The organism is Kitasatospora sp. NPDC001225 (assembly GCF_053597855.1).
On sequence record NZ_JBSFJC010000059.1, the window covers coordinates 1 to 55,822 of the forward strand.

Here is a 55,822-nt window from a genome sequence, read left to right on the forward strand (position 1 = left end):
TACATCTCCTCGAACTCACCCGTGGTGAAGTCCACGTCGCTGAACAACGGACCCAGCGCGTCCCGAACCCGCATCTCGTCCGTCCCCCGCGGATGAACCCGGCGAGCCAGCGCCACCGTCTCCGCCGGAATCCCCGACACACCACCAGGACGCAACACGACCCACCCCCACAGACAGCCAACCCGCCCCGACCGGCACACACTTACCGTCCCACGCCCAACCCAACCGACTTCGCCAGCAGAGTCGCCATGTCGACTTCTCGCGCGGGCTACCCCCGGTTCCCGTGTGGCAAATATGGCGACCGGTCTACAGATTTCTCCGCAGAAGGGGTGTCGTGTGCAACTGCGCAGGAAGTCGGGCGGGCCGACTTCCTACGCGCGGTACGGGGTCCGGGTCAGTGACGCAGGTCAGGCGGCAAGGGGGCAAGGGGGGTGCGGGGCAGGCCGTGCGGGGGTGCGGCTCAGGAGGCGAGGTGGCAGGGGGCACTGCGTCCGGCTGCGCAGGAAGTCGGGCGGGCCGACTTCCTGCGCGGGGTGTGGGGTGCGGGTCAGGGAACGAGGTGGCAGGGGGCGGGTCAGGCGGCGGGGGTGAGGGGGAGGGGGCGGCCTTCGGGGGTGAGGGCGATGGCCCAGAGGCCGTGGGTGGCGGGGTGGAGGGGGGTGGGGGCCTGGCGGGCGAGCTGGTGGTCGAGGTAGGTGACGGCGTCCTGGTGGTTGACGGCGTTCCAAGCGTGCGGGCGGCCGTAGGCGTCGAGGGTGAGGAGCACCGCCTGCGAGCCGTGGCCGGCGCGGCGGAGGTCGTCAGCGAGGCGGTCGAAGGCCGGGGCGCCGTCGCCCAGGTCCCGGAAGGGGGCGCCGAGTTCGCGTTCGGCGCGGTCGCGGCCCCCCCGTTCGCCGGCGTCGCCCTCGGTGGGGATGCGCGGGGCCGCGCAGGTGGGGCGGCCGGTGTAGCACTCGACCGCCGAGAGGGCGATCTCCAGGCTGTTGTTGGCCCGGCCCGGTTCGCGGTGGCCGCCGTCGTTGACGGCCTCCGCCCAGCCGCCGGCGGCCGGGTCGGGGTGGCGGACGGGCAGGCCGTCCGCGTCCCGGGGGGCGCGGCGTTCGAGTTCGGCCTGGTGCTCCGGGTCGACCGGTGCGAGCCCGCCCGGCAGACCGTACGGACGGCTGTCGGCGATGCTGCGCGGCCGGAACGCCGGATCCTCCGGCTGGGCTCCGCGCCGGGCGCGCAGCGCGAGTTGGAGGGCCATCGCGTGGGCGGTCGCGACCGGGACCGCGCCCCAGGCGAGGGTCGGGTCGGCGGGGACCGCCGCGTTCTCCCGCCGTCGGGCCTCCACCGGGTGCGCCTCGGGGCGGCCGATCACCGGGGTGGTCCCGACGACCGGGGGCACGGCCGGGGAAGGCGGCGCGGTGTGGACCGGCGGCGGTCCGACGACCGGGTGCGGCGCCGCGCCGACCGGGGTCCGGGCCACCGGCGCGCCGGTCGGCGGCCCTCCAGCGGCCGGACCGCCGACCACGCCGCCTGGACTGCCGGCCGCCCCCGCCCCGACGCCGCTGCCGAACGGGGCCGCCACGTTCGCGGGTCCGCCGCCGGTGCCCGCCAACGGCCCCGGCCCGACGGTGGCGACCGGACCGGCCGCCTGGTACGCGCCGTACCCGCCGCCATACGCCGGGGTCCCGAACTGCCCGGGCACCCCGACCGGCCGGACCGCCGAGGGGGTCTCCGGCGCCGGGCCGTACGCGGGTCCTCCGGCGGACGGTGCGGTGACGGGCGCGGTGGCGGGCGCGGCCGGAGCGCTCACCGAGTCCGTCCGTACGGCCACCGGCCCGCCCGTACTCCCGCCGCTGTGCGAGGCGGCCGCGGGCGCCTGGAGCGGGTAGTCCCCGTCCGACCAGCCCGCCGACCCGCCGCCCTGCCGGGCCGGCGCGGCAATGGCCGGTGCCAGCGGTGCCCAGTCACCGCCGCCCCCACCGCCCGTCGCCCGGTGCTGCCCCGGCGAGCCCCCGGCCGCCACGGCACCGCCCGCCGACGCACCCACGGGAGCACTCGCCGCGCTCGCCACGTCCGGCCTGCCGACGACCGCCCCCGGGTCCGCCACCGCGACCGAGGCCACCGTCACCGCGCCCGGCACCGTCGGCCCGTCGGGCGCCGCACCCGCGAGCGGCTTGTCGCCACCCGGCCCGACCGCCGACGGCCCGTCCGCCCCCGGTCCGTCCGCCCCCGGTGTCAGCCCGGCGAGCGGCACCCCGCGGAGCGCCTTGCCGTCCTCGTCGGTGAGCACGGGCTGCCCGTGTTCGTCCAGCCGGACCGCCAGGTCCGCCACCCCGACCACCGGCGTGCCGTCCGGCCCCGGGACGACCAGCAACCCGGTGGCGTCGGCCACCGGCGTGCCGTCGGCGCGGAGGATGACCGGCTGCCCGTCCGGGCCGAGGACGGGCTGGCCCTGCTCGTCCACCTTGACCGTCAGCCCGGGCACGCCGACCAGCGGCTTGCCGTCCTTCCCGGCGAGCAGCACCAGCCCGGAGCCGTCGGCGCCGAGCACGCCCGGTTCGCCGAGGGCGGCGGGCAACCCGGCGGCGAGCGGGTCGAACGCGCCGTTGCGGTACGAGGCGGCGGTGACCTCCGTCCCCGGCGTGCTGCCGAGCTTCAGCAGGGCGACCGCGGCCGGCTCCACGAGCACGCCGGACAGGGCGTCCTTCATGGCGCGGCCGAGTTCGGCGAGCAGTCCGCCGATCTTCAGCGCGGCGGTCTCGACGGCGACGGCCGCCACCCCCGCCGCGACCTGCTCGGTGGCGGCGTTCTCCACCGTGGCCGCGAGGCCGCCGACGGCCTTCCGCAGTCCGCCGGCCACCCCGTTCCCGACCACCTCGCTCCCGGCCACCCCGTTCCCGGCCGGGTCGCCGCCGGTCGCCGCCGCGGCGATCTTGCCGGCCGCCTCCTTGGCCTTGGCCGCCTGCTCCTCCGCCTGCCGGAGTTCGGCGGCGAGCTGCCGCAGGGTCGCGATGATCTCGGCCTTGCAGGTGTCCACGGCCCGCGCGGACGTGTCGAAGGCCCCGGCGACCAGCCCGACCGCGCTGTGCGCGTCGTCCAGGTGGCCCTTGCCGCCGCCGCTGAAGGCCTGCCAGTACGCGCCGAAGGCCTCGACCGCGTGGCCGGAGTTGTCGGCGGTGACCCGCCGGACGGACTCGCCGCAGCGGCGGGTGAGCCGGTCGGCCTCCTTGCCGAACTCGCGCCAGACTCCGGCGGCCTTGCGCAGGCCCTCCTCGTCGGCCTGCGGCCACAGTCGGCCGGTCCGGGCCAGCACCGGGACCAGTTCCTCGGGCAGTTTCCGGGACACGCGCTTCCCCCTTCGAGCCGGGCTTCGGGCCGGGTCCGTCAGACCGACATGTCCTTGGGGACGGCGGGCACCACCCCGGGGGTTGCCCCCGGCACCCCGGGAACTCCCGCGACCCCCGGCACCGCCGTCGCCCCGAACCCACCCGCCGCCGCGCTGTCCGCGTCCGCCGTCCGCGCGGCCATCGTGTGCAGCCCGGCCCCGACCCCGGCCACCCGCCCGGCCAACCCCCGCAGCCCGCCGACGAGTTCACCGCGCGCCTGCCCGTACACGGTGGCGAACCCGCTGCCCGGCTGGTCCGCGCCCCAGGGGGCGCCGAGCGCGGCGAGGCCCTGCTCCAGGGCGGCGACGGCCTTCGTCAGTTCGCCGCCGAGCTTCTCGAACTCCCGGCCCTCGCCGTGCAGTTCCCACGGCTTGAGGACGAACTCCCCGCCCGCGCCGCCGGACGCCCCGGTGCTGCCGCCTGCCATCCCCGTACCTCCCCGTAGCGGTCCCGTCGCGGACCCCGCCGCGGACCGGCCGCCATCCTAGGCGCGCCCCCGGGCCCGCCCGCAGCGCCCGACGGACCTCTTCACCCCGCCTTCACCCCGGCCGACCCCGCCACCACCGACCCCGCCCCGTGCTCCGCCGGGCCCCGCCGCAAAACCCGCCCCGACCCCGCCACCGACCCCGCCACCGGTCCCGCCACCGCGCTCCCGCCCCCGAAAGCTCTACCCTTGCCGGGTGGCACCAGCAGAAACGTCCAAGAAGAAGTCCAAGGCGAAGCCCAAGGCTTCCCCCGCCCCCGTCGACCTCGCGATGCCGAGCCTGCGCCGCGAGATCCCGCGCGACGAGGTCCCGCTGGACTTCGCCCGCGCCTGGGTCGAGTTCGCCGACCCCGCCGACGAGGAGCAGGTCTTCCGCTGCGACCTCACCTGGCTGACCTCCCGCTGGTCCTGCGTCTTCGGCCAGGGCTGCCACGGCATCCGCGAGGGCCGCGGCGAGTCGGACGGCTGCTGCACGCTGGGCGCGCACTACTCGGACGAGGACGACGAGAAGCGCGTCCTGGGGCACGCGACCCGGCTGACCCCCGAGCTGTGGGAGAACTTCGCCGAGGGCACCGACGCCAAGGGCCGGATCGTCTCCGACGGCGGCATCACCATGCTGGACGAGGACGGCGACCGCCAGACCCGCCGGGTCGGCGGCGCGTGCATCTTCGTGAACAGCCCGGACTTCGCGGGCGGCGCCGGCTGCGCCCTGCACGCGCTCGCCCTCAAGGAGGGCCGCGAGCCGCTGGAGACCAAGCCGGACGTCTGCTGGCAGCTGCCGATCCGCCGCACCTACGACTGGATCGACCGCCCCGACGACACCCGCTACCTCCAGGTCACGATCGGCGAGTACGACCGCCGCGGCTGGGGCCCGGGCGGCCACGACCTGCACTGGTGGTGCACCGGCGCCCCGGCGGCCCACCAGGGCGCGGACGCGGTGTACGTCAGCTACCGCCCCGAGCTCACCGAGCTGATGGGCCGGAAGGGGTACGAGGTGCTGGCCCGGCTGTGCGAGGAGCGGATCGCCACCAAGGGCGACCGCAAGGTGGCCCCGCACCCGGCGGACCCGGTCAGGAAGGCCAAGAAGGACTGACCCCCGCCCCCGGTGCCCGCCCTACGCGGCGGCACCGGCCCACCGCCGGAACCGGCCTACTTGTCGATGTCCCCGACCACGAAGAACATCGACCCCAGGATCGCCACCATGTCCGCGACCAGCGTCCCCGGCAGCAGCTCGGTGAGCGCCTGGATGTTGTTGAAGGACGCCGAGCGCAGCTTGAGCCGCCACGGCGTCTTGTCGCCGCGCGAGACCAGGTAGTAGCCGTTGATCCCGAGCGGGTTCTCGGTCCACGCGTAGGTGCTGCCCTCGGGCGCCTTGAGCACCTTGGGCAGCCGCTGGTTGACCGGGCCGGGCGGCAGCGTGGCGAGCTTGTCGAGGCAGGCGTCGGCGAGGTCGAGCGCGTTGAGGGTCTGTTCCAGCAGGCACTCGAAGCGGGCCAGGCAGTCGCCCTCCTCGCGGGTGACCACGGTGAGCACCTGCCGCAGTTCCTCGGAGCCGTACGCCAGGTACGGCTCGTCGCGGCGCAGGTCGAGGTCGAGGCCGCTGGCCCGGGCGATGGGGCCGCTGACGCCGTACGCCTCGGCCTGCGCCCGGGTGAGGACGCCGACCCCGGCGGTGCGGGCGCGGAAGATCTCGTTGCCGAGGACGAGGTCCTCGAAGACGGGCAGCTGCGAGCGCACGGTGGCGACGGCGGTGCGGACCCGGCCGAGCCAGCCGGCCGGCAGGTCCTCCTTGAGGCCGCCGACCCGGTTGAACATGTAGTGCATCCGGCCGCCGGAGGCCTCCTCCAGCACGTGCTGGAGGTCCTCGCGGCCGTTGAAGGCGTGGAAGACCGGGGTGATCCCGCCGAGCTCCAGGGGGTACGAGCCGAGGAACATCAGGTGGTTGAGCACCCGGTTGAGTTCGGCGAGCAGGGTGCGGATCCAGACCGCCCGCTCCGGGACCTCCATGCCGAGCATCCGCTCGACGGCCATGACGACGCCGAGTTCGTTGGAGAAGGCGGAGAGCCAGTCGTGCCGGTTGGCCAGCATGATGATCTGCCGGTAGTCACGGGCCTCGAACAGCTTCTCCGCGCCCCGGTGCATGTAGCCGATCACCGGCTCGGCGCTGACGATGCGCTCGCCGTCCAGCACCAGCTTCAGGCGCAGCACGCCGTGGGTGGCCGGGTGCTGCGGGCCGATGTTGAGCACCATGTCGGTGGTGCCCGCCGCGCCGGTGAAGTTCTCGGCTCCCGCCCCGATGCCGACCGTGGTCTCCCTCATGCCCCCAGAGTCTGCCATCCCGGCAGGCCCGCCAAGCTCACCGGTTCCGTCATGCGGACAGCCTGCACCAGCCACCCGAAGGCGCCCAGCCCGCCCGGGTCGGTCAGCTCGGCCCCCTCCCCCGCCCCGCTGAGCGCCCGCAGGTAGCCGACGGGGTCGCTGGTGGCCAGCGCGAGCGCCGGGCGCCCGCCGCTCACGCCGAGCGCCCGCAGCGCCTCCCGCTGCGTTGTCCACAGGCTGTGGAGACCGGGCACGGCGACGGAGTCCAGCGCGACGTGCGCGGTGACGTCGCAGGAGCCGTCCGGCACCGGGGCCACCTCCCGGCCGTCCCGGAAACCGGCGTACGTGCCGAACGGCGGCCGCCGCCCGGCGGTGTGCCCGTAGTCGACGGCGACGGCCAGGCCGCGCTCCAGCCCGGCCACCGCCCGCGCCCAGGCGGCGTCCCGGGGGCCGCCGAACTCCACCGCGTCGCCGGGCTCCGCGACCGGCCACCAGCGGCCGGCCCAGGCCGCGTCGGCCGCCGAGACCGGCTCGCCGAGGCGGGTCCCGCCGGTCGCGGTGTCCACCTCGACGTAGCGCAGCACCCCGTCCTCGTCGACCTCCCCGGCGTCCAGCGGGACGTTGTCCAGCCACTCGTTGGCGAACAGCAGCCCGGTCACCCCGCGCGGCGGCCGGTCCGTCCACAGGGCTGTGGACGGCAGGCCGGCCGGGCGGTCGGCGACCTCCACGCCGTACGGGCGCAGCCGCGCCAGCACCTCCGCGGGCAGTTCGGCCAGGACGCCGGTGAGCAGTTCGCCCCGCCCGGCCCCCATGTCGACCAGGGCCAGCTCCTCCGGACGACCGAGGGCCTCGTCAACCTCCAGCAGCAGCCGGGCCACCGCACGGGCGAACCTCGGCGAGGCGTGCACGGAGGTGCGGAAGTGGCCGGCGGGGCCCTCCGGCCTGCGGTAGAAGCCCTGCCCGGGGTCGTACAGGGCCCGTTCCATGGCGGGCGCCCACCGCATCCAAGTCATGGGGCTGGACGCTACCCGGCGCCCGGTCGACCCTCCCCATCGGATCGGGTGCTTCTCCGACCTACGGAGTAGGGCGGATCGCCCTACCGGCGGACCTGGGCACACGGAGCGACTGCCTACGCTGGACACGTGCATCGACTCAACGCCTGGCTCCGCCGTCACCCCATGGTGGTCGACGCCGCCTGGGCGGCGATGGTGCTCTTCGCCGGCCTGGTGCCGAACGACGGCCCGATCGACGACGGCTGGCGCTTCGACGTCTCGCTCGCGATCGCGGTGGTGCTGCCGCTGCTGATGGTCGTCCGGCGGCGCTTCCCCGACCTCACGGTGTCCGCCGCCGCCGCCATCGGCGTCGGCCAGGTACTCGTGGACATCTCGCCGGCCGGCTCCTCGATCGCCTACCTGGTCTTCGCCTACACCGGTGCCGCCTTCGGCCAGAAGTGGATCTCCCGGCTGGCCCTGACGGCCGGCCTGGCCTCCGGGCCGCTGGTGTTCTGGCAGATGATGCCGGTGAAGACGGTCTTCGACCGGGCCGGCGACGCCCACACCCGCCCGTACACCTTCGGCGAGGCGGCGCTGATCACGCTGCTGATGAGCACGCCGTTCATCCTCTGCTGGGCCTGGGGCCGGCTGACCAGGGTGCGCCGCGCCTACCTGACCGAGCTGGAGGACCGCGCCGCCCGGCTGGAGCGCGAGCGGGACGCCCAGTCCAAGGTGGCGGTCGCCGCCGAGCGCGCCCGGATCGCCCGCGAGCTGCACGACGTGGTCGCGCACAACGTCTCGGTGATGATCGTCCAGGCCGACGGCGCCGCGTACGTGCTGGACAACTCCCCGCAGCAGGCCAAGGAGGCGCTCGGCACGATCGCCTCCACCGGCCGCCAGGCACTGGTCGAGATGCGCCGCCTGCTGGGCGTGCTGCGCACCGCCGACACCAAGGCCGAGGAGTACGTGCCGCAGCCGGGCGTCGAGGAGCTGCCGGAGCTGCTGGAGCAGGTCCGCACCGCCGGGCTCGACGTGGACTACGCCACCTCCGGGCACCCGCGCGAGCTGCCGCGCGGCGTCGAGCTGACCGTCTACCGGATCGTCCAGGAGGCGCTCACCAACGTCCGCAAGCACGGCGGCCCCGACGCGCACGCCCGGGTCGCGGTCGACTTCGGTGAGCGCGAGCTGGCCGTCCTGGTGGAGGACGACGGGCGCGGCAGCACCGACGAGCACCTGGCCGCCGGCGGCGCGGACGGCCTCGGCCACGGCCTGATCGGCATGCGCGAGCGGGTCGGCATGGTCAGCGGCAGCCTCGACGTGGGCCCCCGCCCCGGCGGCGGCTTCCGGATCCGCGCCGTCCTGCCGCTCAAGGCGGCCCACTAGCCCCGTCCGCCGTCCACCCCCCTCCAAGGAGTCCCACCTTGACCATCCGCGTGATGCTCGTCGACGACCAGGAACTGCTGCGCACCGGGTTCCGGATGATCCTCCAGTCGCAGGGCGACATCGAGATCACCGCCGAGGCGGGCGACGGCGCGCAGGCCCTGGAGCAGCTGCGGCGCACCGAGGTGGACGTGATCCTGATGGACGTCCGGATGCCGCGGCTGGACGGCGTGCAGGCGACCCGCCGGATCTGCCTCGCCGAGGACGGCAGCCCGCTGCCGAACGCCCCCCACGTGCTCATCCTCACCACCTTCGACCTGGACGAGTACGCCTTCGCCGCGCTCAAGGCCGGCGCCAGCGGCTTCCTGCTCAAGGACGTCCCGCCGACCGAGCTGGTGGCCGCGATCCGCGCGGTGCACGGCGGGGACGCGGTGGTCGCCCCGACCACCACCCGACGGATGATCGACCGCTTCGCCGAGGTGCTGCCCACCCCGCAGAGCGCGCCCGGCTCGGACGTCCTCGGCCCGTTGACCGAGCGCGAGCGGGAGGTGTTCCTGCTGGTCGCCCAGGGCCTGTCGAACGGCGAGATCGCGGCCCGGCTGGTGCTCTCCGAGGCCACCGTGAAGACCCACGTCGGCCGGATCCTGGCCAAGCTGGGGCTGCGCGACCGGGTCCAGGCCGTGGTGCTGGCGTACGAGGCCGGGCTGATCCGGGCCGGGGCCGGCGACTGAGCCGCTTCGGCGTCCGGGCGCCCCCGTAGACTGGGGCGGTACGTCCGGTACCCGTGGAGCGGACTGGAACGGTCATTCAGGACAAGGCAGGACAAGGGTGGACGTGAATCCGTCCGACTTCGCCGACCAGGCTTTCGGCGACCCAGGCGACCCCGGCAACCGCCCCGCCCGGCTGGCCGTCGGCGTGGTCGGCACCGGCCGGGTCGGCCCCGCGCTGGGCGCGGCGCTCCAGCTCGCCGGGCACACCGTGGTCGCCGCCTCCGGGGTCTCCGCCGTCTCCCGCCGCCGCGCCGAGGCGCTGCTGCCGGGCGTGCGGATCGTCACCCCGCCGCAGGTCCTGGCCGCCGCCGACCTGGTGCTGCTGACCGTCCCGGACGACGCGCTGGCCGACCTGGTGGCCGGGCTGGCCGCCACCGGCGCGGTCCGCCCCGGCCAGCTGGTCGTGCACACCTCCGGCGCCCACGGCGTCGCCGTCCTGGAGCCCGCCACCCGGGCCGGGGCGCTGCCGCTGGCCCTGCACCCGGCGATGACCTTCACCGGCACCTCGGTGGACCTGGCCCGGCTGGCCGGCTGCCCGTTCGGCGTGACCGCCCCCGAGGAGCTGCGGCCGGTCGCCGAGGCGCTGGTGGTGGAGATGGGCGGCGAGCCGGAGTGGGTGCCCGAGGAGGTCCGCCCGCTCTACCACACCGCCCTCGCGCACGGCTCGAACCACCTGGTCACCCTGGTCGCGCAGGCGATGGAGCTGCTGCGCTCGGCCGGCGTCGCCGAGCCCGGCCGGCTGCTCGGCCCGCTGCTGGGCGCCGCCCTGGACAACAGCCTGCGCTCCGGTGACGCGGCCCTCACCGGCCCGGTCGCCCGGGGCGACGCGGGCACCGTGCGGCGCCACCTGGCGCAGCTCAGTACGGTGTCCCCGGACATCCCGGCGGCCTACCGGGCGATGGCCCGCGCCACCGCGCAGCGGGCGCTCGCCAACGGAACCATCGACGAAACGTCGGCGGCGGCACTGCTGGACGTACTGAACGAGGAGAGCACTGATGGCACGCGGTAAGCAGCCGAACAAGCCCCAGCGGACGCCGAAGGTCCACCGGGCCGTCGTCACCCGCACCGTGGACGACTTCGAGGCCGCGTTCTGGCCGGACGAGCAGCCGGTCGACAACGCCGTCGTGATGACCATGGGCGCGCTGCACGAGGGCCACGCCGCGCTGATCCGGGCCGCCCGCAAGCAGGTCGGCCGCGAGGGCCGGGTCGCGGTGACGGTCTTCGTCAACCCGCTCCAGTTCGGCCCGGGCGAGGACCTGGAGCGCTACCCGCGCACCCTCGACGACGACGTGCGGCTGGCCGAGGAGCACGGCGCCGACGTGGTCTTCGCGCCGTCCGCCGAGGAGGTCTACCCGAACGGCGAGCCGCAGGTGCGGATGGCGGCCGGCCCGATGGGCGAGCGCTTCGAGGGCGCGACCCGGCCCGGCCACTTCGACGGCGTGCTGACCGTGGTCGCCAAGCTGCTGCACATCACCGACCCGGACTTCGCCTTCTTCGGCGAGAAGGACGCCCAGCAGCTGGCGATCATCCAGCGGATGGTCGCCGACCTGGACTTCGACGTCGAGATCGTCGGCGTGCCGACCGTCCGCGAGGAGGACGGCCTGGCGCTGTCCTCGCGCAACCGCTACCTCTCGGCGGAGGACCGCGAGCACGCGCTCGCCCTGTCCAAGGCCCTGTTCGCCGGCCGGGACGCCGCCGCGCAGGGCCCGAAGGCCGTCCGCGAGGCCGCCTCGGCCGCCCTGGACGGCGCCGAGGGCGTCACCCTGGACTACCTCGCCCTGATCGACCCGCACGACTTCTCCGAGGCGGCGGACGACTTCCAGGGCGAGGCGGTGCTGGCCGTCGCCGCGAAGGTGGGCCCGACCCGCCTGATCGACAACGTCCGCATCATCGTTCGGTAGTACCGCAGTAAGAACCCCCTTCAGGCATGCACTCACAGGAGGCGTGACCCGCAATGCTCCGCACCATGCTCAAGTCCAAGATCCACCGGGCCACCGTGACCCAGGCCGACCTGCACTACGTGGGATCCGTCACGGTGGACGAGGACCTGCTCGACGCCGCCGACCTGCTCCCTGGCGAGCTGGTCCACATCGTCGACATCGACAACGGCGCCCGGCTGGAGACGTACACCATCGCCGGCCCGCGCGGCTCCGGCGTGATCGGCATCAACGGCGCCGCCGCCCGCCTCGTCCACCCGGGCGACCTCGTCATACTCATCGCCTACGGGCAGATGGACACGGCCGAGGCCAGGGGCTACGAGCCGAAGATCGTCTTCGTGGACGGGCAGAACCGGATCACCGGCCTGGGCGGGGACCCGGCGGAGGCCCCGGAGGGCAGCGGACTGCTCCGGGGTGACAGGGCGTACGGTGACGGCAACGGCGCGGCCGACGCCGTCTCGCGCTGAAGGAGCCAGCCACCCATGTCCACGCACCGCCTCACCGCACCGGCTCCCGGCTGGACCGCCGCCACCGACGTGGTCGTGGTCGGCTCCGGGGTCGCCGGCCTCACCGTCGCGCTCAACGTCCGCAAGGCCGGCCTGCGGGCCATGGTGGTCACCAAGGCCGTGCTGGACGAAGGCTCCACCCGCTGGGCCCAGGGCGGCGTCGCCGCCGCCCTGGGCGAGGGGGACACCCCCGAACAGCACCTGGACGACACCCTGGTGGCCGGCGCCGGCGTCTGTGACGAGGAGGCCGTCCGCACCCTGGTCACCGAGGGCCCGGACGCCGTCCGCCGGCTGATCGCCACCGGCGCCCTGTTCGACCGGGGCGAGGACGGCGAGGTCCTGCTGACCCGCGAGGGCGGCCACCACCGCCGCCGGATCGTCCACGCGGGCGGGGACGCGACCGGCGCCGAGATATCGCGCGCCCTGGTCGCCGCCGTCCGCACCGACCCGGGCATCGAGCTGATCGAGCACGCGCTCGTGCTCGACCTGCTGACCGACGCGGCGGGCCACGCCGCCGGGCTCACCCTGCACGTGATGGGCGAGGGCCAGCGCGACGGCGTCGGCGCCGTCCGGGCCCGCGCGGTGGTGCTCGCCACCGGCGGCATGGGCCAGGTCTTCTCCGCCACCACCAACCCGGCGGTCTCCACCGGCGACGGCGTGGCCCTGGCCCTGCGGGCCGGCGCCGCCGTCACCGACCTGGAGTTCGTCCAGTTCCACCCCACCGTGCTCTGGCTCGGTCCGGAGGCCGAGGGCCAGCAGCCGCTGGTCTCCGAGGCGGTCCGCGGCGAGGGCGCCCACCTGGTGGACGCGGACGGCGTCCGCTTCATGGTCGGCCAGCACGAGCTGGCCGAACTCGCCCCGCGCGACATCGTCGCCAAGGCGATCACCCGGCGCATGCAGGAGCAGGGCGCAGAGCACATGTTCCTGGACGGGCGGCACTTCGGCGCCGAGATGTGGGAGCACCGCTTCCCGACCATCCTCGCCTTCTGCCGCGCCAACGGCATCGACCCGGTCACCGAGCCGATCCCGATCGCCCCGGCCGCGCACTTCGCCTCCGGCGGCGTCCGCACCGACCGGCACGGCCGCACCAGCGTCCCCGGCCTGTACGCCTGCGGCGAGGTCGCCTGCACCGGGGTGCACGGCGCCAACCGGCTGGCGTCCAACTCGCTGCTGGAGGGCCTGGTCTTCGCCGAGCGGATCGCCGCCGACCTGGCGGGGCTGGACGCGGCCGGCGACCTGCCCGAGCGCGCGGTGGACGTCGCCGCCGCCCGCGCCGCGCAGCCCGTCCCGCTGCCCCCGTCGGAGGCGCGCGCCGAGATCCAGCGGCTGATGTCGCGCGGCGCGGGCATCCTGCGCTCCGCCGCGTCGATGGCCGACACCGCGGCCGGACTGGCCCTGCTCGCCGAGCAGGCCCGCTCCCACGTGGCCGAGGAGAAGCCGGCCGACCCCCGGGTGGAGACCTGGGAGGCCGCCAACCTGCTGCTGGTCGCGACCGCCCTGGTCACGGCCGCCGCGCAGCGCGAGGAGACCCGCGGCTGCCACTGGCGCGAGGACTTCCCCGAGCGCGACGACGCCCACTGGCGGCGCCACCTGATCACCACCCTCGCCGCCACCGGCGGTCCCGTCAGCACCCCTGAGGAGCAGTAGAACCATGACCCACTCCCACGAGGAACTCCCCCTGGCCGACCAGGGCGGCTGCGGCGACGGCTGCGCCTGCGGGGACGGCGAGGGCTACGAGACCGGTCTGGACCCGCAGCTGGCCGAGCTGCTGGAGCAGGCCGGGCTGGACCCGGTCGAGGTCGAGGACATCGCCACCCTGGCGCTCGCCGAGGACCTGGCCGGCGGCGAGGACGTCACCTCGGTGGCGACCGTGCCCGCCGAGGCCGTCGCCACCGCCGACTTCACCGCCCGCCAGGCCGGCGTGGTGGCCGGCCTGCGGGTCGCCGAGGCCGTCGTCTCGCTGGTCTGCGAGGAGGAGTTCGAGGTCGAGCGGCACGTCGAGGACGGCGACCGGGTCGAGGCCGGCCAGGTGCTGCTCTCGGTCCGCTCCCGCACCCGCGACCTGCTGACCGCCGAGCGCAGCGCGCTCAACCTGCTCTGCCACCTGTCCGGCATCGCCACCGCCACCCGCGCCTGGGCGGACGCCCTGGAGGGCACCGGCGCCGTCGTCCGGGACACCCGCAAGACCACCCCGGGCCTGCGCGCGCTGGAGAAGTTCGCGGTGCGCTGCGGCGGCGGCGCCAACCACCGGATGGCGCTCTCGGACGCCGCGCTGGTGAAGGACAACCACGTGGTCGCGGCCGGCGGCGTGGCCGAGGCCTTCCGGGCCGTCCGGGCCGCGTACCCGGAGCTGCCGGTCGAGGTCGAGGTGGACACCCTGGAGCAGATCACGCCGGTGCTGGAGGCCGGGGCGGACCTGATCCTGCTGGACAACTTCACCGTCGGCCAGCTGAAGGAGGCCGTCGCGCTGGTGGCCGGCCGGGCGAAGCTGGAGGCCTCCGGCGGTCTGACCCTGGCCAGCGCGCGCGAGGTCGCCCAGACTGGTGTCGACTACCTGGCCGTGGGCGCGCTCACCCACTCCTCGCCGATCCTGGACATCGGCCTGGACCTGCGCGCCTGACCGTCAGGTCGGCCGCAGTCCCGTCCCGACTCGCAGAAAGCGTCCCCGTGCTCCTCACCATCGACGTCGGCAACACCCAGACCACGCTCGGCCTGTTCGACGGCGAGGACGTGGTGGAACACTGGCGGATCTCCACCGATCCGCGCCGCACGGCCGATGAACTGGCGGTGCTGCTGCAAGGGCTGATGGGCAGCCACACCGCGGTGAAGGAGGCCGCGGTGGAGGGCCTGGCGATCTGCTCGTCCGTCCCCGCCGTGCTCCACGAGCTCCGCGAGGTGACCCGCCGCTACTACGGCGACGTCCCCGCGGTGATCGTGGAGCCCGGCGTGAAGACCGGGGTGCACGTCCTGATGGACAACCCCAAGGAGGTCGGCGCCGACCGGATCGTCAACGCGCTGGCCGCCAACCACCTGTACGGCGGCCCGTGCATCGTGGTCGACTTCGGCACCGCGACCACCTTCGACGCCGTCAACGCGCGCGGCGACTACGTCGGCGGCGCGATCGCCCCCGGCATCGAGATCTCGGTCGAGGCGCTCGGCGTCCGCGGCGCCCAGCTGCGCAAGATCGAGCTGGCCCGCCCGCGCAACGTGATCGGCAAGAACACCGTCGAGGGCATGCAGTCCGGCATCCTCTACGGCTTCGCCGGCCAGGTCGACGGCCTGGTCGAGCGGATGGCCCGGGAGCTCGCCAAGGACCCGGACGACGTCCAGGTGATCGCCACCGGCGGCCTGGCCCCGCTCGTCCTCGGCGAGGCCGGCACCATCGACGTGCACGAGCCCTGGCTGACCCTGATCGGCCTGCGCCTGGTGTACGAGCGCAACCGCCCCGCGAGCTGAGCGGCGCTCAGCTGCCGGGCTTCGGGAAGGCCGGCAGGGTGACCGGACCGGTGACCACCGAGTCCGGCACGTAGGTCGAGGCGGCGCCGGGGGCGGGGGTGACGACCACCCCCATCACCGGGCCCTTCGGCAACGCCGCCACGACCTTCTTCCAGCGCGGGTCCTTCACCACCGCGGTGAGCTGGTCCGGCGTCAGCGGCGGGTCGGTCCGGGTGATCGGCGTGCCCTGCTCCAGCGGCTTGCGGTTCCACTCCTGGAGCAGGATCTCGTAGCCGGTCCCGGTCAACGTGGCGGACCAGGTCTTGGAGCCGGCCGGCTCGCCGGGACGCGTCCCGGCCTGATAGAGGGTCAGGTGCTCGCCGCCCGGGAGGTCGGTCTCGCTGCAGGCGTCGCCCGGAAGCGGGCCCAGGCAGCCGGGCTCGACGCCGTTGCGCATGATCCAGAACAGGTACTGGACCGGGCCGTTCCCGTCGTCCAGCACCAGCCGCAGCTGCGGGATGTCGCTCTCGGTCCCCCGGGCCTCGCCGACCTGCACCGTCCCCGGGGGCAGGAGCTCGGTGAGCATCCGCTGGAACTCGGCGCCGGAGACCGGCCGGCCCACGGCCGCACCGGAGGAGACCGAGCTGGCGGACGTCGGGCCGAGCCCGGGCAGCAAGCCGCCGATCCCGGCCGCGCCCACCCCGACCAAGGCCAGCGCGGCGGCGCCCGCCACGGTGCCGATCCGCCGCCTGCGGCGCAGCCGACGGCCGTGCGACCAGCCGGTGTCGACCAGCGGGCCGGGTTCGGTGTCGTAGGCCTCGCCGGCCCTGCCGAGGGCCTCGGTGAAGGCCCGCTCGAACCGCTCCTCGGGCCCGTCGTGCTCTGCGGACATGCTGAACCAACCTCTCTACCAAGTGGGTTGACGTGACGTGACGCGCCGGCTCAGCGCTCGGCGAGGTCGTCGAGGCTGCTGCCGAGCACCGTGCGGATCCGGCCGAGCGCGCGGAAGGCCTGGGTCCGGACGGCGCCCGGGGTGCTGTGCAGGACCGCGGCGGTCTCCTCGACGCTGCGGTCCTCCCAGTAGCGGAGCACCAGCACCGCCCGGTCGCGCGGGGCGAGCCGGCCGAGCGCGTCCACCAGGGCGAGCCGCAGTTCCGGGTCGCCCTGCGGGGCCGCGCCGTCCGGCACCGCTTCGACCGGCCGCTCGCCGCTGGAGCGGCGGACGCGGTGCGAGAGGAAGGCCCGCACCAGCACGGTGTGCGCGTACCCGGCCGGGTTGTCGATCCGGCGCTTGGCCCCGAACCAGGAGGTGCGGTGCCACTGGGCGTAGATCCGCCCGAGGGCCTCCTGCACCAGGTCCTCGGCGAGGTGGGTGTCCCCGCCGGTGAGCAGGCAGGCCGACCGGTAGAGCGGTCTGGCGCGGGCGGCCGCGAAGGCCTGGAAGTCCTCGTCCCGCCGCCCGCCCCGGGCCGCCTTCCCCTGACCGTCCGGTCGCATCCTGCCCGGCCCCCTCGCTCGTTCTCCCCTGACACCTGGATGACCAGGTGCGCCCCGGGTGGCGTTACAGGTGGCGGCGAAAGGCTTCTTCGCCGGGCCGACCGTGGGTGGTTCGGCGCGACGTTACCGACAAATCGGATATTCGTCACGTAGTGTCAGCCCATGCCTACGCCACACGGATCGCGCGGCGGCATGGCCTTCAGCGCCGACGAAGTCCGCGTGCTGCGCCGCGCCCTCGCCCAAGCCCTCCACCCCGCCGTGCCCGTCCACCTCCAGGGGCCCGTCCGGCCCGCCCTCGCCGGGCCGGGCGCCGAACTCTGGGCGGAGGACGTCCAGGACGCCCTGCGCCTCACCGAGGCGATCGACGAGGCCGTCCAGGAGGGCGGCCGGCTGCGCGCCTTCCTGCTCGCCGACCTCGGACGCTACCGCTCCGCCCTGCCCGGCAGCGCCCCCGGCTACCTGGAACGGCTGGAGGAGGCGGTGTCCGACGGGTACCTGCCCGGGCCGGAGGACCTCACCGCACTGCGCGGACTGAGCCGCCAGCCCTGCGGCCAGGGCGAGCGGGCCCGCCGCTCCCGGCTGGCCGGGCGCTGCCACGCGCTGGCCGAGGCCGCCGTCCGCGAGCGGCTCGCCCTCCACAGCGGACCGCCCCGCCACCTGGTGGCCGTACCGAGTCCCGCCGCACCGCCGCACAGTCACCCCACCCCTGTAGGAGGACGGACCCCCATGAGCAGCACCGACTCCCGCCCGGAGCAGCCCGCCGCCGCGAAGACCCCGCCCCGTCCGCACCGGATGCCCACCCCCGCCGAGCTGTTCGGCCGCCGCCCCAAGCCCCCCGCCCACCCCGCCCCGCCCGCCGACGACGCCCCCGAGGACGTCGAACTCGCCACCGGCACCGGCTGAGCCGTCCGCGTCCGATCCGGGGGAGGCCGCCGTCGCGGCCTCCCCCGCGGCAATCCCGGCGCGGAGCACCGTGTGTGGCTGGCTACCCTTGTGGGGTGAGCGATCAGAGCCTTGTTCCCGCGACCGACGACCTTCCCGAGCAGATGCGCGTCCGGCGCGAGAAGCTCGACCGGCTCCGGGCGGCCGGTGTCGACCCGTACCCGGTCGGTTTCCCCCGCACCACCACCATCGCGGACCTGCGTGCCAAGCACCCCGACCTGGAGCCGGACACCGCGACCGGCGAGCGGGCCGGCGTCACCGGCCGCGTGATCCTCTCCCGCACCGGCGGCAAGCTCTGCTTCGCCACCCTGCGCGACGGCACCGGCGACCTCCAGGTGATGTTCTCCCTCGACAAGCTGGGCCCGGAGCGGCTGGCGGCCTGGAAGGCCGACATCGACCTCGGCGACCAGGTCGGCGTCGAGGGCGAGGTGATCACCTCCAAGCGCGGCGAGCTGTCCGTGATGGTGGACCGCTGGGAGCTCACCGCCAAGTGCCTGCGTCCGCTGCCGGACAAGCACAAGGGCCTGACCGACCCGGAGGCCCGGGTCCGCCAGCGCTACGTGGACCTGATCGTCAACCCCGAGGCCCGCGAGATCCTGCACCTGCGCAGCAAGGTCGTCCGCTCGATCCGCCGCACCTACGAGGACCGCGGCTACATCGAGGTCGAGACCCCGATGCTCCAGCCGGTGCACGGCGGCGCCAACGCGCGTCCGTTCAAGACCCACATCAACGCGTACGACATCGACCTCTACATGCGCATCGCCCCCGAGCTGTACCTCAAGCGGCTGGTGGTCGGCGGCGCCGAGAAGGTCTTCGAGATCAACCGCAACTTCCGCAACGAGGGCGCGGACTCCACCCACAACCCGGAGTTCACCTCGCTGGAGTCGTACGAGGCGTACGGCGACTACGACACCCAGGCCGAGCTGATCCGCGAGACGATCGTCAACGCGGCCCGGGACGCGCTGGGCACCACGGTGATCAGGGGCGTGGACGCGCACGGCGTCGAGCACGAGATCGACCTGGCCGAGCCGTGGGAGGAGATCGGCGTCTACCCGGGCATCTCGGCCCGCCTGGGCGTCGAGGTCACCCCGGAGACCGGCGTCGAGGAGCTGCGCAAGCTGGCCGCCGAGCACGGCATCCCGTTCGAGAAGGACTGGGGCCACGGTCAGATCGTGCTGGAGATGGTCGAGCGCCTGCTGGAGGAGAACGCCGTCCGGCCGACCTTCATCAAGGACTACCCGACCGAGGTCTCCCCGCTGACCCGCCAGCACCGCTCGCGGCCCGGCGTGGCCGAGAAGTGGGACCTGGTGATCTTCGGGACCGAGATCGGCACCGCCTACTCCGAGCTGGTCGACCCGGTCGAGCAGCGCGCCCGCCTCACCGCCCAGTCGCTGCTGGCGGCCGGCGGCGACGTCGAGGCGATGCAGGTGGACGAGGACTTCCTGCGCGCCCTGGAGTACGCGATGCCCCCGACCGGTGGCCTCGGCCTCGGCGTGGACCGCCTGATCATGCTGCTGACCGGCAAGAACATCCGGGAGACGGTGCTCTTCCCGCTGGTGAAGCCGGAGCCGAAGGCTTCCGCCGCGACGGCGGAGAAGACCGAGGAGGAGTGACCTGATGGACTACGTCAGCGCGATCGTGCCGCCGCTGGTCATGGCGATCGGCTTCGGATTCCTGGTGCGGGCCATCGTCCGCAGCCAGGGCGGGGCCCAGCGGGCCAAGGAAGACCTCGACTGACCCCGTCAGCCGCCCCGAACGACCGGCGCGCCGCCATTCCCGATTCCCGGGGGTGGCGGCGCGCCGGTTTGGCGCACTTCACAAGATTTGCCCCATTCACTCCCTATCCTGGCCGCACTATGGTCCGGCAACTCGGCGAACTTGAGAACGCCATCATGACCCGGGTGTGGCAGTGGAACCGACCGGTCACGGTTCGCGAGGTTCTCCTGGATCTGCGGTCGGAACGCGAAATCGCGTACACCACGGTGATGACCGTCCTGGACAAGCTCCACAGAAAGGGCTGGCTGCGCCGCGAGCGGGTCGGCCGGGCCTATCGTTATGAACCGGTCTCCTCGCGTGAGGCGTACACGGCGGCCCTGATGAACGACGCCTGGGCCACCGGTGACAATCCGGCGGCGGCCCTGGTGCACTTCTTCGGCCTGATGTCGCCCGAGCAACGCGAAGCGCTCCGGGACGCCTTGCGGGTGGCCGCTCTGTTCCCGCCCGATCCGGCCGGCGCGGATTCCGCGGACGGCGGACCGGATACCGGTGGGACGGAACCGGGAGCGGCGCGATAACGTCCCGACCATGGAGGTCACCATCCGCCGGGCGCGGACCACGGACGTGCGGGCAGTGCGCAGGCTCATCGACACCTACTCACGCGACGGCATTCTGCTGGACAAGCCCACAGTCACACTGTTCGAATCCGTCCAGGAGTTCTGGGTCGCGGAACGGGACGACAACGGCGTGGTGGTGGCCTGCGGCGCACTGCACGTGATGTGGGAGGACCTCGCCGAGGTCCGCACGCTCGCGGTGGATCCGGTCGCCCGGGGCACCGGGATCGGGCACCTGCTGCTGGAGAAGCTGGTGCAGACCGCGCGCTGGCTGGGCGTCCGTCGGATTTTCTGCTTGACGTTCGAGGTCGCGTTCTTCGCGAAACACGGTTTCGTCGAGATCGGCGAGGTCCAGGAAACCGATGATGGTACGACAGACCCGGCGGCGATCGCTACGGATGTCTATGAAGAACTCCTCCGCTCGTACGATGAAGGCGTCGCCGAGTTCCTCGACCTGGAGCGGGTGAAGCCCAACACACTGGGCAACTCGCGCATGCTGCTGCACCTCTGAGCCGCTCCAACCGGGTCAAGGGTTTGTGTTTTCCGGAGAAAGGCGCTTTCCTTTCCTTAGGCAATGGGTCGTTTAGCGGAAAGGGAAGCCCGTGGCACAGAGGGTGCAGGTCATTCTTGAAGACGATCTCGACGGCGGTTCGGCGGACGAGACGGTGACGTTCGCCCTCGACGGCGTTGCCTACGAGATCGACCTGAAGAGCGCCAACGCGGACAAGCTCCGCGGCCTGCTGGCGCCGTACGTGGAGAAGGGCCGCAAGCAGAGCGGCCGGCTCGCCGGTGCCCGTCGTCCGGGCCGCGGCACCGCGGCGCGTCCGGCCGGCGGCGGCGCCCCGGACACCGCCAAGATCCGCGCGTGGGCCAAGGAGCAGGGCCTGGAGGTCAACGACCGCGGCCGCGTTCCGAGCAACGTCCGCGAGGCCTACGAGAAGGCCAACGCGTCCTGATCCCGGCGCCGCGGGCCCGCCGGAGCGGGTGCGGGGCCCGGCGGCCGGGGACGGCCGCCACCATCACACGCACGGGGCGCGGAGGAGTCTCCTCCGCGCCCCGCGGCGCGTACCCGGAGGAGCCCGCCGCGGCCGGCCCCGGGGGCCGTCCCGGGCAGCGGCTCGGGCAGCGGCTCGGGCAGCGGCTCGGGCGGCGGAACAATCACGGGCCGTGCGACGCTGTAGGGGCGAAGCGGCAACGCGGACGGCACCGGGGCGACGTGCCCGGCACCCCGTCCGCCGTCGAACCGCCGTCACCGCGGCCCGACTTCTCGCCGGGCGAACACCGCCACCGCGGAAACTGCGCGAGAACCGCCCCGATACCGGGTATGAATGCAGGTGGACGGGTTCTTCGGCCCGTCCAGGGGCAGTATGTGCGACCGGCCGGAGGGGTTCCGGCGGCGGCGTCGGCGGCACGTGTTCGCCGATGGCGTAGCGGAATCCGGTGCATCCGGCCCACCTGTGGGAACACCGTTTCCCAACACCAGGTTGGGATTGGTGTCGGCTGGTCGCGCAGCATCTCGCTCCTCTACCGGGGAGTGAATCCGTGGGCCGCGCCGCTGAGCGGGACTAGCATGCGGAAGGACAGGGCGGGGACGGACCCCGAACTGCCCGACCGCTCTGAGGAGCGATAAACGATGTTCGAGAGGTTCACCGACCGCGCGCGGCGGGTTGTCGTCCTGGCTCAGGAAGAAGCCCGGATGCTCAACCACAACTACATCGGCACCGAGCACATCCTCCTGGGTCTGATCCACGAGGGCGAGGGCGTCGCCGCCAAGGCCCTGGAGAGCCTCGGGATTTCTCTTGAGGCCGTTCGCCAGCAGGTCGAGGAGATCATCGGCCAGGGCCAGCAGGCCCCGTCCGGTCACATTCCCTTCACCCCCCGGGCGAAGAAGGTCCTGGAGCTCTCGCTCCGCGAGGCCCTTCAGCTCGGCCACAACTACATCGGCACCGAGCACATCCTGCTCGGCCTGATCCGCGAGGGCGAGGGCGTCGCTGCCCAGGTCCTGGTGAAGCTGGGCGCCGACCTCAACCGGGTGCGCCAGCAGGTCATCCAGCTGCTCTCCGGCTACCAGACCGGCGGCGGCAAGGAGTCGGCCACGGCCGGCGGGCCCGCCGAGGGCACCCCGTCGACCTCGCTGGTCCTGGACCAGTTCGGCCGCAACCTCACCCAGGCCGCCCGCGAGGCCAAGCTCGACCCGGTCATCGGGCGCGAGAAGGAGATCGAGCGGGTCATGCAGGTGCTGTCCCGCCGCACCAAGAACAACCCGGTGCTGATCGGTGAGCCCGGCGTCGGCAAGACCGCCGTGGTCGAGGGCCTGGCCCAGGCGATCGTCAAGGGCGAGGTCCCGGAGACGCTCAAGGACAAGCAGCTCTACACGCTGGACCTGGGCGCCCTGGTGGCCGGCTCGCGCTACCGCGGTGACTTCGAGGAGCGCCTGAAGAAGGTGCTCAAGGAGATCCGCACCCGCGGCGACATCATCCTGTTCATCGACGAGCTGCACACCCTGGTCGGCGCGGGCGCCGCCGAGGGCGCCATCGACGCCGCCAGCATCCTCAAGCCGATGCTGGCCCGTGGCGAGCTGCAGACCATCGGTGCCACCACCCTGGACGAGTACCGCAAGCACCTGGAGAAGGACGCCGCGCTGGAGCGCCGCTTCCAGCCGATCCAGGTCGCCGAGCCCTCGCTGCCCCACACCATCGAGATCCTCAAGGGTCTGCGCGACCGCTACGAGGCCCACCACCGGGTCTCCATCACGGACTCCGCCCTGGTCGCCGCCGCCACCCTGGCCGACCGGTACATCTCGGACCGCTTCCTGCCGGACAAGGCGATCGACCTGATCGACGAGGCCGGCTCCCGAATGCGCATCCGCCGGATGACCGCGCCGCCGGACCTGCGCGAGTTCGACGAGAAGATCGCCGACGTGCGCCGCGAGAAGGAGAGCGCGATCGACGCGCAGGACTTCGAGAAGGCCGCGTCCCTGCGCGACGACGAGAAGCAGCTCCTGCAGGCCAAGGCCAAGCGCGAGAAGGAGTGGAAGGCCGGCGACATGGACGTCGTCGCGGAGGTCAACGAGGAGCTCATCGCCGAGGTCCTGGCCACCGCCACCGGCATCCCGGTCTTCAAGCTGACCGAGGAGGAGACGTCCCGCCTGCTGCGCATGGAGGACGAGCTGCACAAGCGCGTCATCGGCCAGAAGGACGCCATCAAGGCGCTCTCCCAGGCCATCCGGCGCACCCGTGCGGGCCTCAAGGACCCGAAGCGCCCCGGCGGTTCGTTCATCTTCGCCGGCCCGTCCGGTGTCGGTAAGACGGAGCTGTCCAAGACGCTGGCGGAGTTCCTGTTCGGCGACGAGGACGCGCTGATCGCGCTCGACATGTCCGAGTTCTCCGAGAAGCACACCGTCTCCCGGCTGTTCGGCTCCCCGCCCGGCTACGTGGGCTACGAGGAGGGCGGCCAGCTGACCGAGAAGGTCCGCCGCAAGCCGTTCTCGGTCGTCCTCTTCGACGAGGTCGAGAAGGCCCACCCGGACATCTTCAACTCGCTGCTGCAGATCCTGGAGGACGGTCGCCTGACCGACTCCCAGGGCCGCGTGGTCGACTTCAAGAACACCGTCATCATCATGACGACCAACCTCGGCACCCGGGACATCTCGAAGGGCTTCAACCTCGGCTTCGCGGCCGCGGGTGACACCCAGACCGGGTACGAGCGGATGAAGGCGAAGGTCGGCGAGGAGCTCAAGCAGCACTTCCGCCCCGAGTTCCTGAACCGTGTCGACGACATCGTGGTGTTCCACCAGCTGTCCGAGGAAGACATCATCCAGATCGTCGACCTCATGATCGACAAGGTGGACGAGCGGCTCAAGGACAAGGACATGGGCCTGGAGCTCAGCGTCGAGGCCAAGAAGCTGCTGGCCAAGCGCGGCTACGACCCGATCCTGGGTGCCCGTCCGCTGCGCCGCACCATCCAGCGCGAGATCGAGGACCACCTCTCCGAGAAGATCCTCTTCGGCGAGCTGCGGGCCGGCCACATCGTCGTCGTCGACGTCGAGGGCGAGGGCAAGGAAGCCAAGTTCACCTTCCGCGGCGAGGAGAAGTCGGCCGTCGCGGACACCCCGGCCGCGGTCGCCTCGTCCGGTCCGGACCTGACGAAGTAACCCAACTTTTAACAGACAACTTCACAGCCACCGAGCCCCCGGCGTTGACGCCGGGGGCTCGGTGCGTTCGCTCCCGTCGCCAGCCGAACCGGTGCGGGCCGGGTCGGCTGGCCCCCGCGCTGGCTGGTGCGGGTGCGCTCGGTTTCTCACCGACCTTTCACGAACATACGGTTGACAGGCGGTCAGATGATGGGAAGTCGCGGAGGATAGCGCCGTGACCATGTCATGGTCAAGGTCTATCTTTTCCGTGCACGCTTGGATCAAATGACGTCCACCTGTCTTTCATTTTGGTTTGCCGGGCTTTGGCCAAGAGCTGGGCCCTGGTCGGGGAGGACGTCACAACGTTGAAGAACACCAGGAGAACCGCTGCGGCTGCCACGGCCGCAGCGGTCATAGTCGCGCTCGGCACGGGCCTGTTCCCGGCCTCCGCCGTCGCCGCCGGCTCGGCCCCGGTCCCGCGGGACCCGGCCGACGCCGTCCAGAACACCGAGCACAACCTTCCGGGTCCGCTGACCGCGAAGGTGGAGGCGGAGCAGAAGGCCGCCACCGAGAAGCTCCTCAACGGCACCGCCGAGGTCGAGCAGCACAACGGCAGCACCAGCGTGAAGCTCGGCAAGGACAAGTACGTCGAGCTCGCTCGCGAGCGCACGGACAAGATCTTCACCATCCTGGTCGACTTCGGTGACCAGGTGGACAACACCACCAAGACGCCGGACGGCAAGGTCAAGTACGGCGGCGAGGCCGGCCCCAAGCACAACGAGATCGAGAAGCCGGACCCGGCCACCAACAACTCGACCGAGTGGCAGGCCGACTACAACCAGCAGCACTACCAGGACCTGTACTTCGCCAAGGACAAGCCCTCGCTGAAGACCTACTACGAGAAGCAGTCCTCGGGCCGCTACTCGGTCGACGGCGTGGTCTCGGACTGGGTCCGGGTGCCGTGGAACGAGGCCCGGTACGGCTCCGACTACTGCGGCTCCAACGTCTGCGCCAGCGCCCAGGACCTGATCCGCGACGCCGTGGACATCTGGTACAAGGACCAGCAGGCCAAGGGCCAGACCGAGGCCCAGATCAAGGCCACGCTGGCCCAGTACGACCAGTGGGACCGCTACGGTTCGCACCACGACGGGAACTTCAACCAGCCCGACGGGTACATCGACCACTTCCAGATCGTGCACGCCGGCGAGGACAAGTCGGCCGGTGGCGGCAAGCAGGGCAGCAAGGCCCTGTGGGCGCACCGCTCGTACGTCTACGGCAACCTGCAGGGCACGGCCGGTCCCGAGGGCAACAAGCTCGGCGGCGTCCAGGTCGGCAACAGCGGCCTGTGGATCGGCGACTACACGATGCAGCCGGAGAACGGCGGCCTCGGCGTCTTCGCCCACGAGTACGGCCACGACCTCGGTCTGCCGGACCTCTACGACACCGCCGGCAAGGGCATCGACAACTCGGTCGGCTTCTGGTCGCTGATGTCCTCCGGTTCCTGGCTCGGCGAGGGCAAGGACAGCATCGGCGACATGCCGAACGACCTCGACGCCTGGAGCAAGTACAAGCTGGGCTGGCTGAAGGCCGACCACGCCAAGGCGGGCACCGAGTCGACCCACCACATCGGCCCGGCGGAGTACAACAGCAACCTGCCGCAGGGTCTGATCGTCGACCTGCCGAAGAAGAGCATCACCACCGAGATCAACAAGCCGTTCGGCGGCACCGGTGAGTGGTGGAGCGGCAGCGCCGACAACCTGAACGTCACGCTCACCCGTGACATCGACCTGACCGGCAAGACCAAGGCCAGCATCAACGCCAAGGCCTGGTACGAGCTGGAGCAGGACTTCGACTACGCGTTCGGCGAGGTCTCCACCGACGGCGGCAAGACCTGGACCGTCGTCGACGGCACCTGGAACGGGACCGCGCTGCCGCGCGAGAACGGCCGTCCGGCCATCAGCGGCCAGGTGGCCGCCTGGGGCGACCTGTCCTTCAACCTGGACGCCTACGCGGGCCAGAAGGTCAAGTTCCGCTACCACAACACCACCGACGGCGGCCTGCACTTCCGCGGCCTGACGCTGGACAACATCGCGGTCGTCGCCGACGGCGCCACCGTGTTCAGCGACGACGTCGAGAACGGTGACAACGGCTGGGTGGCCGACGGGTTCTCCCGCTTCGGCGGCTCGTACACCAAGGACTACGCGCAGTACTACATCGCGGAGAACCGGCAGTACGTGTCCTTCGACCAGACCCTGAAGACCGGCCCGTACAACTTCGGCTTCGCCGACAAGCCGAACTGGGTCGAGCACTACTCGTACCAGCCCGGCCTGCTGATCTGGTACTGGGACGAGTCGCAGACCGACAACAACGTCAGCGCCCACCCGGGCCAGGGCCTGATCCTGCCGGTCGACTCGCACCCGGCTCCGCTGAAGTGGACCGACGGCACCCTGATGCGTCCGCGCATGCAGGGCTACGACTCCACCTTCGGCTCGCGCCGCACCTCCGGTCTGACCCTGCACAAGGCCGGCGTCGAGACCGTCATCCCGAAGGCCAAGGGCGTCGACGAGTTCAACGACCTGAAGTCGTGGTGGAACAAGGACAACCCGTACAGCGGTGTCAACGTCCCGAAGACCGGGACCAGCATCGAGGTCGAGAACGAGTCCTCGAACTACCTGGAGACCTGGATCCGGGTCCGCCCGGTCGACAACTTCTGATCGTCGCCCCCCGGGTAGCGAGCGGCCTGTGACCAGGCAGCTCTGACAACTCCACGTCCGGCCCGTCCCCGCAGCGCGCGGGGGCGGGCCGGACGCTTTGTCAGGCCCGGACGGCCGGCAGCCGGTCCAGGAAGGCGGCGGAAGCCACCGCGACGTCGGCGGCGGTCCAGTCGAGGGCGGACGCGGCGACCGTGACCTCGGTCACCGACAGCCCCGGCGGCCCGCCCGCGCGCCAGGCGCCGAACAGCCCGATCCCGGTGTCCTCGGCCAGCCCCAACCCGGCCTCCTCCAACTCCCCGACCGGGTACGGCAGCCAGAGCTGGAACTGGTGGGTGTGCGGCGGGGCCGGGTGCACCCGGGCGCCGGGGACGGCGGCGAACGCCCGGGCCAGCGCCCCGGCGACCGTCCGGGCGTGCGCCACGTACCCGGCCAGCCGCGGCAGTTCTCGCTCCAGCCCGGCCAGCGCGGCGAGCGCGAACGGCCACTGCTGGTAGAGCTGGCCGCCGTAGCGGTGCCGCCAGGCCCGGGCGGTGCGGACGAAGCCGCCCGGGCCGGCCAGCGCGGCGCCGCTGATCCCACCGAGCGTCTTGTAGAAGGAGACGTAGACCGAGTCGGCCAGGCCGGCGAGCTCCGGCAGCGGCCGGCCGAGGGCGACCGCGGACTCCCAGATCCGGGCGCCGTCCAGGTGCAGCGCCGCGCCGTGCTCCTCCCGCACCACCGCGGCCAGCTCCACCAGCTCCGGCCAGCCGGGCAGCACGAACCCGGCGTCGCGCAGCGGCAGCTCCAGGCTCAGCGCGGCGTACGGCTCGTCCAAGGCGCGCAGCTCCTCGGCGGTGGGCTGGCGCGGCTCGGCGGTCGGCCAGAGGCTGCGCAGCCCGGACAGCACGCCGAGCGCGTGCCGCTCGTGCCGGTCGGTGTGGGCCAGCGGGTGGGTGACCACGGTGCGGCACCCGGCGGCCTCGGCGTGGATCCGCAGGGCGATCTGCTGGGCCATCGTGCCGGTCGGGAAGAAGGCCGCGTCCTCGGTGCCGAGCAGCTCGGCGACCCGGTGCTCCAGGGTGCGGACCACGCCGTCGCCGTACTGGTCCGGGCGGCCGTCCAGGTCGGGGGCGCCGTGCGGCTCGGGGGCGGCGTCCGGGTCGGGGGCTCCGTCCGGGTCGGGGGCGGCGCCCGGCGGCGGGCCGGCCAGGTCGGCGAGGCGTTCGCGGATGCTCTGCGGCCGGGCCCCGGACAGCAGCCGTTCGCAGCCGCGCAGGGCGGCGAAGCGGCGGTCCGGCAGGCTCGGGCGGTCACCGGCGTCGGTGTCTTCGCTCCTGTTGCCATACATGGCTCGATGGTCCCGCAGCGGGCCGGACCGGTCAGCGGTGCGGACGGAAAGCGGTTCGAGCGCGCGAAACCCCGGCCGCGCGTGGTGCTGGTCACAGGCCTCCGGCACGGTACGACCGGCGGTAGTAGCGGGGCCGGGGAAGTGGCGGACGGCCCGGAGCGGTCATGCGCGATCCGATCTCATGATCATTGCTCCGTCGGTTTGAATCTCCGGCGCCACGATGACTACACGCCGTAGTACATCACCGCGTTTGGGACTCCGCCCGGTGACCGTTACACCTGAGTGGTCCCCCGCTCAGCACGCGCCCGAACGGGCGCTTCGTGCTGCCCTCGTACGATCCGTGAGGTACGGCAGATGTCCACCGTCCCACCCGTGGGGCCGGCCCTGCGCCGGCTCGCCGCCCAGGCGGCGGCCCGGGCCGCCGTCTGGCAGCCCCGGATCGGCCACGCCGTCCGCACCCAGGCCGCGCCGCTGCGCGCCCTCGGGGCGCCCCGGCACACCACCCTGCCCGGCAGCCGTCAGCGGGCCGAGCACGACCACGCGCTGGCCTCGGCCGGAGCGGTCGCCACGCTGCTCGCCGGCGTGCTGCTGGTGGCCACCCCGGGCACGGCCTCGGCGCAGACCGTACGGCCCACCACGCCGGGCAGCTCGGCCTTCACCGTGCCGCGGGCGGAGGTGCCGAGCGCGGGGCTGGTCCAGGTGGCCGGCCCCAGCCCGTACAAGCTGCCCGACGACGGCGACTCGGCGCAGGAGTTCGTGACGGTGGCGCCCAACCTGCTGCCGTTCGAACCGCCGGCACCGGAGCCGGAGCCCGCCGACGAGCCGGCCCCGGAGGCCGGACCCGCGCCGGAGCCCGGGCCCGCACCGACTCCCGGGTGGTCGGCGCCGGTGCCGAACGCGCCGACCAGCAACCCGTACGGGAAGGCCAACCGCAGCTACGCCGCCGGGTACCACACCGGGGTGGACTTCGCGGTCTCCCCGGGCACGCCGCTGCTGGCGGTCGGCGACGCGAGCGTGGTGTCGGCCGGCTGGGACGGCGCGTACGGCAAGGAGGTCGTGCTGCGGCTGGCGGACGGGCACTTCGCGCAGTACGCCCACATGTCCTCGGTCACCGTCTCGGCGGGCCAGCGGGTGTCCGCGGGCGAGCGGATCGGGCTGTCCGGGAGCACCGGCAACTCGACCGGCCCGCACCTGCACTTCGAGATCCGCACCAGCAACCGCTACGGCGCGGTGGTCAACCCGATCGCGTACCTGGCGGGGCACGGCGTCACGGACTTCTGAGCCGCCCCGGGCGCCGGGCCCTGCGGGACCGGCGCCCTCAACCGGTGGTGCGGGCGGGGTGGCTGATCCCGGCGCCGATCTCCAGCGCGATGTCCCGGGCCGCCCCGATCGCCTCGTCCAGGCCGGCGGGGGGCGGCTGCTCGCCCCACACGTTCGGGGTGTGGCCGCAGTCCGCCTTGTCCTGCTTGAGCAGGAACAGCGACGAGTGGACGGTGAACAGCGCCATCGCGGCCCGGAGCCGGTCGTGGAAGTCCGCCCCCGGCCCGTGCACCAGCTGCATCATGGTGATCATGCGGTCCCTGAAGGCCAGCCCGGCCGGGGACTCGCGCAGCGCGGGCTGGTTCTCGTGGAAGAAGCGCAGCAGCGGGGCCCGCTCGGCCATCCCGTCCGCGAAGCGGCGGATCAGCTCGTCGCGCATCTCCGGGCTCCAGGCCTGCTTGCGGCCCCACGCGATGGACTCGTCGATCGGCGCGGCCATCCGCTCGACGATGCCCAGGACGATGTCGTCCTTGGTCTTGAAGTGGTAGTAGAGCGCGGCCTTGGTGACGCCCAGGCGGTCGGCGATCTCGCGCAGTGAGGTCTGCTCGTAGCCCTGCTCGGCGAAGAGCTCCAGTGACACCTCGATGATGCGAGCCCGGGTGTCGCTGCGGGGGCTGTGCGGAGTGCCCATGGCCTGCCTCATGACTGCGTCGGTGACTACTGCGGACCCCGGAGCGGTGTCCGCCCCGGGCCCATTCTCCCTGCCCAGAAGGCCGGTCGGGAAACTGGCTTGACGACCGGCTAGGAAACAACCTACCGTGCCGACGGTCGATAAACTAGCCGGGCGACAAGTAAGTGAGCCGCCGCACGGCACGACGCTCCGTCCGAACCACCCTCCGGGAGACCCCACCTCATGTCACAGTCCAAGACCGCCGGCCCGGTGCCGGAGGACAAGACGACCGAGGAGGAGCAGCCGCGGTCGCCCCGCGAGATCCGCCTCGTGATGGTCGGCCTGGTCGTCACCATGCTGCTGGCCATGCTCGACAACCTGATCGTCGGCACCGCGATGCCGACCATCGTCGGCGACCTCGGCGGTGCCGAGCACCTGTCCTGGGTGGTCACCGCGTACACCCTGGCGACCGCCGCCTCCACCCCGATCTGGGGCAAGCTCGGCGACATGTACGGCCGCAAGGGCACCTTCCTCACCTCGATCGTGATCTTCCTGGTGGGCTCGGCGCTGTCCGGCCTGTCGCAGAACATGAACGAGCTGATCGGCTTCCGCGCCGTGCAGGGCTTGGGCGCCGGCGGTCTGATGGTCGGCGTCATGTCGATCATGGGCGCGCTCGTCCCGCCGCGCGACCGCGGCAAGTACCAGGGCATGTTCGCCGCCGTGATGGCCCTCGCCACCATCGGCGGCCCGCTGGTCGGCGGCTTCATCACCGACCACCTGAGCTGGCACTGGACCTTCTACATCAACCTGCCGCTCGGCGTCGTCGCACTCGCCGTTGTCGTCGTCACCCTGAAGCTGCCGAAGGTCCGCAGCACCGCCAAGATCGACTACCTGGGCGCCATCCTGCTCACCGTCGGCATCACCTCGCTGGTGCTGATCACCACCTGGGGCGGCCAGCAGTACGCCTGGGGCTCCAAGGAGATCCTCGGCCTGGCCGCGCTCTCCGCCGCCTCGCTGATCGCCTTCTGCTACGTGGAGCAGCGGGTCGAGGAGCCGATGCTCCCGCTGAGCCTGTTCCGCAACCTGAACTTCACCCTGGTCTCGATCATCGGCTTCATCGTCGGCTTCGTGATGTTCGGCTCGACCGTCTTCCTGCCGCTCTACCAGCAGATCGTCCAGGGCGCCTCGGCCACCAACTCCGGCCTGCTGCTGATGCCGATGATGTTCGGCATGCTGGTGATCTCGCTGGTGGTCGGCCAGGCCGTCACCAAGACCGGTAAGTACCGGATCTACCCGATCATCGGCACCATCGTGATGACCGGCGGCATGATCCTGCTCTCCACCATGGGCGTCGGGACCAGCAGCTTCACCTCGGCCTGCTGGATGGTCGTGCTCGGCGCCGGCATGGGCTTCCTGATGCAGATCACCATGCTGGTCGCGCAGAACAGCGTCGAGCTCAAGGACATGGGCGTGGCCAGCTCCACCGCCACGCTGTTCCGCACCATCGGCGGCTCCTTCGGTGTCGCGCTGTTCGGCGCGCTGTTCAACAACCGGGTGGCCGACACCATGAAGGAGCGGCTCGGCGAGCAGGCCTCGGCGGGCGGCGCGAAGGACCCGGGCCAGATGAGCCCGGCCGCGATGCGCGCACTGCCCGCGCCCGTCCAGGACGCCTACCACCACGCGGTGTCCAACGGCATGCACACCGTCTTCCTGTGGGGCGCCGGGGTGGCCGTGATCGCGATCGCCGCGGCGGTGTTCCTCCGCGAGGTGCCGCTGCGCGGCACCGGCAAGGGCGAGGCTCCGGCCGAGTCCTCGCTGGAGGCGGCGGCCGTCTGACGGTCCCCGCGCACGAAGGCGCCCCCGGGAGGTCCTCTCCCGGGGGCGCCCTCGTGTTCCGCCGCCTACTGGGGCAGCCGGTAGACGCCCTGCTCGACCGGCTCGACCAGGCCGTCCGCCACCAGGCCGTCCAGCGCCCGGGCCCGCTGCACCGAGTCCGGCCAGACCGCGTCCAGCCGGGCCTGCGGCACCGTCCCGTGCGCCTCGCGCAGCACCGCGAGCAGCTTGCCGCGCACCTGGCGGTCCGTCCCCTCGTAGGACTGGCCGCGCCGGGCCGGGCCCTCGTACGGCGGGCGGCCGGCCCGCTGCCAGGCGCAGGTGGTGAACAGCGGGCAGTCCCCGCACTCCGGGCCGCGGGCGGTGCAGACCAGCGCGCCCAGCTCCATCACGCCGACCGCCCAGGTGGCGGCCGTCTCGGCGTCGTCCGGCAGCAGCGCGGTGGCGGTGCGGCGCTCGGCGGCGGTGGTGGCCTGGGCCGGGTACTCGACGCCGGTCACCGCGCGGGCGAAGACCCGGCGGACGTTGGTGTCCAGCACCACGTGCCGCTGGCGGAAGGCGAAGGAGGCGACGGCGGCGGCGGTGTACTCCCCCACGCCGGGCAGCGAGAGCAGGGTGGCGTGGTCGTCCGGGACCTCGCCGTCGTGCTGCTCGGTGATCGCCACCGCGGCCGCGTGCAAGCGCAGCGCCCGGCGCGGGTAGCCCAGCCGGCCCCACATCCGGACCGCCTCGCCGGGCGCGTCGGCGGCGAGGTCGGCCGGGGTCGGCCAGCGGGTGAGCCAGGCCTCCCAGGCGGGCAGCACGCGCTTGACCGGGGTCTGCTGGAGCATGAACTCGCTCACCATGACCGCCCAGGGCGTGGTGTCGGGGGTCCGCCAGGGCAGGTCCCGCTTGCTCGCCTCGTACCAGTCCAGGACGGTCGAGTGGAACAGCGGCAGGGGCATCGGCGGCCGGGCGGCGTCGGCGGCGGTGGCAGGGGCGGTGATGGCAGTCATGGCCCTTCGATCCTCCCATGCCCGCCGACCGGGCCGAAGTGGATCAGTCTGCTCCGGACCGACCGGGGGGCCGCCCGGAAATCGTCCGATTGGGGCTCGCTCGAACGGATCAAATGGCGGATCATGTGAAGGAAGGGGCGACTGTGCGGTGTTGGTGAGTCAATCGCCACACACAGTCTCGTAGAGTTTGGTCGTGCCTTCTCTGCGTCAACCCGTCGGACCACTGCCGGCCTCGATCTACTGGCGTCGGCGCGTCATCGTGCTCGTCGCCGTCGCGGCGGTCGTCGCCCTGATCGCCTGGCTGATGATCGATCAGGGCGGGGGCGGTGACGGCGGCTCACCGGGCAACGCCGCACAGGCCGTTCCCTCCCAGTCCCAGAACCAGACACCGGCTCAGGCGATCACGCCCGGCGCCTCACCGAGCGGCCCCGCGGCGCGCCCGGGCGGCGGCTCCGGGGGCGGACCGGTGGCGGGCGGTGGCGGCACCGAGGTCAACCTCAGCGGCGGCACCGGCGCCGGCGGGGCCAACCCGGCCCCCGGGGGCGGCGCCGCGCCGGCGACCGGCGGCGGCACCGGTGGCGGCACGGGCGGCTCCGGCGGTACGGGCGGCGGCGCTCCGCCGGTGAACACCCCCGAGGTCATGGCGCTGCCGGTCTGCGCCTCCTCGCAGGTGGCGCTGGAGCTGGCCGGCACCCAGAACTCGTACCAGCCCAAGGACAAGCCCCGACTGGCGCTGACGGTCAAGAACTCCTCCGGCACCAACTGCCGGGTGGACCTGGGCCGCACCGCCTCCGTGATCACGGTGAGCGGCAGCAACAACGACCGGGTCTGGTCCTCCGGCGACTGCCCGACCGACAAGGGCAGCATCTGGGTGCAGCTCGGCGCGAACGGCAACCAGACCGAGACCTTCACCTGGGACCGCAGCCGCAGCAAGCCGCAGTGCGCGACCGCCGACCAGACGCCGCCGCCGAGCGGCACCTACGTGGTGCTCGCGGAGCTCACCGGGCTCTCCGGGGACAAGGTCTCGGCGCGGGCCTCGATCCGGCTGGACGGCTGAGAACCGGTCACCTTCCCTCGGAGCCCCCGGCCGTCGCTCGGCTGGGGGCTCCGCCGTGTCCGGGGTGCCGGGCGGGGCGGACGGCGGACGCGGACGCGGACGCGGACGCGGACGGAGTGTGCGGGGCGGACGGGGTGCGGGGCGGACGGGGTGCGGTGCGGACGCGCGACGGCCCCCGGGGAGGTTCCCCCGGGGGCCGTCGCGGTGTTCGGGTGTCCGTACGGTGGCGCGTCCGGTCAGACGTAGCGCTCCAGGATGGACGATTCGGCAAGGCGGGACAGGCCCTCGCGGACCGAGCGGGCGCGGGTCTCGCCGACGCCCTCGACGGTCTGCAGGTCGTCGATGCTCGCGGCGAGCAGCTTCTGGAGGCCGCCGAAGTGCTCGACCAGGCGCTCTATGACCGTGTTGGGCAGGCGCGGGATCTTCGCCAGCAGGCGGTAGCCGCGCGGCGAGACGGCCGAGTCCAGCGACTCCGGCGAGCCCGAGTAGCCGAGCGCCTTGGCGACGGTCTGGAGGTCCAGCAGCTCGGCGTGGGTGAGCGCCTCCAGGTCGGCCAGCACCTCGGTGACCGTCCGGCCCTTCTTGGCGGCCCGCTCCGGGAAGTAGTCCCGGGCGACCAGCTCGCGCTCCGGCTCCACGCCCGCGATCAGCTCGTCCAGCTGGAGCGAGAGCAGTCGGCCGTCGATGCCGAGCTCCAGCACGTAGCCGGCGATCTCGGTGGCGATCAGCCGGACCATCTCCAGGCGCTGGGCCACGGCGGTGACGTCCCGGACCGTCACCAGGTCCTCGATCTCCAGCGCGGAGAGCGTTCCGGCCACCTCGTCCAGGCGCAGTTTGTAGCGCTCCAGGGTGGCCAGCGCCTGGTTGGCGCGGGACAGGACGGTGGTGGAGTCCTCCAGCACCCGGCGGGTGCCGTTGACGTACATCGCGATCAGCCGCATCGAGTGCGAGACCGCGACCACCGGGTAGCCCGTCTGCCGGTTGACCCGCTCGGCGGTGCGGTGGCGGGTGCCGGTCTCGTCGGTCGGGATGGTCGAGTCCGGCATCAGGTGCACGCCGGCCCGGACGATCTTGGTGATGTCCTTGTCGAGCACCACCGCGCCGTCCAGCTTGCACAGCTCGCGCAGCCGGGTGGCGCTGAACTCGACGTCCAGGACGAAGCCGCCGGTGCACAGGGACTCGACGGTCCGGTCGAAGCCCAGCACGATCAGACCGCCGGTGTTGGCCCGCAGGACCCGCTCCAGGCCGTCACGAAGCGCGGTACCGGGCGCGATGGCGGTGAGGGAGGCCCGCAGCAGGGCCTCCTCGCGGGAGGCCTTGTCCGCCCCCCGGTCGCTGGCTGCCACGTGACTCCTCCGGTCGACCCGTGCCGCGCGCCTCACGCCGTGCGCCGGTCCGCGGTCTGTTGCTCTGTCGCTCAGTACCGCTCGGTACTGCCTTCTGGCCAATGAGACTGGGGAAAGTCTAACTGTGTGTGGCCTCGGCAGGGCTTGGGTCAGCGCAGTTCGTCGGAGTCGAGCGGCTCCCAGCCGTCCATCAGCTCCTCGGGGTACGCCGCCGGGCGGTCCGCGGCCCGGGCGGAGCGCGGGGACGGCGGCGCCGACGGTGCCTCACCGCGCGGCTCGGTGCGCGGCTTGGCGGCGGAACGGCGGCGGCCCGGGATGGCCCGTAGCGCCTCGCCGATGTCGGCCACCTCGACCACCTTCATGCCCGGCGGCACCTTGCCCGGGTCCGGCGGGACCAGGGCGTGGGTGAAGCCCAGCCGGTGCGCTTCGGCGAGCCGCCGCTGCACACCCGTCACCCGCCGTACCTCGCCCGCCAGGCCGACCTCGCCGATCGCCACCAGGTTGCTGGGCAGCGGGGTGTCGGTGGAGGAGCTGGCCACCGCGAGCGCCACCGCGAGGTCGGCGGAGGGCTCGGTCAGCTTCACCCCGCCGACCGTCGCGGTGTAGATGTCCTGCTTGCCGAGCTTCACCCCGCCGTGCCGCTCGACCACGGCCAGGATCATCGCGATCCGGGGGGACTCCAGGCCCGAGGTGGTGCGCCGCGGGGAGGGGATCTGCGAATCCACCATCAGCGCCTGCACCTCGGCCACCAGCGGGCGCTTGCCCTCCAGGGTGACGGTGAGGCAGGTGCCCGGGACGGGCTTGTCACGCCTGGTCAGGAAGAGGCCGGACGGGTCGGCCAGGCCGACGATGCCCTCGTCGTGCAGCTCGAAGCAGCCGACCTCGTCGGTGGCGCCGTAGCGGTTCTTGACCCCGCGGATCAGCCGCAGCCGGGCGTGCCGGTCGCCCTCGAAGCTCAGCACCACGTCCACCAGGTGCTCCAGCAGGCGCGGACCGGCGATCTGGCCGTCCTTGGTGACGTGGCCGACCAGCAGGGTGGCCATGCCGCGCTCCTTCGACGCCCGGATCAGCGCGCCCGCCACCTCGCGGACCTGCGCCGGGCCGCCGGGGGCGCCGTCCAGCTCGGCGGAGGCGATGGTCTGCACCGAGTCCAGGATCAGCAGGCCGGGGTTGACCGCCTCGATGTGCCCGAGCACCGCGCCGAGATCCTGCTCGGCGGCGAGGTAGAGGTGCTCGGAGAGGGCGTTGATCCGGTCCGCGCGCAGCCGGACCTGGCCGGCCGACTCCTCGCCGGTGACGTAGAGCGTGCGGTGCTGCGCGGTGGCCGCCTTGGCGGCGACGTCCAGCAGCAGGGTGGACTTGCCGACGCCGGGCTCGCCGGCCAGCAGCACCACCGCGCCGGGCACCAGGCCCCCGCCGAGCACCCGGTCCAGCTCCGGCACGCCCGTCGAACGGGCCGTCGCGACCTGGCCGTCCACCTGGGCGATCGGGCGGGCGGGCGCGCTGACCGGGCCGGCGGCCGTGGTGCGGATCGGCACCGCGCCGTACTCCTCGACCGTGCCCCAGGCGTTGCACTCCGGGCAGCGGCCGACCCACTTGGGCAGCTGGTTGCCGCACTCGGTGCAGCGGTACGCCGGGCGGGGCTTGGCGGTGGTCTTGGAACGCGGAGGCATGCCGCCCACCGTAGCGTCCGGGTCCGACAACGGCGGCAGCGTCCGGGTCCGGGTCGGGGCCGACGACCAGGGTCCGCGGGCGGGCCGGCCGCGCGTCCACACAGATGGGCGATGTTGTTACCCGAAAGAAGTACATACGCGGCGAATGGCCGGGGTCAGCCGTCCGCGTTCTCTACCGTCGGACGGGTGACGACGAGAACTGTGGGGCCGGACGGGCCTGCCCGGTCGACCCGATCGGTCAGGCCGGGCAGGTCGGGTAGACCTGCCGGGTCGAGCGGGTCCGGCGGGTCGGCCGGGTCGGCCGGGGTGCGGACCGCCGCCGTGCTCGCGGCGTACGACCGGCAGGTGGACGGCCTGTTCACCTACTGCCTCTCGGTGCTCTGCGAGCACGACGCGGCCGCCGACGCCCTGCGCGAGGTCCGCGAGCTGGCACGACGGCACGGCGCCCGGCTGGCCGAGCCCGGGCTGCTGCGCGCCTGGCTGTTCTCCCTCGCCCGGTACTGCTGTCTGCGCCGGCTCGCCGGCGACGCCCCGGGTCCGACCGGTACCGAGGCCGGGCGGACCGCCCCGGCCGAGCCCGGCGAGGCCGAGGCGGCCCGACGGCGGCGCGAGCTCTCCTCGCTCGCCTGGCCCGAGGCGGCCGGCACCGACCCGGAACAGCGCGAGGCGCTGGAACTCTCCGTCCGGCACCGGCTGACCCCGCTCGAAGTGGCGGCCGTACTGGGCCAGCCGTTCGAACGGACCCGCGCGCTGCTGGCCGGGGCCGAGGCCGAGGTCGCCCGGACCAGGGCGGCGCTGCTGGTGCTCGGCGTGGGCAGCTGCCCGGAACTGGACCGGCTCGGCGGGGCCGGGGCGGAGTCCTGGCGGGACTGGGTGCTCGGCCCGGCGCTGCGCCGGGAGCTGGTGCAGCACGTGGTGGACTGCCCGACCTGCCGGGGGACGGCGGAACGGGTGGCCGCGGGCGAGGCGGCGGAGGGTACGGCGGGGGCGGCGGGGCTGTCCGGGTTGGCGCTGCTGCGGGCTCCGGCGGACCTCCTCGGGGCCGTCGCGGCCACCGGTGGGGCGGCCGCTCCGGCGGCGGCTGCTCGGGCTGTGGGTCCTCGGGTAGCGGGTGCTCGGGGCGCGGAGCCGGGGCTGCGGTTCGACCAGAGCGGCTTCCCCCGGCACCGGGCGCCGGACGCGGGGCGCGGGTTGGCGGTGCGTCGGCGGGTGGTGACCACCGGCGTGCTGGCGGCCGTACTGGCGGCGCCGGTGATCGCTCTCTGGGCCGGGCACCGGGGCGGTGTCGGGTCGGGGTCGGCGGCCTCGGTGTCGGCGGTACGGGTGGACGCGGCCGGGCAGCCGACCGGGCAGCGGCCGCGGCCCGCGGTGGACGGCCCGGCTGGGGCGGGTGCGCCCGGCATGCCCGGGATGGAACTGGCGGGGGCCGGGCCCGGGATGGTCGCGGGCGGTGTCGGCACAAGCGATGCAGAAACGTTGCCTCCCGGTTTTCCGCGGCTCACCTTCCAGGGCGCGGCCATCCCGGTCCCGGCCCACGGCGCGACCCCGCTCAGCAGCCCGACCCTGGTCGCCGCACCGGCCCCGGCTGCCGACCAGGCCTCCACGACGGGCACCGGCGAGCCCGCCCCGGCCGGGCTGCTCACCGTCGAGGCCGGCGAGTACGGCAGCCGGACCATCCTCACCCTCACCAACTCCGGCGCCACGGAGATCCGTTGGCACGCGGTGACGGACGCCGGCTGGCTCCGGCTCAGCCGCGACGCCGGCACCCTGGCGCCCGGCCAGCGGATCACCGTGATCGTCACCGTGGACGAGGACCAGGCACCGACGACCCACTGGACCGCCCGGATCGCGCTGCCGCCCTCCCAGGCGGTGGTCACCCTGGAGGGCGGGCCGCACAACCGAGGCGGCTCCGCCTCCTCCCCGGCCGATCCGTCACCGTCGTCGACACCGTCCTCGACTCCGGCGACACCGGTGCCCAGCGGTTCCACCACCACCTCGCCCACGGCGGCACCCACCGCGTCCCCGTCGCCCCCCGACCCACCGACGAGCACCCCGTCCCCCTCGGGCACAGCGACGAGCTCCTCGCCACATCCGACGGGCACGGCAACGGCCTCCCCGTCGCCGCACTAACGGCCCGCGCAACGCGGCAGCCCTCCCTCCCGGCCGGCACCCGGAGGGCACGGGCGCGCGAGAAGTCGACCCGGCCGACTTCTCGTGCACGGCGGGGCGGGCCAGGGGCCGAATACGTAGACCGACCGCCGTAATCCCGCCCGCAGTAGCCGGCAAGGCCGCACAGGAAGTCGGCCCACCCGACTTCCCACGCAACACCAGCGGGCAAATACACCGACCTGCGTGCTTCTCCAAGGCCCCAGGCCGAGGATGCACGAAAAGTCGACCCGGCCGACTTCTCATGCGTAACAGGGCCCAGCCTGGCTGGATTTGTAGACCGACCTGCATATTTCACCGGCCAGCCCGAAGCCGGGAGCGCGCCAGAAGTCGATCAGGCCGACTTCTCGCGCGCGCCGAGGGCGGGCCAGGAGCCGAATATGTAGACCGACCGCCATAATCCCGCCCGCAAAATCGGGAACGCACGAGAAGTCGGCCCACCCGACTTCTCGTGCGCGGCGGGATCCGAGGTGCTGGCGGGGCGTGCGGAGTGGGGCCCGAGGTGGGTGGCGGCGGGGCGGGCACGGCAGGGGCCGGGGTGGCAGCGCGGCACGCGGGGTGTGCGCGGTAGGTCCGAGATGGCGGCGCAGCGTGCGCGGCGGGATCCGGTTTGCTGGCGGGCTGGGGTCCAGGGGCGGGGTGGGCCCGGGGGGAGTCAGAGGCGGTGGATCGGGGGGACTTGGTAGGTGCCGTCCAGGACGGCGGGTTCGGGTTGGTAGATGCGGAGGATGGGGCGGAACTCGCCGGGTGGGGTGGGGAGCCAGTTGGCGGCGGCGGTCGGGTCCTCGGGCTGGTCGTGCCGGAGGGTCAGGGTGAGGGAGCCGTCCTCGCCGTGGACCAGTCCTGGGGTGCGGTCGCCGATCGAGTAGCGGTCGATCGGGTTCTCCACCAGGTAGTAGTCCGGGACGGAGTACATCGTGACGGACCAGAACGCCCCGGCCGGGGGCGGCTGGTCGAAGCGCAGGGTGTAGTCGTGGAGGCCGGTGAGGGGCCGGCCGTCGGAGTCGTCGTAGGTCATCGCGTACGAGGCCTCGTAGGCGTGGTTGCCCCAGAGGCCGGCCCGGGCGGCGGCGGCCCGGCTGAGGTAGGCGGCGCGGCGGTCGGGGATGCGCCACTCGGGGTCGTCGAGGGTGCCGGGGCCCAGGTGGTCGGTGTTGTAGTCGAAGAGGTGGAGGGCGCTGCGCCACTCGCCGGGCGGGTGGTCCTCGGGCGGGCGGGTGGCGTCCTCGACCCGTTCGCGGCCGGCGGCCAGGCCCTTGGCCAGCGCCAGTGTCCATTCGGCGGCGGCCGCGCGGTACGGCGAGGCGCCGTCGTCGAGCAGGCCGAGCGGGGCGAAGCGGCGCTGGTACTCGATGTCGGCGGTGGCGGGCGGGAAGGCCTGCATCCAGACCCGCAGCCGCTCGAAGAAGGCCAGCCGCTCGGGGACGTCCGCGTCCGGTTCGGGGAGTCCGGCGACCAGGCCTCCGGGTTCCAGCGGTTCCAGTTCGAGGGCGGCCTGGAGGGCCCGGACCCGGGGGAAGTCGTCCGGGCCGGCGCAGGCGAAGCGGCCGACGAGGGTGCCGACGGTGGTCGGCAGTTCGATCACCCGGTCGGGGTCCGAGGGGGTGCCGTGCCAGCCGGGCGGGACGATCAGCCAGGTCTGCGCGCCGGTGCCGGTGGCCCGGCGGCCGAGGTAGGCGACGTTGTCCGTCCAGGCGTCGATGACCTGCAGCACGTAGTAGGCGCCGGCGGTGTCCGGGACGCGCAGCACCTGCGGGCCCTCGGAGAGGTCGAGCTGGGCGATCGAGTAGACCGTGTCGTTGTTGACCGAGACGAAGCGGTCGGCCGGACCGGCCAGCCGGGTGGCGTGGCTGAGGTGGTTGAACGGCGCCGCCGGCAGGGTGCCCAGGCCGCCGCGGTCGAAGCGCTCGACCATGGTGAGGCCGGCGACCAGCGGGTAGCCGTAGACGTACGCGTCGGCGGCCAGGGCCTCCAGCTCGGGCTGGTTCATCACGGGTCCTTCGTCCGGGGCGGGCAGCCGGTCGGCGGGGGCGGCGCCGCCGGCGCGGCACCGGTGGGACGCTCGACGCCGGCGGGCCGTCGGTGCCGGCGCGGCGGGCGGGTCCGCCGTCCGGGTCGCGCACCGGGCCGGGGTGCGGTCGCCGACCGCGGTACACCTCGGATGCTAAGCGGGGCCGGGTGGGGCGGCACGTCGGACCGGACGCCGCGCGGCTTCCGCCCGCCGGGATCTGCTGAGCGCTGATCCGGGCGTACCGGCGGGGCGGCCGGGAGAGGGTCGTCGGTATGAAGATCCTCCTGCTTGGGGGCTCGTCCTTCCTCGGACGGGCCTACGCTGCCGATGCCCTCGCCAGGGGCCACCGGGTGACCACCTTCAACCGCGGCCGCAGCGCCGCCGACCTGCCCGGTGTCGAGGCCGTCCGGGGCGACCGCGACAGCGCCGGGGACCTCGCCCGGCTGGTCGACGGCCGCGGCTGGGACGCCGTCGTCGACACCTCCGCCCAGCAGCCCGCCCAGGCCGCGCTCAGCGCCCGGCTGCTGCGCGGGCGGGCCGGGCACTACACCTTCGTCTCCTCCGTGCACGCCTTCGCCGACTGGCCCGCCCACGTGGTCGACGAGGGCTCCGCGCCGCACCCCTGCCCCGCCGACACCCCGCCCGACCAGCCGCCCGGCAACGCCCTGAAGGCCGGCTGCGAGCGCGCCGTACTGGCGGGGTTCGGCGCCGGGCGCACGCTGGTGCTGAACAGCGGGCTGCTCGTCGGGCCGTACGAGTTCGGCGGCCGGCTGCCCTGGTGGCTGGAGCGGATGGCGCGCGGCGGGCGGGTGCTCGCCCCGGGGGATCCGCGGCGGACCATGCAGGTGATCGACGTCCGGGACTTCGCCGGCTTCGGGTTGGACCTGCTGACGGCCGGGACGGCGGGGCGGTTCGTCACCACGGCGCCGCCGGGGCGGCTCCGCTTCGGCGAGTGGCTGGAGACCTGCCGGGAGGTGGCGGGCGCCGCGGACACCGAGCTGGTCCGGGTCCCGGACGGGCCGCTGCTCGCCGAGGGGCCGGACCGGGTCGACTGGTGGACCGAACTCCCGCTCTGGGCACCGGACCTGCCCGAGCTGGCGGGCGTCTGGCTGGCCGACACCGGCCGGGCGGAGGCGGCCGGGCTGCGCTGCCGGCCGTTTGCCGAGACGGCGCGGGACACCTGGGAGTGGCTGCGGACGCGCGGGCCGGTCGAGGACACCGACGCCGAGGGGCGCAAGGGGCGGCCGGGGGCGGCGGTGCGGCACGGCATCGAACCCGCCAAGGAGCGGCGGCTGTTGGCCGCCTTCGGCTGACGGCGCGGTCGGCCGGGCCGTGGAAGCGGCCGGGAGTGGGAAGCCGGCCGGGCCGACCTCCCACTCCCGGGGAGACACCGGGGAAAGGCCCGGGGACGCATCCGGCCCGGGCGGCCCGCTCAGTGCGTGCGGCGGGTGACCAGCTCGGCGAGCGCCAGCAGCTCGTCGGCCGCGGCCGGCTCCGGGACCGCGGCGGCCAGCTGCGCCATCGCCGTGGCCATCCGCTCGCAGGACTCGCCCTGCGCCCAGCCACGCCCGCCGGCCGCCTCGACGGCCGCCGCGCACTGCGCCAACTCCTCGGGGCTCAGCGGGCGTTCGATCGCGTACAGCTCGGCCAGCCGCTTGCCGTCCACGGTGCCGGACCCCAGCGCCGCGACCACCGGCAGCGACTTCTTCCGGGCGACCAGGTCCGCGCCGACCGGCTTGCCGGTGACCGCCGGATCCCCCCAGATGCCGATCAGGTCGTCGATCAGCTGGAAGGCCAGGCCGATCTCTCGGCCGAAGCCGTCCAGCGCCTGCGCCGCCTCCTCGGAGGCGCCCCCGTACAGGGCGCCCATCGAGCAGGCCGCGCCGAGCAGCGCGCCGGTCTTGGCCTCCGCCATCGCCAGGCACTCGGGCAGCGAGACGTCGTCGCGCCGCTCGAAGGCGCAGTCGATCTGCTGGCCCTCGCAGAGCTCGACCACGCAGTCGGCGAGCCGGCGGATCGAGCCCTGGGCGGCCGGGTGGGTGTCCTCGGCGAGCAGGCGCAGCGCGAGGGAGTGCATGGCGTCCCCGGCCAGGATGGCCTCGGTGGTGCCGAACACCCGCCAGGCGGTGGGCCGGTGGCGCCGGGTGTCGTCCCGGTCGATGACGTCGTCGTGGAGCAGGGTGAAGTTGTGCACCAGCTCCACCGCGGCGGCCGCGGCGACGGCCTCGTTGGGCCTGCCGCCCAGGGCCTGGGTGGCGGCGAGGACCATGGCCGGCCGGATCGCCTTGCCGGCGGGGGCCTCGGCGGGGGTGCCGTCCGCCTCCCACCAGCCGAAGTGGTAGCCGGACACCTTGCGCATGGTGCCGGGCAGCGAGTCGACGGCGGCCCGCAGGACCGGGTCGACCAGGGCGCGGGTCCGGGCGAGGATGTCCGCCGCCTCGTGCCCCTCTTTGTGGTCCCGCTCCAGCGTGGGACTCGTCATGGGTCTCTCCCCCTGTCGGGCGCCTGTCGTGGGACGGCCCGCCGACGGCGGACCGGAGTTGCGCTGCGGTGCCGGGCGCGGTCGCGCCTCGCCCCGGCCGGGCCCGTGCCGGCGGGGTCGGTACGCACCGGGGTCGTACCGGCCGGGTCCGTACGCGCCGGGGCCGCCGTCCGCCGGGGCCGGATGGGCGGCCCCGACGGACGGCACGACGGCGCGGCGCCGCGACCGGCCGTGCGAACCGTCAGTACTGCGCGATGTCCACGTTCTCCAGGACGCCGACCGCGTCCGGCACCAGGATCGCGGCGGAGTAGTAGGCGCTCACCAGGTAGGAAATGATGGCCTTGTCGTCGATTCCCATGAACCGCACCGAAAGGCTCGGCTGGTATTCGTCCGGAATTCCGGTCTGGTGGAGGCCGATGACGCCCTGGTTGTCCTCGCCGATGCGCATCGCGAGGATCGAGCTGGTGCTGCCGACGATCGGGATCTTGTTGCACGGGAAGACCGGGACGCCGCGCCAGGACTGGATCTGCTTGCCGTCGACCTCGACCGTGTCCGGGTAGAGGCCGCGCTTGTTGAGCTCCCGGCCGAAGGCGGCGATGGCCCGGGGGTGGGCCAGGAACAGCTTGGTGCCGCGGCGGCGGCTGAGCAGCTCGTCCATGTCGTCCGGGGTGGGCGGGCCGGAGTGGGTCTGGAAGCGCTGGTCGTACGCGGCGTTGCCGAGCAGGCCGAAGTCGGGGTTGTTGACGAGCTCGTGCTCCTGGCGCTCGCGCAGGGCCTCGATGGTCAGCCGCAGCTGGTGCTCGGTCTGGTTCATCGGCTGGTTGTAGAGGTCGGCGACCCGGCTGTGCACCTTGAGGATGGTCTGCGCGACGCTGAGCTCGTACTCGCGCGGCTTGAGCTCGTAGTCCACGAAGGCGCCGGGCAGCTCGTACTCGCCCTGGTGGCCGGCGGAGAGGTCGATCGCGGCCTCGCCGTGCTTGTTCTGCGCCTGCTGGAAGCCGTTCAGGTATTCGATGATCTGGAGCTGGAGCGCCTCGGAGCGGTCGTGCAGCTCCTGGAAGGCGGGCCAGGACAGCGTCATCACGGTGCCGGCCGTCGCGGCGCGGACGGTGTACGGCCAGGCGCCGCCGTCCTGCCGGACCGCCTCGTCGCCGAGGTGGTCGCCGTCGGCGAGGGTGCCGACGACCGTCTCCTCGCCGTACTTGCCGGTGCCCAGCCGGTCGAGCTTGCCGTGCGCGATCAGGAACACCTCGGTGATCGGGGCGCCGGCCTGGACCAGCACGTCGCCCGGGGCGAACTCCCGCTGCACGAAGCGCGAGGCCAGCTCCTCCAGCACGGCCTCGTCCTGGAATCCGCGCAGCACGGGCACCTCGGCCAGCGTGGGCGCGACGATCCGCACCTCGGCACCGGTCTTGACGAAACCCACCCGGCCGCGGCCGACCGAGTGGCGCAGGCGGCGGTTCACCCGGTAGGTGCCGCCGGACACCTGCACCCAGGGCAGCTTCCTGAGCAGCCAGCGCGGGCTGATGCCCTGCATCTGGGGCGCGGACTTGGTGGTCGTCGCGAGGTTCCGCGCGCCGGCCGTGCTCAGACTCTGCTGCTGCCGGATCTCCGACTGCGCACTGGGCGCGGGAATTCCGGCATTGGTTTCGGTCGACATGGGGGAGCCCTTCGCATATCCCGATGAAGTGTCGCCTTGCACATGCGTGTTGCAGCTTCATGGTGGGCCCTGTCGAGGGTGCCCCGCAATCACTCGTTCGAGTGGTTCGGAATGCCTAAACAAATAGTACGAATAGATCACCCGATCGATATCTGTTCGACCGTCCATTCGAACAACTCGGAGCGCGGCGCCCCATCCTCCCCCATCCGCGCCCCGAACCGCGCCACCCCGCGCCACGATCCACAGGCGGCGCCCCCGCCGTCCGGACCGTTCGAACAGGCCGCTAGGGTGCCCTGACCCTTCGTCAACTCTCTCCCCGAGAGGGTCACATGAGTGCACCCGTACGTGTCTGGCTGAACCGCACCTACGCCGAGAACGTCTTCTTCATCGAACAACTGCGCGCCGCCCCGCGCCCGGTGGTGGTCCACGCGACCCACGGCGACCCGGACTCCCCCGTGCTCGCCGCCGCCGACCACGGCAGCGCCGAGCCGGCCGACCTGCCGGCGGACGGCTACGTCGGCTACGCGCTGGACTACTGCGCCCGGCACGCCGTCGACGTCTTCGTCCCGCAGCTGCACCAGCTCGCCATCGCCCTCGCCCGGCCGGAGTTCGAGGCGATCGGCACCGCGCTGCTCTGCCCGCCGGCCACCGCGATAGCGGCCTTCACCAGCAAGGCCGACGGCTACGCGGTGATCGCCGGGGCCGGCCTGCCCACCCCGCCCTGGTGGCGGGTGCGCACCCCCGGCGAGCTGTGGGACGCCGTCGAGCGGATCGAGGGCGCCGGGCACACCGCCTGCCTCAAGCCCACCGCCGGTGCGGGCGGCGCCGGCTTCCGGGTGCTCACCCGGGAACCGTACGGAGCGCGGCGGCTGACCGGCTGGGACCACCGGGTGCAGGTCGATCAGGTGGCCGCGGCACTGGCCGAGGGCGGTCCGGACGGCGAGCCGGTGGACCTGCTGGTGATGCCCTACCTGGACGGACCGGAGGTCTCGGTGGACTGCCTCGCCGACCGGGACGGCGGCCCGCTCACCGCGGTCGGACGCACCAAGGAGGGCCGCCGCCGCGGCTTCACCACCGAGGAGTGCTACCTGGACCCGGTCCGGCGGCTGGTCCGGGCGACCGGCATGGCGTACCTGTCCAACGTGCAGTTCCGCCGCTTCGACGGCCGGCCGGTGGTCATCGACGTCAACACCCGCCCCGCCGCCGGGCTCCACCAGCTGCGGCTGTGCGGCCTCAACCTGCCGTGGGACGCGGTGCGGCTGGCACTCGGGGAGCGGCCGGAGTACCCGGAGGCGGAACCGGACGTGCGCGGCATCGAGTACACGCTGGTGTCCGGCATCCGGCCGGTGCTGCAGCGCCGGGCGCCGGGACGGGTGTCACTGGTCCGGGCGCTGCACCGGTGAGCGGCCGAGCCCCTAGAGCGGGCCGTTCCAGTCGAGGGTCGGCTCCAGCACGCCCTCCAGCGTGAGCAGCCAGCGCTTCACCTCGATCCCGACCCGGCCGCCGCCGAAGCCGCCGATCCCGTCCGCCGCCACCACCCGGTGGCAGGGCACCAGCAGCGGGACGGGGTTGGCGGCCATCATCTGCCCGACCGTGCGGGCGGCCAGGCCGGGCTCCGTCACGTCCTCGAACACCCCGCTGCGGGCGGCCAGTTCGCCGTAGGTGATGGTCCGGCCGTACGGCACCTCGCGCCAGAGCGCCTGCAGCACCGCGCGGTGCGGGCCGGAGCTCAGGCTCCAGTCGATCGGCAGGCCCAGGTCGCGGGTGCGGCCCGCCAGGTAGGCGCCGATCCGCTCGGTGACGGCGGCGATCTTCGACTCGTCGGTGCACGGCGGCGCCTCGCCCTCGCGCGGCCCCCGGTAGCCGGCCGACACCACACCGAGCGGGGTCACCGCGATGTGCATCGGCCCGCTGGGCAGCGGCGTGGGCACGGTCAGCCAGGACATCGACCAGGACTGCGGCACGTTCGGGCCCCCACCCTCCGCCGGACCGGCCGCCGGCCACCCCGGCGTCCGGGGGGCGTCCCCGCCCCGCGCGCCATCGTACGGCGGGCGGCCGACAGGCCACGGCGCGCGATCCACGGGCTCGGGCGGGCCGGCAGCGGGCTCAGGCGGGCGGACAACGGGCTCCGGCGAACGGGCCGAGGGCTCCGGCGGCCGGCCCGGGTGCGGACGGTCCGCGGCCCGGGCCCGGGCCGCTCCGGTCAGAACTGCCCCTTCAGTCCGCGCGCGTTCGACGCGCACCAGTGCACCAGCTCGGCACGGTCCGGGGCGCGGCCCTCGCACAGCACGGCGAGCTGTTCGTCGTTGATCCGGTTCGGCCCCGGGATCTCCAGCAGGTACGCCAGGTCCGCCAGTACGGTGGCGAGCCGCTCCGCGTCCGCGTGGTCCAGGGTGACCGCGGACCCGTGATGGCTGATGGTGAGCGAGCCGGGCATGATCGACCTCCTCCGTCACCCCCGTCCTCCACCGTACGACCGGGTCGGCCGCCCCGCCCGCCGCGGAGGCGTACGTGCGCGGGTGGGGCAGCCGGTTGCGCTCCGGGGCCGGCCGGGCGCGGTGCGCGGTGGGCCGGGGGTGCGCCCCGGAGCCGTCCGAGGGGTTGGTCAGCTGTCCGGGCCCTCCTCCCAGCGACGGTCACGTACCGCCGGTACGGCCAACACTACGGCCCCGGCCGCCAGTTGCCAGACCGCTCCGATCAGCAGCACGGTGTCCGCACCGAACCGGCCCGCCAGCGGACCGGCCGCCGCCAGCCCGAGCGGGCCGAGGGCGAAGGAGCCCAGCACGCCGAAGGCCGTCACCCGGCCGAGCAGTTCCACCGGCACCCACTTCTGGGTGGTGGTGCCGTAGAGCGTCCCGCAGACCGCCGAGCCGACCCCGGCCACCAGCGCGCCGGCGGCCACCCAGGGCAGCCCCGCCCCGGCCGCGAGCGCCGCGGAGGGCAGCGCCCAGGCCAGCGCCGCCAGGGACGCCACCGCGAGCGGGCGGGCCGGAGACCGGCCGAGCACCAGCAGGCCGCCCAACACCGCGCCGACGCCGTAGACGCCCATCACCAGGCCCCAGGCGCGGGCACCGCCGAGGTCCCGCTGCGCGAGCAGCGGGCCGAGCACCAGGAAGGGGGCCCAGACCAGCAGGTTGAACAGGCCCATCTGCACGGTGGTGACCCACAGCCACGGGCGGGAGGCGAACTCCGACCAGCCGGCCCGCAGGTCCCGGACCATCGACCCCTCGCCGGCCGCCGCCCGCATCGGCAGTCGCAGCCCGGCCAGCGCGAAAGCGCCGACGCCGTACGTCACCGCGTCGGCCAGCAGCACCGTCGCCGGGCCCCAGGCGGCGGTGACCAGGCCGGCGGTGGCGGGGCCGACCACGGTGGACACCGAACGGGCCAGCCCCAGCAGGGCGTTGGCGTCCGCCACCAGTCCCGTACGGCGCACCAGGTCGGGCACGATCGCGCCGAAGGCCGGCATGAAGAGCCCCTCGCCGACCCCCCAGACCGCCACCAGCGCGACCATCGCCCAGACCGGGGCGTGCCCGGCCGCCAGCAGCCCGGCGAACAGCGCCTGGACCACGCCGCGCAACAGGTCCGAGCCCAGCATCACCCGGCGGCTGCCGATCCGGTCCGCGATCGCCCCGCCGGCCAGCAGCACCAGCACCACGGGGAGGATCCGGGCCGCCATCACCCACCCCAGGGCGGTGCCGCCTCCGCCGTTGCCGCTTCCACCACCACCGCCGTCGAGCACCGCGAAGGCGACCGCGACCGGCGCCATCGAGGAGCCGATCAGGGAGGTCGTGTACCCCAGGAAGAACCACGTGAACTCGCGCTCGCCGAACACGGCGAGCCGGTCTCCCAGGCGCCTTCGGCGGGCCGGGATCCGTTCGGTCTGCACTGCCATGTGCAGAAAGTCTGCGCGTCGACGGAGGGTGGATTCAAGGGATTGCGGGAAAAAAGTTGAGCCTTTGGGAATCAATTCGACGAGGATTTGCTCTACCGCAGTAAATTCACACCTCTATGGCTCTCCACCTGCCGTTTACTGCGCCCAGCGACTATGGTTTAGATGTCCCGGAACAGTGATTTACTGCGGCACTTGGATTTCGGAAGAAGGCGATCGTGACAGGAACCGCGACAGCACTCCCACCGGTCGAATACGCCGTCGCCGTCGAGCGCTACCTGGCCGCCTCCGGGCTCGCCGACGGCTCCCGGCGGATCTACCGGATCGCACTGGACACCTGGGCCTGGGCACTCGCCGACCGGCCCGCCCCCACCGGCCCCGAACGGCGACGGGCCCGGCCGCCCGTCCTGCCGCTCGCCCTGCTCGACCACCCCGACGCCGCCGAGCGGCTCCGCGCCGCGGCCGCCCGGCGCGGCGCCGACACCGACCCGCGCACCCTCAACCGGGAGCTCTCCACCCTGCGCGGCCGTGGCCTGGTGGCGGGCCCGCGGCTGGCTCGACGGCGACCCGACCACCGGCCTGCTCCCCCGCCCACTGCCCGAACCCGCCACGGCCACCGGCCCGTTGAGCCCCGAGGAACTGCGCGCCCTGTTCGCCCTCCGCGCGCCGCTGCGCGAGCAGGCGCTCTGGCACCTGCTGCACGAGTCCGGCGCCGCGATCGAGACCGTCCTCGCCCTGGACACCGACCACCTCGACCCGCCCCGCCGACGCACCCGCCCGCCCGGCACCCCGGTGTACTGGCAGTCCGGCACCGCCCGGCTGCTCCCCCTCCTGGTGGCCGGCCGCGCCACCGGCCCGCTCTTCCTCACCGACCGCCGCGCCCCCGCCGGCACCCCCGACCGCGACCGCTGCCCGTACACCGGCCACGCCCGCCTCTCCTACCGCCGCGCCGCCGAACTCTTCACCGCCCACACCCGGCCGCTCGGCCCGGGCTGGACCCTCCGCCGCCTGCGGTCGGGGCGGTAGGGCGGGCCGGTAGGGCAGGGCCGTAGGGCAGGGCAGGGGTGGAGGCAGCGTCGGGCTTTCCGGAGGCCCCGTCCGCACCGTTACGCAGCCGATGGGCGGCCGTGACACGACCGGCCGAGGACCGCGACACGGCCCTCCTAGCGTCATCCCCGACGCCACCGGCCGAACCCGTCGAACCGGGTGAAGCGGCCGGAGGGCGTCCGCGACGAGGACGTACGCGTCCGGCGCCGACGACGGACGTCCCACGACACCGGCCCGCCGGGGCCCGCGAAACCGCACCGCGGACCGCACCGCGGACCGGCGGCCACCACCCACCGACCGACGCACGATGGAGACACCCCGTATGAGCAGGAGCCGTACCCACCACTCCCCCGCCCGCCGCGTCCTGGCCGCCTGCGCCCTGACCGGCGCCGCGCTGCTGGCCACCGTCACCGGCGGGCAGGCCTGGGCCGACGGCGCGCCGAAGCCGGCCGCGCCCTCCGCCGCCCCGGCCGGCGACGCCGCGGTGCGGACCGCCCCGCCCGCGCCCGCCGCGCCCTCCGCCGCCCCGAAGCCCGAGGCCTCGCCGGCCGTGGCCGCCCCGAAGGGCGCCGCCCCGGCCCCGGCCGCCCCCGGCGGCGCCCAGCCGCAGGTCCGCGAGGTGCCCAAGGGCGCCGCACAGGCCGGTGACGGCTCCACCGCCTCCGACGGTTCCGGCCTGATGCTCGCCGGTGGCGGCACCGTCGCGGCCGTCGGCGCCGCGGGCCTGGGCTTCGCCCTCCTGCGCCGCCGCTCCGGTGCGCGCGGCTGACACCGGTCCCGAGTCCGCCGGGCACCCCGGCGCCGCTTCCCCGTACCCGGCCAGTCGGGGAAGCGGCGCCGGGGCCGCCCCGGTGGCGGGGACCGACAGCCACCGACGCGCCCCGGGCCACCGGCGGGGGCGCCGACGCGCCGCCCGGCCCGGCCCCGGCCCGCTGCGCCGTACCGCCTTCGGCACCGCGGGCCTGCTCTGCCTGGTGCTCGGCACCTCGCTCGCGCTGTCCGGCCGGGAGACCCCGGTGGTGCGGGTCGAGACCTCCGGGCACGGCACCGGCGCCGACACCCCGGCGGCCCCGGGCACCCCGGGCACCCCGGGCGCCCCGGCCACGACCGGCACCGCACCCGCCGCCCCGAAGCCGTACGCCTCCTCGCCGCCGACCCGCCTGCTGGTGCCCTCCGTCGGGGTGGACGCACCGGTGACCGACCTCGGCCTCAACCCCGACGGCACGGTCGAGGTACCGCCGGCCGACCGGGGCGAGGAGGTCGGCTGGTACCGCAACGGCCCCACCCCCGGCGAAGCCGGCCCCGCCGTGCTCATCGGGCACTACGACACCGTGCACGGCCCGGCGGTCTTCAAGCAGCTGCCGAAACTGCGCCCCGGCGACCTCATCCGGATCCGGCGCGCGGACGGCGGCACCGTGGACTTCAAGGTCCGCGAGCTGCTCCAGGCCGCCAAGGACCGCTTCCCGACCGAGCAGGTGTACGGCGACACGCCCGCGCCCGCGCTCCGGCTGATCACCTGCGGTGGCCGGATCGGCTCGGACGGCCACTGGACGGACAACATCATCGTGCTGGCGGACCTGGCCTGACGGTGCACGAACCGCCGTCGGGGAACCGCCGGCCACCGCCCGCACGACCTACCACCGGGGCGGCGACGGGAGGCGACGAGCCGGACCGTCGCCGTGGACGCAGGCAGAGCAGGCAGAGCAGGCAGCGCGGACAGCGCGGGCCCGGCAGGAGGACGAGCACCGACCGTGGCAGCAACAGCACCCCCACCACCCCGCCGCCGTCCCGGCGCCGTCCCGGTGGCCGCCCTGGCCGGCCTGGTCGTCGTCCTCGCCCTCGCCGCCCTGGCCTTCGGCCGGGCCACCCCCGGCGAGCTGCGCGACCAGGGGCCGGCCCGGGCCGTCAGGCCGCCGGCGGTGTCCCAGCCGCTCTGGCCGGACCTGCCCACCTCCCCGCCGCCGGCCGCGTCCGCGACCGACACCACCCAGGAACCGCCGCAGCCCGTACCGGACGTGACCGTCCCCGGGCGCGACATCACCGCGGTCGACGTCCGCACCGTCCTCGCCAAGGACCCGGACGTCGACCAGGAGGAGCGCCAGGCACTCGGCTCCTGCGCCGGCTGCGAGGTCCGCGCCCCGGAGTTCCGCGACCTCACCGGCGACGGGCAGCCCGAGCTGATCACCGTCGTCACCACCCCCGGGCGGGCCGTGCTGCACGTCTACGCCCTCGCCGAGGACCGGCTGCTGCCCGTCCTCCGGGTGCGGGTCCAGCCGGCGTTCAACGCCTCGACCATCGGCACCGACCTGTGGCTGATCGAGCCGACCAGCGTCGACGCCCGGACCACCAGCCACTACGCGTGGGACGGCAAGAGGCTCACCCTGAACGAACGCAGGGACGAGGGCGTCATACCGCTCCCGTCCACCGGCCCGGACGCCGGCCGGCCGGCCACCGCCGTCCCCGACCCCGGACCGGCGCCCCGCCCCGCCCCGTACGCGCCGAAGCAGTCGGCCCCCGAGGCCGCCGTCCCGTCCCCGCGCGGCGCCCGGCCGTCCTCCGTGCCCTCCGCCCCCTCCGTGCCCGGCGCGCCCGGCGCGCCCGTCGCGCCCTCCGTCCCCGCCGTGCTCCCGGAAGCGAAGCGATGACCCCCGCAGCCCCCGCCGCCGCCCCCGCCCACCCGCACATCCTCCTGGTCGAGGACGACGAGGTGATCCGCGAGGCCACCCGGATGGCCCTGGAGCGCTACGGCTTCCCGGTCACCACCGCCGCCGACGGCCTGGAGGGCCTGGAGGCCTTCCACGCCGTCCGGCCCGACCTGCTCCTGCTGGACGTCATGCTGCCGCTGCTCGACGGGGTCGGCCTCTGCCGCCGGATCCGGGAGGAGAGCCAGCTGCCGATCCTGATGATGTCCGCCCGGACCGACCCGGTGGACGTGGTCTCCGGGCTGGAGGCCGGGGCGGACGACTACGTGGTCAAGCCCTTCGAGAGCGCCGTCCTGGTCGCCCGGATCCGTACGGTGCTGCGCCGCGTCCCGGTCGCCCCGGCGGCCGACGCCCCGCCGGCCCCGTTCGCTCCGCCCCCGCAGTCCTCGCCGTCCCCGCCCGCCCCTTCGCCCGCTCCGCCGTCCCCGCCCACCCTTCCGTCCGTCCGCAGCTTCGACGGCCTCCGGGTGGACACCGACAGCATGGAGGTCCGGGTGGACGACCGCCTCGTCCCGCTCACCCCCACCGAACTGCGGCTGCTGCTGGAGTTCAGCGCCGCGCCCGGGATCGTGCTGGAGCGCTCCACCCTGCTCGAACGCGTCTGGGACTACGAGTGGGGCGCCGACACCCGGGTCGTGGACGTCCACGTGCAGCGGCTGCGCGCCAAGATCGGCTCCGGCCGGATCGAGACCGTCCGCGGCTTCGGCTACAAGCTGCGGCGCCCGGCATGACCCTGCGCCGCCAGATCGCCGCCGCCGTCGCCGCCATCGCCGTCCTGGTCGCGGTGGCCGTCGGCCTGCTGGTCCACCAGGCGATGATCCGCCAGCACGTCGACCAGGCCCGCTCCTCCTCGCTCGCCACCCTCGACTCCGCCTTGAACGACTACGAGCGCGGCGGCGGGAAGGCGGTCGGCCGGGGCGCCGTCCTGAACGACCCGGCGCTGCCCGAGCGGCTGCGCGCCCTCGCCGCCGACGACCGGCACGGCTCGCTGCTCGTCGCCGACGGCACCGGCGAGTCGATGTGGGCGGCCGGCCCGGTGCCGGACGGGGTGGTGTCCGTCCGGGTGGACTTCACCCAGGACCGCCAGGCCATCGCCGACCTGGACCGGATCATCCTGCTCACCGTCGTCGCCGCGGTCTTCACCACCGTGCTGGCCGGCGTGCTCGTCGCCGACCGGATCAGCCGCCGGCTGCGCACCGCGGCCACCGCCGCCCGCGGCATCGCGGCCGGCGGGACGGACACCCGGATCGGCGAACTCGTCGACGGCAAGGACGAGGTCGCCGACCTCGCCGCCGCCGTCGACCTGATGTCCCGCACCCTGCACCGCCGACTGGAGGACGAGCAGCGCTTCACCGCGGACGTCGCCCACGAACTGCGCACCCCGCTCACCGGCCTCGTCACCGCCGCCGAACTCCTGCCGCCCGGCCGCCCCACCCAGCTCGTGCAGAACCGGGTCCAGGCACTGCGCGGCCTGGTCGAGGACCTGCTGGAGGTCTCCCGCCTGGACGCCGACGCCGAGTCCCCCGACCTCTCCGCCGTCCCCCTCGAACGCGCGGCCCGCCGCACCGTCACCCTCACCGGCCTGGACGTCACCGTCGAGATCACCGCCGACCGGCAGGTCCGCACCGACCTGCGCCGGCTGGACCGCATCCTCGGCAACCTCATCCTCAACGCCCACCGCCACGGCACCGGCCCGGTCCACCTGCACGTCGACGGCCCGCGGATCACCGTCCGCGACCACGGCCCCGGCTACCCCGAGGACCTCCTCCGCCACGGCCCGCAGCGCTTCCGCACCAACGCCCCCGAACGCGGCCGCGGCCACGGCCTCGGCCTCACCATCGCCACCGGCCACGCCCGCGTCATCGGCGCCACCCTGACCTTCGCCAACCACCCCGCCGGCGGCGCCCTCGCCACCCTCACCCTCCCCCCGAACTGACCCCGGACACGACGGAAGGGCCGGCCCGACAACCCGTCGGACCGGCCCTTCCCGTTCTGCGCGGAGCCCCCTGTCGGGTTCGAACCGACGACCCCCGCTACTGGGCCGGACGGGACCTGTCGGCCGGGGCTTCAAGATGGCGCGCGAGGATGGCGGCGAACGCGAGGTACGCCTCGATCTTCGCGGCTCCGACGAGAGCATCGGGCGACACATGCTTTGGCAGCCGGTCCAGGTACGCGCGGGCAGCGTTGGCGTGGTCAACGTAGTCACTCATGCAGGCCCCCCTGAGGATGATCACGAAGTTTGTGCGAAGCCTACGGCTGTACACCGGGCGGCGGCGCTGTTTCGGCGGATGTCCCGTCCGGACCAAGGTCGACAGTGCCGAGCGCCGCCGGCACACTTCGGGCTGAGCGGGTGGTTCCCTCCTCGATCGGGCAGCTTCGCCGCACCCGGGTTCTCCAGGAGCCGCCAAGGCCAAGGCCGGTGTCTCCCCGGACATCCACTTCCACGACGTCCGGCACACCGGACGCTTCTGGCACGCCCGTGGCACAGCCCGAGCAGGACCGCAGCAACGACGAAGGGCCAGCCCGACACCTGTCGGACCGGCCCTTCCCGTTCTGCGCGGAGCCCCCTGTCGGGTTCGAACCGACGACCCCCGCTTTACAAGTTTTCGGCGGGCAAGCCCCTGACCTGCGGAAACGTCGATCACTTGGCCGCTGACCTGCGAAGATGTCTCTCCGGGACTCTCTCGACCTCTCCGCACTTCTCGGCCTCATGTGTGCCGATTCCGTGCCGCGAGGTGGCCCCCCGGCCCTCCCGCCACCGCCGACCGCCTCGCTGTTCAGCCGCTCTGCGGCCCTACAAGCATGGCAGGCCCACCGCTCCCCCGCAGGCACCTAGGGCCTGTGTGATGTTGTGATCAATCTTCGGGTTCTGCCCCGCTCCGGGGCAGAACC

General features: G+C 73.9%; 46 protein-coding genes. 28 read left to right on the top strand and 18 right to left on the bottom strand.

Annotated features, from left to right (window positions below):
• Positions 1-574: 574 nt before the first annotated feature.
• Together ACWDCZ_RS21020 and ACWDCZ_RS21025 are read right to left on the bottom strand one after the other, a co-directional pair.
• Positions 575-3,334, bottom strand: coding sequence for a toxin glutamine deamidase domain-containing protein (locus ACWDCZ_RS21020; RefSeq protein ID WP_449816631.1), 2,760 nt, complete (start codon positions 3,332-3,334; stop codon positions 575-577).
• Positions 3,335-3,372: 38 nt separating this feature from the next.
• On the bottom strand, positions 3,373-3,801 hold the full coding sequence (locus tag ACWDCZ_RS21025) for a hypothetical protein (RefSeq protein ID WP_380739269.1): 429 nt from the start codon (positions 3,799-3,801) through the stop codon (positions 3,373-3,375).
• A gap of 253 nt (positions 3,802-4,054) precedes the next feature.
• Here ACWDCZ_RS21025 and ACWDCZ_RS21030 point away from each other — a divergent pair, with 253 nt between their 5' ends.
• Positions 4,055-4,951: a hypothetical protein gene (locus ACWDCZ_RS21030; RefSeq protein ID WP_387822721.1), complete on the top strand. Its 897-nt coding sequence runs from the start codon at positions 4,055-4,057 to the stop codon at positions 4,949-4,951.
• Between the two features lie 56 nt (positions 4,952-5,007).
• Here the strand turns inward: ACWDCZ_RS21030 and ACWDCZ_RS21035 are convergent, their stop codons facing one another.
• Positions 5,008-6,177 carry an NADH-quinone oxidoreductase subunit D gene (locus tag ACWDCZ_RS21035; RefSeq protein ID WP_049660332.1) on the bottom strand — a complete coding sequence of 390 codons (1,170 nt, stop codon included), beginning with the start codon at positions 6,175-6,177 and terminating at the stop codon, positions 5,008-5,010.
• Positions 6,174-7,190: an SAM-dependent methyltransferase gene (locus ACWDCZ_RS21040; RefSeq protein WP_074001696.1), complete on the bottom strand. Its 1,017-nt coding sequence runs from the start codon at positions 7,188-7,190 to the stop codon at positions 6,174-6,176. Before ACWDCZ_RS21040 ends, ACWDCZ_RS21035 begins: the two co-directional genes overlap by 4 nt.
• Before the next feature lie 129 nt (positions 7,191-7,319).
• Between ACWDCZ_RS21040 and ACWDCZ_RS21045 the strand changes: the two genes are divergently transcribed.
• The 8 genes from ACWDCZ_RS21045 to ACWDCZ_RS21080 all read left to right on the top strand — a co-directional run bounded on the left by ACWDCZ_RS21045 (position 7,320) and on the right by ACWDCZ_RS21080 (position 15,218).
• Positions 7,320-8,552, top strand: coding sequence for a sensor histidine kinase (locus ACWDCZ_RS21045; protein ID WP_449816632.1), 1,233 nt, complete (start codon positions 7,320-7,322; stop codon positions 8,550-8,552).
• 38 nt (positions 8,553-8,590) lie between these two features.
• Positions 8,591-9,280, top strand: a complete 690-nt coding sequence (locus tag ACWDCZ_RS21050; RefSeq protein ID WP_074001698.1) for a response regulator — start codon at positions 8,591-8,593, stop codon at positions 9,278-9,280.
• Positions 9,281-9,383: 103 nt separating this feature from the next.
• Entirely contained in the window at positions 9,384-10,328 is a 945-nt protein-coding gene (locus tag ACWDCZ_RS21055; RefSeq protein WP_074002121.1) for a Rossmann-like and DUF2520 domain-containing protein, read from the top strand.
• A complete protein-coding gene (gene panC / locus ACWDCZ_RS21060) occupies positions 10,315-11,220 on the top strand; it encodes a pantoate--beta-alanine ligase (protein WP_074001699.1) in 906 nt (301 codons plus the stop codon). The genes ACWDCZ_RS21055 and panC overlap by 14 nt, the downstream gene beginning before the upstream one ends.
• A gap of 53 nt (positions 11,221-11,273) precedes the next feature.
• A complete protein-coding gene (gene panD / locus ACWDCZ_RS21065; protein ID WP_449816633.1) occupies positions 11,274-11,723 on the top strand; it encodes an aspartate 1-decarboxylase in 450 nt (149 codons plus the stop codon).
• A 15-nt stretch (positions 11,724-11,738) separates the two neighbouring features.
• A complete protein-coding gene (locus ACWDCZ_RS21070; protein ID WP_074001701.1) occupies positions 11,739-13,409 on the top strand; it encodes an L-aspartate oxidase in 1,671 nt (556 codons plus the stop codon).
• Between the two features lie 4 nt (positions 13,410-13,413).
• Positions 13,414-14,382: a carboxylating nicotinate-nucleotide diphosphorylase gene (gene nadC, locus ACWDCZ_RS21075; protein ID WP_049660205.1), complete on the top strand. Its 969-nt coding sequence runs from the start codon at positions 13,414-13,416 to the stop codon at positions 14,380-14,382.
• Positions 14,383-14,429: 47 nt separating this feature from the next.
• Positions 14,430-15,218 (top strand): type III pantothenate kinase, encoded by a 789-nt coding sequence (locus ACWDCZ_RS21080; protein WP_074001702.1) that lies wholly within the window; start codon positions 14,430-14,432, stop codon positions 15,216-15,218.
• Positions 15,219-15,225: 7 nt separating this feature from the next.
• Here ACWDCZ_RS21080 and ACWDCZ_RS21085 read toward each other — a convergent pair whose 3' ends face one another.
• Positions 15,226-16,089 carry a hypothetical protein gene (locus ACWDCZ_RS21085; RefSeq protein WP_449816634.1) on the bottom strand — a complete coding sequence of 288 codons (864 nt, stop codon included), beginning with the start codon at positions 16,087-16,089 and terminating at the stop codon, positions 15,226-15,228.
• 50 nt (positions 16,090-16,139) lie between these two features.
• Entirely contained in the window at positions 16,140-16,694 is a 555-nt protein-coding gene (locus tag ACWDCZ_RS21090) for a SigE family RNA polymerase sigma factor (protein WP_049661170.1), read from the bottom strand.
• Between the two features lie 162 nt (positions 16,695-16,856).
• On the opposite strand from ACWDCZ_RS21090, the gene ACWDCZ_RS21095 reads away from it, so the two are divergent.
• From ACWDCZ_RS21095 to ACWDCZ_RS21125, 7 genes are all read left to right on the top strand, one after another.
• Positions 16,857-17,597 (top strand): hypothetical protein, encoded by a 741-nt coding sequence (locus tag ACWDCZ_RS21095; protein ID WP_074001704.1) that lies wholly within the window; start codon positions 16,857-16,859, stop codon positions 17,595-17,597.
• A 95-nt stretch (positions 17,598-17,692) separates the two neighbouring features.
• On the top strand, positions 17,693-19,249 hold the full coding sequence (gene lysX, locus ACWDCZ_RS21100; protein WP_074001705.1) for a bifunctional lysylphosphatidylglycerol synthetase/lysine--tRNA ligase LysX: 1,557 nt from the start codon (positions 17,693-17,695) through the stop codon (positions 19,247-19,249).
• Positions 19,250-19,492: 243 nt separating this feature from the next.
• Positions 19,493-19,930 carry a BlaI/MecI/CopY family transcriptional regulator gene (locus tag ACWDCZ_RS21105; RefSeq protein WP_074001706.1) on the top strand — a complete coding sequence of 146 codons (438 nt, stop codon included), beginning with the start codon at positions 19,493-19,495 and terminating at the stop codon, positions 19,928-19,930.
• A 10-nt stretch (positions 19,931-19,940) separates the two neighbouring features.
• Positions 19,941-20,477: an amino-acid N-acetyltransferase gene (locus ACWDCZ_RS21110; RefSeq protein WP_049652520.1), complete on the top strand. Its 537-nt coding sequence runs from the start codon at positions 19,941-19,943 to the stop codon at positions 20,475-20,477.
• Positions 20,478-20,568: 91 nt separating this feature from the next.
• A complete protein-coding gene (locus tag ACWDCZ_RS21115) occupies positions 20,569-20,922 on the top strand; it encodes a histone-like nucleoid-structuring protein Lsr2 (protein WP_049652521.1) in 354 nt (117 codons plus the stop codon).
• A 677-nt stretch (positions 20,923-21,599) separates the two neighbouring features.
• Positions 21,600-24,119, top strand: coding sequence for an ATP-dependent Clp protease ATP-binding subunit (locus tag ACWDCZ_RS21120; protein ID WP_049652522.1), 2,520 nt, complete (start codon positions 21,600-21,602; stop codon positions 24,117-24,119).
• A 344-nt stretch (positions 24,120-24,463) separates the two neighbouring features.
• The gene (locus tag ACWDCZ_RS21125; protein WP_049652524.1) at positions 24,464-26,812 is read left to right on the top strand and encodes an immune inhibitor A domain-containing protein; all 2,349 of its coding nucleotides are present in this window, start codon (positions 24,464-24,466) and stop codon (positions 26,810-26,812) included.
• A 100-nt stretch (positions 26,813-26,912) separates the two neighbouring features.
• Here ACWDCZ_RS21125 and ACWDCZ_RS21130 read toward each other — a convergent pair whose 3' ends face one another.
• Positions 26,913-28,139, bottom strand: a complete 1,227-nt coding sequence (locus ACWDCZ_RS21130; RefSeq protein ID WP_380782228.1) for a threonine aldolase family protein — start codon at positions 28,137-28,139, stop codon at positions 26,913-26,915.
• 354 nt (positions 28,140-28,493) lie between these two features.
• Between ACWDCZ_RS21130 and ACWDCZ_RS21135 the strand changes: the two genes are divergently transcribed.
• Complete coding sequence (locus tag ACWDCZ_RS21135; RefSeq protein ID WP_449816635.1) at positions 28,494-29,420, top strand: M23 family metallopeptidase; 927 nt, start codon at positions 28,494-28,496, stop codon at positions 29,418-29,420.
• 37 nt (positions 29,421-29,457) lie between these two features.
• Here ACWDCZ_RS21135 and ACWDCZ_RS21140 read toward each other — a convergent pair whose 3' ends face one another.
• Positions 29,458-30,090 carry a TetR/AcrR family transcriptional regulator gene (locus ACWDCZ_RS21140; protein WP_053112112.1) on the bottom strand — a complete coding sequence of 211 codons (633 nt, stop codon included), beginning with the start codon at positions 30,088-30,090 and terminating at the stop codon, positions 29,458-29,460.
• Positions 30,091-30,312: 222 nt separating this feature from the next.
• Here ACWDCZ_RS21140 and ACWDCZ_RS21145 point away from each other — a divergent pair, with 222 nt between their 5' ends.
• Positions 30,313-31,905: an MDR family MFS transporter gene (locus ACWDCZ_RS21145; protein ID WP_074001710.1), complete on the top strand. Its 1,593-nt coding sequence runs from the start codon at positions 30,313-30,315 to the stop codon at positions 31,903-31,905.
• 65 nt (positions 31,906-31,970) lie between these two features.
• On the opposite strand, the gene ACWDCZ_RS21150 is transcribed toward ACWDCZ_RS21145, so the two are convergent.
• Entirely contained in the window at positions 31,971-32,897 is a 927-nt protein-coding gene (locus tag ACWDCZ_RS21150) for an A/G-specific adenine glycosylase (protein ID WP_449816636.1), read from the bottom strand.
• 193 nt (positions 32,898-33,090) lie between these two features.
• Between ACWDCZ_RS21150 and ACWDCZ_RS21155 the strand changes: the two genes are divergently transcribed.
• Positions 33,091-33,954 carry a hypothetical protein gene (locus ACWDCZ_RS21155; protein ID WP_074001711.1) on the top strand — a complete coding sequence of 288 codons (864 nt, stop codon included), beginning with the start codon at positions 33,091-33,093 and terminating at the stop codon, positions 33,952-33,954.
• A 236-nt stretch (positions 33,955-34,190) separates the two neighbouring features.
• On the opposite strand, the gene disA is transcribed toward ACWDCZ_RS21155, so the two are convergent.
• Both disA and radA read right to left on the bottom strand, forming a co-directional pair.
• Positions 34,191-35,249, bottom strand: coding sequence for a DNA integrity scanning diadenylate cyclase DisA (gene disA, locus ACWDCZ_RS21160; RefSeq protein ID WP_049659060.1), 1,059 nt, complete (start codon positions 35,247-35,249; stop codon positions 34,191-34,193).
• 200 nt (positions 35,250-35,449) lie between these two features.
• Positions 35,450-36,973: a DNA repair protein RadA gene (radA, locus tag ACWDCZ_RS21165; RefSeq protein WP_375877325.1), complete on the bottom strand. Its 1,524-nt coding sequence runs from the start codon at positions 36,971-36,973 to the stop codon at positions 35,450-35,452.
• A gap of 306 nt (positions 36,974-37,279) precedes the next feature.
• Here radA and ACWDCZ_RS21170 point away from each other — a divergent pair, with 306 nt between their 5' ends.
• Positions 37,280-39,103, top strand: a complete 1,824-nt coding sequence (locus ACWDCZ_RS21170; RefSeq protein ID WP_449816637.1) for a BACON domain-containing protein — start codon at positions 37,280-37,282, stop codon at positions 39,101-39,103.
• 691 nt (positions 39,104-39,794) lie between these two features.
• On the opposite strand, the gene ACWDCZ_RS21175 is transcribed toward ACWDCZ_RS21170, so the two are convergent.
• On the bottom strand, positions 39,795-41,129 hold the full coding sequence (locus ACWDCZ_RS21175) for a DUF1254 domain-containing protein (RefSeq protein WP_049657142.1): 1,335 nt from the start codon (positions 41,127-41,129) through the stop codon (positions 39,795-39,797).
• Between the two features lie 293 nt (positions 41,130-41,422).
• On the opposite strand from ACWDCZ_RS21175, the gene ACWDCZ_RS21180 reads away from it, so the two are divergent.
• Positions 41,423-42,463 (top strand): NAD-dependent epimerase/dehydratase family protein, encoded by a 1,041-nt coding sequence (locus ACWDCZ_RS21180; protein ID WP_449816638.1) that lies wholly within the window; start codon positions 41,423-41,425, stop codon positions 42,461-42,463.
• 119 nt (positions 42,464-42,582) lie between these two features.
• Here ACWDCZ_RS21180 and ACWDCZ_RS21185 read toward each other — a convergent pair whose 3' ends face one another.
• Both ACWDCZ_RS21185 and ACWDCZ_RS21190 read right to left on the bottom strand, forming a co-directional pair.
• A complete protein-coding gene (locus tag ACWDCZ_RS21185; protein WP_049657139.1) occupies positions 42,583-43,632 on the bottom strand; it encodes a family 2 encapsulin nanocompartment cargo protein polyprenyl transferase in 1,050 nt (349 codons plus the stop codon).
• A gap of 241 nt (positions 43,633-43,873) precedes the next feature.
• Positions 43,874-45,292: a family 2B encapsulin nanocompartment shell protein gene (locus tag ACWDCZ_RS21190; RefSeq protein ID WP_074001715.1), complete on the bottom strand. Its 1,419-nt coding sequence runs from the start codon at positions 45,290-45,292 to the stop codon at positions 43,874-43,876.
• A 329-nt stretch (positions 45,293-45,621) separates the two neighbouring features.
• Here ACWDCZ_RS21190 and ACWDCZ_RS21195 point away from each other — a divergent pair, with 329 nt between their 5' ends.
• Positions 45,622-46,695, top strand: a complete 1,074-nt coding sequence (locus ACWDCZ_RS21195; protein ID WP_449816639.1) for an ATP-grasp domain-containing protein — start codon at positions 45,622-45,624, stop codon at positions 46,693-46,695.
• Positions 46,696-46,707: 12 nt separating this feature from the next.
• On the opposite strand, the gene ACWDCZ_RS21200 is transcribed toward ACWDCZ_RS21195, so the two are convergent.
• The 3 genes from ACWDCZ_RS21200 to ACWDCZ_RS21210 all read right to left on the bottom strand — a co-directional run bounded on the left by ACWDCZ_RS21200 (position 46,708) and on the right by ACWDCZ_RS21210 (position 49,184).
• Positions 46,708-47,256, bottom strand: a complete 549-nt coding sequence (locus ACWDCZ_RS21200; RefSeq protein ID WP_304414273.1) for a methylated-DNA--[protein]-cysteine S-methyltransferase — start codon at positions 47,254-47,256, stop codon at positions 46,708-46,710.
• Positions 47,257-47,495: 239 nt separating this feature from the next.
• On the bottom strand, positions 47,496-47,729 hold the full coding sequence (locus ACWDCZ_RS21205; RefSeq protein WP_049661653.1) for a hypothetical protein: 234 nt from the start codon (positions 47,727-47,729) through the stop codon (positions 47,496-47,498).
• A 168-nt stretch (positions 47,730-47,897) separates the two neighbouring features.
• Complete coding sequence (locus tag ACWDCZ_RS21210; RefSeq protein WP_416873649.1) at positions 47,898-49,184, bottom strand: MFS transporter; 1,287 nt, start codon at positions 49,182-49,184, stop codon at positions 47,898-47,900.
• Positions 49,185-49,709: 525 nt separating this feature from the next.
• Between ACWDCZ_RS21210 and ACWDCZ_RS21215 the strand changes: the two genes are divergently transcribed.
• From ACWDCZ_RS21215 to ACWDCZ_RS21240, 6 genes are all read left to right on the top strand, one after another.
• Positions 49,710-50,207: a hypothetical protein gene (locus tag ACWDCZ_RS21215; protein WP_449816640.1), complete on the top strand. Its 498-nt coding sequence runs from the start codon at positions 49,710-49,712 to the stop codon at positions 50,205-50,207.
• Positions 50,208-50,550: 343 nt separating this feature from the next.
• Positions 50,551-50,997, top strand: a complete 447-nt coding sequence (locus ACWDCZ_RS21220; RefSeq protein WP_079271955.1) for a hypothetical protein — start codon at positions 50,551-50,553, stop codon at positions 50,995-50,997.
• An 82-nt stretch (positions 50,998-51,079) separates the two neighbouring features.
• Positions 51,080-51,814: a class F sortase gene (locus ACWDCZ_RS21225; protein ID WP_449816641.1), complete on the top strand. Its 735-nt coding sequence runs from the start codon at positions 51,080-51,082 to the stop codon at positions 51,812-51,814.
• A 165-nt stretch (positions 51,815-51,979) separates the two neighbouring features.
• Positions 51,980-52,873: a hypothetical protein gene (locus ACWDCZ_RS21230; protein WP_449816642.1), complete on the top strand. Its 894-nt coding sequence runs from the start codon at positions 51,980-51,982 to the stop codon at positions 52,871-52,873.
• On the top strand, positions 52,870-53,661 hold the full coding sequence (locus ACWDCZ_RS21235) for a response regulator (protein WP_380781435.1): 792 nt from the start codon (positions 52,870-52,872) through the stop codon (positions 53,659-53,661). Before ACWDCZ_RS21230 ends, ACWDCZ_RS21235 begins: the two co-directional genes overlap by 4 nt.
• Positions 53,658-54,866: a sensor histidine kinase gene (locus tag ACWDCZ_RS21240; protein ID WP_449816643.1), complete on the top strand. Its 1,209-nt coding sequence runs from the start codon at positions 53,658-53,660 to the stop codon at positions 54,864-54,866. Before ACWDCZ_RS21235 ends, ACWDCZ_RS21240 begins: the two co-directional genes overlap by 4 nt.
• 97 nt (positions 54,867-54,963) lie before the next feature.
• Here ACWDCZ_RS21240 and ACWDCZ_RS21245 read toward each other — a convergent pair whose 3' ends face one another.
• Complete coding sequence (locus ACWDCZ_RS21245; protein ID WP_158077680.1) at positions 54,964-55,140, bottom strand: hypothetical protein; 177 nt, start codon at positions 55,138-55,140, stop codon at positions 54,964-54,966.
• Positions 55,141-55,822: the final 682 nt, after the last annotated feature.

Bases quoted from the DNA above. Each gene is read 5' to 3' on its own strand.
- ACWDCZ_RS21025 (WP_380739269.1), bottom strand. From the start codon at position 3,801: ATGGCAGGCGGCAGCACCGGGGCGTCCGGCGGCGCGGGCGGGGAGTTC.
- ACWDCZ_RS21035 (WP_049660332.1), bottom strand. From the start codon at position 6,177: ATGAGGGAGACCACGGTCGGCATCGGGGCGGGAGCCGAGAACTTCACC.
- ACWDCZ_RS21040 (WP_074001696.1), bottom strand. From the start codon at position 7,190: ATGACTTGGATGCGGTGGGCGCCCGCCATGGAACGGGCCCTGTACGAC.
- panC (WP_074001699.1), top strand. From the start codon at position 10,315: ATGGCACGCGGTAAGCAGCCGAACAAGCCCCAGCGGACGCCGAAGGTC.
- panD (WP_449816633.1), top strand. From the start codon at position 11,274: ATGCTCCGCACCATGCTCAAGTCCAAGATCCACCGGGCCACCGTGACC.
- ACWDCZ_RS21070 (WP_074001701.1), top strand. From the start codon at position 11,739: ATGTCCACGCACCGCCTCACCGCACCGGCTCCCGGCTGGACCGCCGCC.
- nadC (WP_049660205.1), top strand. From the start codon at position 13,414: ATGACCCACTCCCACGAGGAACTCCCCCTGGCCGACCAGGGCGGCTGC.
- ACWDCZ_RS21085 (WP_449816634.1), bottom strand. From the start codon at position 16,089: ATGTCCGCAGAGCACGACGGGCCCGAGGAGCGGTTCGAGCGGGCCTTC.
- ACWDCZ_RS21090 (WP_049661170.1), bottom strand. From the start codon at position 16,694: ATGCGACCGGACGGTCAGGGGAAGGCGGCCCGGGGCGGGCGGCGGGAC.
- ACWDCZ_RS21095 (WP_074001704.1), top strand. From the start codon at position 16,857: ATGCCTACGCCACACGGATCGCGCGGCGGCATGGCCTTCAGCGCCGAC.
- ACWDCZ_RS21105 (WP_074001706.1), top strand. From the start codon at position 19,493: ATGGTCCGGCAACTCGGCGAACTTGAGAACGCCATCATGACCCGGGTG.
- ACWDCZ_RS21110 (WP_049652520.1), top strand. From the start codon at position 19,941: ATGGAGGTCACCATCCGCCGGGCGCGGACCACGGACGTGCGGGCAGTG.
- ACWDCZ_RS21120 (WP_049652522.1), top strand. From the start codon at position 21,600: ATGTTCGAGAGGTTCACCGACCGCGCGCGGCGGGTTGTCGTCCTGGCT.
- ACWDCZ_RS21130 (WP_380782228.1), bottom strand. From the start codon at position 28,139: ATGTATGGCAACAGGAGCGAAGACACCGACGCCGGTGACCGCCCGAGC.
- ACWDCZ_RS21135 (WP_449816635.1), top strand. From the start codon at position 28,494: ATGTCCACCGTCCCACCCGTGGGGCCGGCCCTGCGCCGGCTCGCCGCC.
- ACWDCZ_RS21140 (WP_053112112.1), bottom strand. From the start codon at position 30,090: ATGGGCACTCCGCACAGCCCCCGCAGCGACACCCGGGCTCGCATCATC.
- ACWDCZ_RS21145 (WP_074001710.1), top strand. From the start codon at position 30,313: ATGTCACAGTCCAAGACCGCCGGCCCGGTGCCGGAGGACAAGACGACC.
- ACWDCZ_RS21150 (WP_449816636.1), bottom strand. From the start codon at position 32,897: ATGACTGCCATCACCGCCCCTGCCACCGCCGCCGACGCCGCCCGGCCG.
- radA (WP_375877325.1), bottom strand. From the start codon at position 36,973: ATGCCTCCGCGTTCCAAGACCACCGCCAAGCCCCGCCCGGCGTACCGC.
- ACWDCZ_RS21175 (WP_049657142.1), bottom strand. From the start codon at position 41,129: ATGAACCAGCCCGAGCTGGAGGCCCTGGCCGCCGACGCGTACGTCTAC.
- ACWDCZ_RS21180 (WP_449816638.1), top strand. From the start codon at position 41,423: ATGAAGATCCTCCTGCTTGGGGGCTCGTCCTTCCTCGGACGGGCCTAC.
- ACWDCZ_RS21185 (WP_049657139.1), bottom strand. From the start codon at position 43,632: ATGACGAGTCCCACGCTGGAGCGGGACCACAAAGAGGGGCACGAGGCG.
- ACWDCZ_RS21190 (WP_074001715.1), bottom strand. From the start codon at position 45,292: ATGTCGACCGAAACCAATGCCGGAATTCCCGCGCCCAGTGCGCAGTCG.
- ACWDCZ_RS21195 (WP_449816639.1), top strand. From the start codon at position 45,622: ATGAGTGCACCCGTACGTGTCTGGCTGAACCGCACCTACGCCGAGAAC.
- ACWDCZ_RS21205 (WP_049661653.1), bottom strand. From the start codon at position 47,729: ATGCCCGGCTCGCTCACCATCAGCCATCACGGGTCCGCGGTCACCCTG.
- ACWDCZ_RS21210 (WP_416873649.1), bottom strand. From the start codon at position 49,184: ATGGCAGTGCAGACCGAACGGATCCCGGCCCGCCGAAGGCGCCTGGGA.
- ACWDCZ_RS21220 (WP_079271955.1), top strand. From the start codon at position 50,551: ATGAGCAGGAGCCGTACCCACCACTCCCCCGCCCGCCGCGTCCTGGCC.
- ACWDCZ_RS21235 (WP_380781435.1), top strand. From the start codon at position 52,870: ATGACCCCCGCAGCCCCCGCCGCCGCCCCCGCCCACCCGCACATCCTC.
- ACWDCZ_RS21240 (WP_449816643.1), top strand. From the start codon at position 53,658: ATGACCCTGCGCCGCCAGATCGCCGCCGCCGTCGCCGCCATCGCCGTC.
- ACWDCZ_RS21245 (WP_158077680.1), bottom strand. From the start codon at position 55,140: ATGAGTGACTACGTTGACCACGCCAACGCTGCCCGCGCGTACCTGGAC.